Annotated in this window: 53 protein-coding genes and 1 pseudogene (1 of these 54 cut by a window edge); 26 read left to right on the forward strand and 28 right to left on the reverse strand. The window is 71.4% G+C overall.

What is annotated here, in order from left to right:
- Positions 1 to 1,051, forward strand: a 1,051-nt coding sequence (locus ACWDAK_RS27245; protein WP_449806506.1) for a thioesterase domain-containing protein, incomplete at its 5' end; no start/stop codon positions are given.
- Between the two features lie 109 nt (positions 1,052 to 1,160).
- Positions 1,161 to 2,762 carry an MFS transporter gene (locus ACWDAK_RS27250; RefSeq protein ID WP_427394186.1) on the forward strand — a complete coding sequence of 534 codons (1,602 nt, stop codon included), beginning with the start codon at positions 1,161 to 1,163 and terminating at the stop codon, positions 2,760 to 2,762.
- Between the two features lie 283 nt (positions 2,763 to 3,045).
- On the opposite strand, the gene ACWDAK_RS27255 is transcribed toward ACWDAK_RS27250, so the two are convergent.
- Both ACWDAK_RS27255 and ACWDAK_RS27260 read right to left on the reverse strand, forming a co-directional pair.
- Positions 3,046 to 4,260, reverse strand: a complete 1,215-nt coding sequence (locus ACWDAK_RS27255) for an acyl-CoA dehydrogenase family protein (protein ID WP_344640513.1) — start codon at positions 4,258 to 4,260, stop codon at positions 3,046 to 3,048.
- 19 nt (positions 4,261 to 4,279) lie between these two features.
- Positions 4,280 to 5,449 (reverse strand): acyl-CoA dehydrogenase family protein, encoded by a 1,170-nt coding sequence (locus ACWDAK_RS27260; protein ID WP_427394185.1) that lies wholly within the window; start codon positions 5,447 to 5,449, stop codon positions 4,280 to 4,282.
- A 297-nt stretch (positions 5,450 to 5,746) separates the two neighbouring features.
- Here ACWDAK_RS27260 and ACWDAK_RS27265 point away from each other — a divergent pair, with 297 nt between their 5' ends.
- The 10 genes from ACWDAK_RS27265 (at position 5,747) to ACWDAK_RS27310 (ending at position 15,548) form a co-directional block, all read left to right on the forward strand.
- Entirely contained in the window at positions 5,747 to 6,898 is a 1,152-nt protein-coding gene (locus ACWDAK_RS27265; protein ID WP_427394184.1) for an isopropylmalate synthase, read from the forward strand.
- 102 nt (positions 6,899 to 7,000) lie between these two features.
- Complete coding sequence (locus ACWDAK_RS27270) at positions 7,001 to 7,186, forward strand: lysine biosynthesis protein LysW (RefSeq protein ID WP_344640516.1); 186 nt, start codon at positions 7,001 to 7,003, stop codon at positions 7,184 to 7,186.
- Between the two features lie 4 nt (positions 7,187 to 7,190).
- On the forward strand, positions 7,191 to 8,042 hold the full coding sequence (locus ACWDAK_RS27275; protein WP_344640517.1) for an ATP-grasp domain-containing protein: 852 nt from the start codon (positions 7,191 to 7,193) through the stop codon (positions 8,040 to 8,042).
- On the forward strand, positions 8,039 to 9,094 hold the full coding sequence (gene argC / locus ACWDAK_RS27280; protein ID WP_427394183.1) for an N-acetyl-gamma-glutamyl-phosphate reductase: 1,056 nt from the start codon (positions 8,039 to 8,041) through the stop codon (positions 9,092 to 9,094). The genes ACWDAK_RS27275 and argC overlap by 4 nt, the downstream gene beginning before the upstream one ends.
- Positions 9,091 to 9,882, forward strand: a complete 792-nt coding sequence (locus ACWDAK_RS27285) for an amino acid kinase family protein (RefSeq protein WP_427394182.1) — start codon at positions 9,091 to 9,093, stop codon at positions 9,880 to 9,882. Before argC ends, ACWDAK_RS27285 begins: the two co-directional genes overlap by 4 nt.
- Before the next feature lie 11 nt (positions 9,883 to 9,893).
- Positions 9,894 to 10,457: a type 1 glutamine amidotransferase gene (locus tag ACWDAK_RS27290; RefSeq protein WP_344640520.1), complete on the forward strand. Its 564-nt coding sequence runs from the start codon at positions 9,894 to 9,896 to the stop codon at positions 10,455 to 10,457.
- A 46-nt stretch (positions 10,458 to 10,503) separates the two neighbouring features.
- Positions 10,504 to 11,622 carry a Glu/Leu/Phe/Val dehydrogenase dimerization domain-containing protein gene (locus ACWDAK_RS27295; protein ID WP_427394181.1) on the forward strand — a complete coding sequence of 373 codons (1,119 nt, stop codon included), beginning with the start codon at positions 10,504 to 10,506 and terminating at the stop codon, positions 11,620 to 11,622.
- Positions 11,619 to 13,268, forward strand: coding sequence for an AMP-binding protein (locus ACWDAK_RS27300; RefSeq protein WP_427394180.1), 1,650 nt, complete (start codon positions 11,619 to 11,621; stop codon positions 13,266 to 13,268). Before ACWDAK_RS27295 ends, ACWDAK_RS27300 begins: the two co-directional genes overlap by 4 nt.
- Positions 13,269 to 13,341: 73 nt before the next feature.
- Positions 13,342 to 14,643: a pyridoxal phosphate-dependent aminotransferase gene (locus ACWDAK_RS27305; RefSeq protein WP_344640523.1), complete on the forward strand. Its 1,302-nt coding sequence runs from the start codon at positions 13,342 to 13,344 to the stop codon at positions 14,641 to 14,643.
- Complete coding sequence (locus ACWDAK_RS27310) at positions 14,640 to 15,548, forward strand: fumarylacetoacetate (FAA) hydrolase (protein WP_427394179.1); 909 nt, start codon at positions 14,640 to 14,642, stop codon at positions 15,546 to 15,548. The genes ACWDAK_RS27305 and ACWDAK_RS27310 overlap by 4 nt, the downstream gene beginning before the upstream one ends.
- Here the strand turns inward: ACWDAK_RS27310 and ACWDAK_RS27315 are convergent.
- A complete protein-coding gene (locus ACWDAK_RS27315) occupies positions 15,524 to 15,949 on the reverse strand; it encodes a MerR family transcriptional regulator (RefSeq protein WP_427394178.1) in 426 nt (141 codons plus the stop codon). The two genes, ACWDAK_RS27310 and ACWDAK_RS27315, sit on opposite strands and share 25 nt — an antisense overlap.
- Positions 15,950 to 16,012: 63 nt before the next feature.
- Here ACWDAK_RS27315 and ACWDAK_RS27320 point away from each other — a divergent pair, with 63 nt between their 5' ends.
- Positions 16,013 to 17,221, forward strand: coding sequence for an MFS transporter (locus ACWDAK_RS27320; RefSeq protein WP_427394177.1), 1,209 nt, complete (start codon positions 16,013 to 16,015; stop codon positions 17,219 to 17,221).
- Between the two features lie 150 nt (positions 17,222 to 17,371).
- Here the strand turns inward: ACWDAK_RS27320 and ACWDAK_RS27325 are convergent, their stop codons facing one another.
- The gene (locus ACWDAK_RS27325) at positions 17,372 to 18,064 is read right to left on the reverse strand and encodes a response regulator transcription factor (RefSeq protein ID WP_427394176.1); all 693 of its coding nucleotides are present in this window, start codon (positions 18,062 to 18,064) and stop codon (positions 17,372 to 17,374) included.
- 137 nt (positions 18,065 to 18,201) lie between these two features.
- Between ACWDAK_RS27325 and ACWDAK_RS27330 the strand changes: the two genes are divergently transcribed.
- Entirely contained in the window at positions 18,202 to 18,795 is a 594-nt protein-coding gene (locus ACWDAK_RS27330) for a TetR family transcriptional regulator (RefSeq protein ID WP_427394175.1), read from the forward strand.
- A gap of 37 nt (positions 18,796 to 18,832) precedes the next feature.
- On the opposite strand, the gene ACWDAK_RS27335 is transcribed toward ACWDAK_RS27330, so the two are convergent.
- Together ACWDAK_RS27335 and ACWDAK_RS27340 are read right to left on the reverse strand one after the other, a co-directional pair.
- The gene (locus ACWDAK_RS27335) at positions 18,833 to 19,606 is read right to left on the reverse strand and encodes an SDR family NAD(P)-dependent oxidoreductase (protein WP_344640529.1); all 774 of its coding nucleotides are present in this window, start codon (positions 19,604 to 19,606) and stop codon (positions 18,833 to 18,835) included.
- Positions 19,607 to 19,700: 94 nt separating this feature from the next.
- On the reverse strand, positions 19,701 to 20,327 hold the full coding sequence (locus ACWDAK_RS27340; RefSeq protein WP_344640530.1) for a ScbR family autoregulator-binding transcription factor: 627 nt from the start codon (positions 20,325 to 20,327) through the stop codon (positions 19,701 to 19,703).
- Between the two features lie 116 nt (positions 20,328 to 20,443).
- Between ACWDAK_RS27340 and ACWDAK_RS27345 the strand changes: the two genes are divergently transcribed.
- Entirely contained in the window at positions 20,444 to 21,379 is a 936-nt protein-coding gene (locus ACWDAK_RS27345; protein ID WP_344640531.1) for a ScbA/BarX family gamma-butyrolactone biosynthesis protein, read from the forward strand.
- Positions 21,380 to 21,611: 232 nt separating this feature from the next.
- Here the strand turns inward: ACWDAK_RS27345 and ACWDAK_RS27350 are convergent, their stop codons facing one another.
- The 4 genes from ACWDAK_RS27350 to ACWDAK_RS27365 form a co-directional block, all read right to left on the reverse strand.
- On the reverse strand, positions 21,612 to 22,682 hold the full coding sequence (locus ACWDAK_RS27350) for a CU044_5270 family protein (RefSeq protein ID WP_344640532.1): 1,071 nt from the start codon (positions 22,680 to 22,682) through the stop codon (positions 21,612 to 21,614).
- Positions 22,679 to 23,314, reverse strand: coding sequence for an RNA polymerase sigma factor (locus tag ACWDAK_RS27355; protein ID WP_427394174.1), 636 nt, complete (start codon positions 23,312 to 23,314; stop codon positions 22,679 to 22,681). The genes ACWDAK_RS27350 and ACWDAK_RS27355 overlap by 4 nt, the downstream gene beginning before the upstream one ends.
- Before the next feature lie 127 nt (positions 23,315 to 23,441).
- Positions 23,442 to 24,680 (reverse strand): alpha/beta hydrolase family protein, encoded by a 1,239-nt coding sequence (locus ACWDAK_RS27360; RefSeq protein WP_427394173.1) that lies wholly within the window; start codon positions 24,678 to 24,680, stop codon positions 23,442 to 23,444.
- Positions 24,677 to 24,997: a carotenoid oxygenase family protein gene (locus ACWDAK_RS27365; RefSeq protein WP_427394172.1), complete on the reverse strand. Its 321-nt coding sequence runs from the start codon at positions 24,995 to 24,997 to the stop codon at positions 24,677 to 24,679. The genes ACWDAK_RS27360 and ACWDAK_RS27365 overlap by 4 nt, the downstream gene beginning before the upstream one ends.
- Here ACWDAK_RS27365 and ACWDAK_RS27370 point away from each other — a divergent pair.
- A complete protein-coding gene (locus tag ACWDAK_RS27370; protein WP_427394189.1) occupies positions 24,959 to 25,042 on the forward strand; it encodes a mycothiol transferase in 84 nt (27 codons plus the stop codon). The genes ACWDAK_RS27365 and ACWDAK_RS27370 overlap by 39 nt on opposite strands.
- Positions 25,043 to 25,486: 444 nt before the next feature.
- On the forward strand, positions 25,487 to 26,623 hold the full coding sequence (ccsB, locus tag ACWDAK_RS27375) for a c-type cytochrome biogenesis protein CcsB (protein WP_344640537.1): 1,137 nt from the start codon (positions 25,487 to 25,489) through the stop codon (positions 26,621 to 26,623).
- A 36-nt stretch (positions 26,624 to 26,659) separates the two neighbouring features.
- Here the strand turns inward: ccsB and ACWDAK_RS27380 are convergent.
- A pseudogene (locus ACWDAK_RS27380) lies at positions 26,660 to 26,910 on the reverse strand (hypothetical protein); the annotation flags it as partial.
- 109 nt (positions 26,911 to 27,019) lie between these two features.
- On the reverse strand, positions 27,020 to 27,196 hold the full coding sequence (locus ACWDAK_RS27385; protein ID WP_344640538.1) for a hypothetical protein: 177 nt from the start codon (positions 27,194 to 27,196) through the stop codon (positions 27,020 to 27,022).
- A 589-nt stretch (positions 27,197 to 27,785) separates the two neighbouring features.
- Here ACWDAK_RS27385 and ACWDAK_RS27390 point away from each other — a divergent pair.
- On the forward strand, positions 27,786 to 29,762 hold the full coding sequence (locus ACWDAK_RS27390) for a hypothetical protein (RefSeq protein ID WP_344640539.1): 1,977 nt from the start codon (positions 27,786 to 27,788) through the stop codon (positions 29,760 to 29,762).
- 32 nt (positions 29,763 to 29,794) lie between these two features.
- Here the strand turns inward: ACWDAK_RS27390 and ACWDAK_RS27395 are convergent, their stop codons facing one another.
- The 4 genes from ACWDAK_RS27395 to ACWDAK_RS27410 form a co-directional block, all read right to left on the reverse strand.
- Positions 29,795 to 31,090, reverse strand: a complete 1,296-nt coding sequence (locus tag ACWDAK_RS27395; RefSeq protein ID WP_427394171.1) for a glycoside hydrolase family 113 — start codon at positions 31,088 to 31,090, stop codon at positions 29,795 to 29,797.
- Positions 31,091 to 31,155: 65 nt separating this feature from the next.
- Positions 31,156 to 32,574 (reverse strand): glycosyltransferase family 2 protein, encoded by a 1,419-nt coding sequence (locus tag ACWDAK_RS27400; RefSeq protein WP_344640541.1) that lies wholly within the window; start codon positions 32,572 to 32,574, stop codon positions 31,156 to 31,158.
- Positions 32,575 to 32,671: 97 nt separating this feature from the next.
- Positions 32,672 to 33,403, reverse strand: coding sequence for a hypothetical protein (locus ACWDAK_RS27405; protein ID WP_344640542.1), 732 nt, complete (start codon positions 33,401 to 33,403; stop codon positions 32,672 to 32,674).
- A 215-nt stretch (positions 33,404 to 33,618) separates the two neighbouring features.
- Positions 33,619 to 35,052: a glycoside hydrolase family 26 protein gene (locus ACWDAK_RS27410; RefSeq protein WP_427394170.1), complete on the reverse strand. Its 1,434-nt coding sequence runs from the start codon at positions 35,050 to 35,052 to the stop codon at positions 33,619 to 33,621.
- Positions 35,053 to 35,680: 628 nt separating this feature from the next.
- Here ACWDAK_RS27410 and ACWDAK_RS27415 point away from each other — a divergent pair.
- A complete protein-coding gene (locus tag ACWDAK_RS27415; protein WP_427394169.1) occupies positions 35,681 to 37,153 on the forward strand; it encodes a phytoene desaturase family protein in 1,473 nt (490 codons plus the stop codon).
- Between the two features lie 136 nt (positions 37,154 to 37,289).
- Here the strand turns inward: ACWDAK_RS27415 and ACWDAK_RS27420 are convergent, their stop codons facing one another.
- The 3 genes from ACWDAK_RS27420 to ACWDAK_RS27430 form a co-directional block, all read right to left on the reverse strand.
- Positions 37,290 to 38,693: an NAD(P)-binding protein gene (locus tag ACWDAK_RS27420; RefSeq protein ID WP_427394168.1), complete on the reverse strand. Its 1,404-nt coding sequence runs from the start codon at positions 38,691 to 38,693 to the stop codon at positions 37,290 to 37,292.
- A gap of 318 nt (positions 38,694 to 39,011) precedes the next feature.
- Positions 39,012 to 39,683 (reverse strand): TetR/AcrR family transcriptional regulator, encoded by a 672-nt coding sequence (locus ACWDAK_RS27425; protein ID WP_344640546.1) that lies wholly within the window; start codon positions 39,681 to 39,683, stop codon positions 39,012 to 39,014.
- Between the two features lie 213 nt (positions 39,684 to 39,896).
- Positions 39,897 to 40,379: a carboxymuconolactone decarboxylase family protein gene (locus ACWDAK_RS27430; RefSeq protein ID WP_344640547.1), complete on the reverse strand. Its 483-nt coding sequence runs from the start codon at positions 40,377 to 40,379 to the stop codon at positions 39,897 to 39,899.
- Between the two features lie 103 nt (positions 40,380 to 40,482).
- Here ACWDAK_RS27430 and ACWDAK_RS27435 point away from each other — a divergent pair, with 103 nt between their 5' ends.
- A complete protein-coding gene (locus ACWDAK_RS27435) occupies positions 40,483 to 41,436 on the forward strand; it encodes a pirin family protein (protein ID WP_427394167.1) in 954 nt (317 codons plus the stop codon).
- Here the strand turns inward: ACWDAK_RS27435 and ACWDAK_RS27440 are convergent.
- The gene (locus tag ACWDAK_RS27440) at positions 41,349 to 41,960 is read right to left on the reverse strand and encodes an ATP-binding cassette domain-containing protein (protein ID WP_344640549.1); all 612 of its coding nucleotides are present in this window, start codon (positions 41,958 to 41,960) and stop codon (positions 41,349 to 41,351) included. The two genes, ACWDAK_RS27435 and ACWDAK_RS27440, sit on opposite strands and share 88 nt — an antisense overlap.
- A gap of 143 nt (positions 41,961 to 42,103) precedes the next feature.
- On the opposite strand from ACWDAK_RS27440, the gene ACWDAK_RS27445 reads away from it, so the two are divergent.
- Positions 42,104 to 42,238, forward strand: a complete 135-nt coding sequence (locus tag ACWDAK_RS27445; protein ID WP_344640550.1) for a hypothetical protein — start codon at positions 42,104 to 42,106, stop codon at positions 42,236 to 42,238.
- A 5-nt stretch (positions 42,239 to 42,243) separates the two neighbouring features.
- Here the strand turns inward: ACWDAK_RS27445 and ACWDAK_RS27450 are convergent, their stop codons facing one another.
- From ACWDAK_RS27450 to ACWDAK_RS27485, 8 genes are all read right to left on the reverse strand, one after another.
- On the reverse strand, positions 42,244 to 42,558 hold the full coding sequence (locus ACWDAK_RS27450) for a GNAT family N-acetyltransferase (RefSeq protein ID WP_344640551.1): 315 nt from the start codon (positions 42,556 to 42,558) through the stop codon (positions 42,244 to 42,246).
- A gap of 788 nt (positions 42,559 to 43,346) precedes the next feature.
- A complete protein-coding gene (locus ACWDAK_RS27455; RefSeq protein WP_427394166.1) occupies positions 43,347 to 44,015 on the reverse strand; it encodes a hypothetical protein in 669 nt (222 codons plus the stop codon).
- 492 nt (positions 44,016 to 44,507) lie between these two features.
- A complete protein-coding gene (locus tag ACWDAK_RS27460; RefSeq protein ID WP_344640553.1) occupies positions 44,508 to 45,608 on the reverse strand; it encodes a tetratricopeptide repeat protein in 1,101 nt (366 codons plus the stop codon).
- The gene (locus ACWDAK_RS27465; RefSeq protein WP_427394165.1) at positions 45,605 to 46,915 is read right to left on the reverse strand and encodes an ATP-binding protein; all 1,311 of its coding nucleotides are present in this window, start codon (positions 46,913 to 46,915) and stop codon (positions 45,605 to 45,607) included. Before ACWDAK_RS27465 ends, ACWDAK_RS27460 begins: the two co-directional genes overlap by 4 nt.
- A gap of 325 nt (positions 46,916 to 47,240) precedes the next feature.
- Positions 47,241 to 47,612, reverse strand: a complete 372-nt coding sequence (locus tag ACWDAK_RS27470) for an MmcQ/YjbR family DNA-binding protein (RefSeq protein ID WP_280703760.1) — start codon at positions 47,610 to 47,612, stop codon at positions 47,241 to 47,243.
- A 363-nt stretch (positions 47,613 to 47,975) separates the two neighbouring features.
- Positions 47,976 to 48,542 (reverse strand): TetR/AcrR family transcriptional regulator, encoded by a 567-nt coding sequence (locus ACWDAK_RS27475; protein ID WP_427394164.1) that lies wholly within the window; start codon positions 48,540 to 48,542, stop codon positions 47,976 to 47,978.
- 82 nt (positions 48,543 to 48,624) lie between these two features.
- Positions 48,625 to 50,013: an amidase gene (locus ACWDAK_RS27480; protein WP_427394163.1), complete on the reverse strand. Its 1,389-nt coding sequence runs from the start codon at positions 50,011 to 50,013 to the stop codon at positions 48,625 to 48,627.
- Entirely contained in the window at positions 50,000 to 50,209 is a 210-nt protein-coding gene (locus ACWDAK_RS27485) for a hypothetical protein (protein ID WP_344640557.1), read from the reverse strand. Before ACWDAK_RS27485 ends, ACWDAK_RS27480 begins: the two co-directional genes overlap by 14 nt.
- A gap of 153 nt (positions 50,210 to 50,362) precedes the next feature.
- On the opposite strand from ACWDAK_RS27485, the gene ACWDAK_RS27490 reads away from it, so the two are divergent.
- From ACWDAK_RS27490 to ACWDAK_RS27510, 5 genes are all read left to right on the forward strand, one after another.
- Positions 50,363 to 51,601: an MFS transporter gene (locus tag ACWDAK_RS27490; RefSeq protein ID WP_427394162.1), complete on the forward strand. Its 1,239-nt coding sequence runs from the start codon at positions 50,363 to 50,365 to the stop codon at positions 51,599 to 51,601.
- A 30-nt stretch (positions 51,602 to 51,631) separates the two neighbouring features.
- Positions 51,632 to 52,558, forward strand: coding sequence for an MBL fold metallo-hydrolase (locus ACWDAK_RS27495; RefSeq protein ID WP_344640559.1), 927 nt, complete (start codon positions 51,632 to 51,634; stop codon positions 52,556 to 52,558).
- 630 nt (positions 52,559 to 53,188) lie between these two features.
- On the forward strand, positions 53,189 to 54,790 hold the full coding sequence (locus ACWDAK_RS27500; protein ID WP_427394161.1) for a sensor histidine kinase: 1,602 nt from the start codon (positions 53,189 to 53,191) through the stop codon (positions 54,788 to 54,790).
- Positions 54,783 to 55,499, forward strand: a complete 717-nt coding sequence (locus ACWDAK_RS27505) for a response regulator transcription factor (RefSeq protein ID WP_344640561.1) — start codon at positions 54,783 to 54,785, stop codon at positions 55,497 to 55,499. Before ACWDAK_RS27500 ends, ACWDAK_RS27505 begins: the two co-directional genes overlap by 8 nt.
- 279 nt (positions 55,500 to 55,778) lie before the next feature.
- Positions 55,779 to 56,203, forward strand: the 5' portion of a protein-coding gene (locus ACWDAK_RS27510; protein WP_427394160.1) for an ABC transporter ATP-binding protein. The gene runs 388 nt beyond the window's last position; only the first 425 of its 813 coding nucleotides appear in the window; it begins with the start codon at positions 55,779 to 55,781; the stop codon falls past the right edge of the window.

The following is a 56,203-nucleotide window of genomic DNA, read 5'->3' on the forward strand; positions in this document are numbered from 1 at the left end:
CACCACCACCACCACAACCACCCCACGCACCCCCCACGAAGAAATCATCGCCGGCATCATCACCGACCTCCTCCAACTCCCCACCATCAACACCACCGACAACTTCTTCGACCTCGGCGGACACTCCCTCCTCGCCACCCGCCTCATCACCCGCATCAACACCACCCTCAACACCAACCTCACCATCCGCGACCTCTTCGACAACCCCACCACCACCCAACTCGCCCACCTCACCCAGAGCGGCGGGACCAAGGACCCGTTCGACGTGCTGTTGCCGCTACGGCCCACCGGGGACAAGTCACCACTGTTCTGCATCCATCCGGGGCTGGGCTTCGGCTGGCCCTACTCGGCGCTGCTCAGCAACATCGGCAAGGACCGTCCGCTGTACGCCATCCAGGCACGCAGCCTCGGTACCCCGGGGCTGCGGCCGGCGAGTGTCGAGGACATGGCCCGGGACTACATCGAGCAGATGCGAAGCGTCCAGCCGACCGGCCCGTACCACGTGCTCGGCTGGTCCTTCGGCGGGCTGGTGACGCACACGGTCGCCGTGGAACTCCAACAGCAGGGCGAGGAGGTCGAGTTCGTCGCGATCCTCGACACCTACCCGGGTGAGGAATACGCCTTCGGCACCGTGGAGGTGACCGAGAACGAGGCGCTGGCACTGCTGTTGGACGACTTCGGCTTGCGGGTCGAGGAGGCGGACCTGCCGTCCCTCGACCGGGACCGGTTCGCCGAGATCATGCACAGCCAGGTCGAGGCGGTCCAGTTCCTGCGGCTCGACCAGGTGCGCAACCTGGTCGACACCTGGGTCCACAACGTCGATCTGCTGCGCCAGTTCAGGCCCGGCACGTTCAAGGGGAACGCGCTGCTGTTCACGGCCACGACGGGGCGTACCGAGGCCTCGCCGAGCCGGGACAGCTGGGACCGGTACGTCGACGGCGTGGTCTACAAGGTCGATGTCGCCTGCAGCCACGGCGAGATGATGCAGCCCGGCCCGGCCGCCGAGATCGGACGCGTCATCTCCGCCGCCCTGGATTCCCGCTCCGAGTAGGCCCACCGGCCGGAGCTCGTAGCGGTGATTCCCGCCGCGGTGCCGGGTCGACCACCCGGTACCGCGGCCGTCCGTTCACACCGCACACCAGCTTGAAAGAGAGAATCCGGTGTCCAATCCGAACTCCCTGGTGGACTCCACGAGGGACCAGAGCGACCCAGCACCGACAGGGAACGACGACGCCGCGGGCTTCTCGCCCCGGCGCTGGCTGGTGCTGGCCGTACTGTGCCTGGTCGTGACCATCGTCGAGGTGGACGCGACCGTCGTCAACATCGCATTGCCATCCCTGGCGGTCGACCTGTCGGCGTCCGCGAGCGATCTCGCCTGGGTCAACGACTCGTACATCCTGACGTTCGCGGCGTTGATGCTGATCGGCGGTCGGCTGGGTGACCAGTTCGGGCACAAGAGACTGCTGATCGCGTGCCTGGCCCTGTTCGGCGTGTCGTCCGTGCTGTGCATGACGGCGACCAGCACGGCGCAGCTGGTGGCCTGGCGGGCGATGCTCGGTGTGGGCGGGGCAGGCATTCTGCCCGCGTCCCTGGCGCTGGTGACGGTCAGCTTCCCCAAGGGCGAACTGGGCAAGGCGATCGGCGTGCTGAGCGCGATGACGGTGCTGGGTCTTCCGCTCGGACCGGTACTGGGCGGGTACCTGCTGAACCATTTCTGGTGGGGTTCGGTCTTCCTGATCAACATCCCGCTGGTGGTGGTCTCGTCGGTGGCCGCGCAGTTGCTGATCAAGCACCGGGCGCCGGAGACGGCGCCTGGGGGCCTGGACCTGCCTGGCGTGCTGCTGTCCACCGTCGGAACGGGCGGGCTGCTGTTCTCCGCGATCGAGGGGCCGCACCGGGGTTGGACGTCGGTGCCGACGGTGGGCGCGGGCGTGGCGGGTGTGCTGCTGCTCGCGGTGTTCGTGCTGTCGCAGCGGAAGGCGAAGGCCCCGGTGCTGGACCTGCGGCTGCTGCGGCTGCGGGTGTTCGTGGTGGGGTCGCTGGCGACGTCGCTGAGCTTCTTCGTGTTCAGCGGCATCATGTTCGTGCTGACCCAGTACCTGCAGGGTGTGCTGGGCTACCAGCCGCTGAACGCCGGGCTCGGGCTGGTGCCTCTGGCCGTGCTGTTCACGGCGTCGAGCGTGCTGGCCGGGCCGCTGGCCGCGCGGATCGGCAGCCGGGCGGTGATCGCGATCGGGTTGGTGCTGGTCGGGGTGGGCATGCTCGCACTGGTCACGGCAGATGCCTCGTCCTCGTACACGATCATCGGGGTGAGCCTCGGGTTCACCGGGTTCGGGGCCGGGCTGAACGTGGGACAGGCGATCGCGGCGAGTCTGAGCGCGGTGCCGAAGGAGCTGGCCGGAGTGGCGAGCGGCGCGAGTCACTGGGTGCGGCAGAGCTCCGGTGCACTGGGGATCGCCATCCTCGGCAGTGTGCTCGCGTCGGTCTACTCGGACCGGTTGTCCTCGCATCTGAGTGGGCTGCCGGGCGAGTCGGCGGACAAGGTGCGCGACTCGGTGGGGGCGGTCAAGGCCGTCGCCGGCGGGCTCGGTACCGATCGGGCCAGCGATCTGGTGCGGTCGGCCGGGTCTGCGTTCACCGGCGGTATGCACCTGGCGATGGTCGTGGGCGCGGTGCTCAGCTTCGTCAGTGCGGTGGTGGTGTTCGCGCTGCTGCCGAAGGGCAACCTGGCCAACGGCGGAGAGGGCGAGGGGATCGGCTGATCCGAGCCGCGCCGGCCGTGCGCCCCGGTGCGGTGGTCACCGCGCCGGGGGCGTTCGGCATTGCTCCTGCCGATAGCCTCATCCGCGCTGGTGGGGGCCGATGTTCAACGGCTGGCTGGACGTCGACCGGGTGAAGGAAGCCTTGAACACGCTCTCCCCGGGCGCAACCGGCCACGAGCCGCGCTAGCCCCCGGTCGACGGACGCCGCGCTCCCGGCGTCACCGAACGCGCCTCGGCCGGCCGAGCGCTGCCACGAGCAGCGTGCGGCCGGCCGAGCGCGTTCTCAGGCGGCCGCAGCCGGGCGGGGGAAGCCGTCGAGGCCCGCCGGGTCGTGGCCCAGACCGGCGGGTGCCACCCAGTCGAAGGCGCGGAAGACCGCCGGCCCCAGGCCGAGCCCCTCGGCGGCCTGCTCGCGCAGCCGGTTGGACGTGAACCCGCCGATGACGTTCATCTGGGCGTCCCGGTAGAGCCGTTCGACCTCGTGACCGTGGGTCACGCCGGTCGCGCCGTGGATCTGCACGGCCCGGGCGGCGACCTCTACGGCCATCTCGGTGGCGTAGATCTTGAGCATCGCGATCAGGTCCCGCGCGGACCGGCCGGCGGCGCGCTCGCACGCCGCCCGGCGGGCCAGCAGCCTGGTGGCGTCGATCTGCGCACGGGACTGGGCGAGTTGGGCCTGTACCCCCTCCATGTGCGCCAGCGGACGGCCGAACGAGACCCGCTCCAGGGCGTGCCGCGTGGCGGCGGCCAGGGCCGACTCCGCGACGCCGATCGCGGCGAAGGAGTTCTTCAGCCACCCCCACGCCATCGTCTCGGCGAGCTCCTCGATCGGCACCGGCACCAGGTCGGTGGGCGCGATGTGGGCGTCGTCGAGGACGAGGCCGCCCCAGGGCATGCCGCGCAGCCCCATGCGCGGGATCTCGTAGCGGCTGACGCCCGGCTGGTGGAGGTCCACGAAGGCGAGGCACCAGGCGGGGCCGTCGTCCCCGGCGAGTCGCTCCCGGCGGGCGAGCACCACGGCCAGATCGGCGTTGGGCGCGTTGGTGATCCTGGACTTCTCGCCGCGGATGACGAACCCACCGCCCGGGCCGGCGGCACGCACCGTGGTGCGGATGGTGCCGGAGTCGCTGCCCGCGGTCGTCTCGGCCACGGCGAAGCAGGCCAGCCGCTCGCCGGAGAGCAGCGGCCGGATCAGCCGATCGTGCGTCCGGGGATCGGCGTAGGCGGAGATCAGCTTGACGCACAGCAGCGCGGACACGGTCGCCGACCAGTAGGTGCCGGGGCAGGCCCGGGCGAGGGCCTCCATGGCCGCGGTCTGGGTGAGCGGATCCGCTCCGAGGCCGCCGATCTCCCGCGGTGAGAACAGCCGCAGGTAGCCGCTGTCGACCAGGTCCTTCCAGTTCTGGCTCGGTATTCGGGCCGTCGCGTCGGTCTCGGCGGCTCGCACCGCGATACCGGAGAAGTCGAACGCGGTGACGGTCGTGTGACGTCCGTTCATGTCGGTCTCCCCTTCACACTCAGCCGAGTTCCAGCACGGATGCCGCGATCACCGGGTGCAGCACGTCGACGCCGCCGGTCTCGGCGAAGAACAGCGCGTCGCGGTGCGTCCGTTCGATGAGCCGGTCGCCGGTGGCGGACGGCGGCCCGGCCAGGCGCGCCGCTCCCTCGGTGACCGCGCGGGCGGCGGACGCCACGAAGAGCCGGACGGCGGCCGCGTCGGCGAGCGAGGGACGCCCGGCGTCGAACTGGGCCGCCGCCCGGTACAGCAGCCCGGCGGCCAGCTCGCACTGGGTGGCCAGGTCCGCCAGGGCGAAGCGCGCGGACTGGGAGTGGGTCAGCGGCCGGCCGAAGAGCCGGCGGTCCCGGGCGCCGTCGAGGGCGTCCCGGGTCAGGGCGCGCAGCAGACCGAGCCAGGGCGCACTGGTGAAGACCCAGTCCAGCGCCGCCAGCAGCGGCTCCACCTCGTCCGGGGCGCCGCCGACCGTGCCCAGCACGGCCTCCTGCGGGAGCGCGCAGTCGTCCAGGACGAGGCGGCCCCAGCTGCAGGTGGGCATCGCCTCCGGGCCGGCCTCGGCGATCCGCAGGCCGGGCGTGGTGGCGTCCACCAGGAACGCCGTCCGGCCACCGTGGTGCCCGGCGACGACCAGGAAGTGGTGGGCCACCGGGGCACCGACGACCAGGTCGAGGTCGCCGCCGAGCACCCAGCCGCCGCTTCCGTCACCGGCGGGCCGGGCCGCCACGGCGGGGTCGGCGGCGGCGCCCCGGGTCTGGTGCAGCGACACCGAGCCCAGCCACTCGCCCGAGGCCATCCGGGGCAAGTAGCGCTCGCGCTGCCCGGCGCTGCCGAACGCCCGGATCGGCACGGTGGCGAGCACCGAGTGCGCGCCGACCGCGAGGGCGAACCCGGGATCGCGGGCTCCCTCGCCCAGCCCTTCCAGGAGGGCGCAGGTCTGGGCGGCGGACAGGCCTGTGCCGCCGAGCGCGCGCGGTACCAGCGGCCCGGCGAGGCCGGGCCCGGGGCGGTCGGCGGCCAGCTCGGCGAAGAGTGCGTGGTCCCAACGGCCGGCGCGGTCGCGGCCGGCCGCGGTGGGCCGCACCACCCGCTCCGCGAGGCTGCGGGCACGCTCGGCCCAGGCCGGCTCGAAGCCGTCCGGGCCGTGGTCGGTCGGAGAATTCGGAAAAACCATTCAGATCCCCTTCTCTCCTTTTTCCGGGGCTCGATTCCCAGGAATTCTCGAACACCGTAGCGAGCTCTGCGCTGATTGCCGACCGACTGGCCCGAAAATTGTCCGCGCGCAACAATCCATGGCCCGTGCAGCACAGTCAACTACCTTTCAGGCACAGGTCATTGCCGAGACACAACGGTCCCTGACAGTCCCTGACAAAGCCCTGACGAAGAAATCATTGCACCTCCGCCGGTGAATCACCCAGCATGTTTCTCAGCGGGAAAAAGGAACCCGACTCCGGGAAACGGAGGGAACGCCATGTCAGTAACAGAGCACCAGAGCGCCCTGCCCCAGCCACTGCCCCGCCTGTCCGACGCGACCCTGCGGGACTCCGCGCACATGGCCGGCGTGGAGTTCGGCCCCAGGGACGCCGCCCGCATCGCGAAGCTGTTGGTGCGCACCGGGGTGGAACTGGTCGAGGTGGGGATGATCTCCGGCCTCTCGTCCAAGGACGCCGACCTGATCACCGCCACCCACGAGGCGATCGGCCCGGAGCGCAGCATGTCCCTGGTCATGGTCCGTGACCGCCACCAGGTCGCGAAGGCCCTGGACGAGGCCAAGCGGCTGGGCGTCCGGTACGTCATGTTCTCGATCCCGACGTCCGAGCAGCACGCGAAGCTCAAACTCGGCTCGCCGAGTCTCAAGTACCTCAACGCGCTGGCCCGTACCGCCATCGGCCTGGCCAAGGACCACGGCTTCCACGTCACGTTCAGCGGCGAGGACGGCGCCCGCACCCCGAAGAGGCGGCTCGTCCCCTACGTCACGGCGGGCTTCGCGGCCGGCGCCGACCGCTTCCGGCTCGCGGAGACCGTCGCCTGTCTGTCGCCCTGGCAGATGGAGGAGGTGATCGGGAACCTCACCGCGATCGACGGGTCCGAGATCGAGATCCACTCACACAACATGCTGGGCATGGCGGTAGCCAACTCGCTGGCCGCCTACCGGGCCGGCGCGGCCTGGATCTCCGCCACGGTCGGCGGCATCGGCGAGCGCGGCGGCAACGCCCCGCTGGCCGAACTGCTCACCTCGCTGCGCGTCGTCTACGGCGACACCCGCTTCGACCTGACCCACCTCACCGAGCTGAGCCGGCTCGCCCTGCACGGGGCGCAGCTCGGCGATGCCTTCCAGTCCGGCCCCACCACCCCGCACGCCTTCGCCTACGAGCTGCCCGGCCAGCTCAGCCACCCGGAGGCCTACGAGACCCTGCCCGCCGAAGTCGTCGGGAACAGCCGGGAGTTGCGCGTGCGTACCCGCCTGACGCCCGCCCTCGTCGGCTGGGCCCTCGACGATTCGGGCATCGAGGTCGACGTCGACGCCTTCACCGACTGGCTGACCGCGCGCCAGGAGAGCGGCGGACGCCTGCTCGACCGGGACGCCGTCCGCAAGGCCGCCGTCGACTTCCAGTCCCGCTGATCCGGTGCCCCCGCAGACCTGGCCGCCCGAACGACCGCCGCCCCCCGAACCGCCCGCACGTCAACCCGCCGACACCCCAACCGGAAACCCTGGAGGACACCCGTGCCCACCGACACGCTCACCGGTTCCTGCCCCGAGTGCGAGACCGATCTGACCACCCCGCCCATGGTGCAGGGCGAGACCCTCTCCTGCCCCGAGTGCATGCTGACGCTCCGGGTGGACGACGTCCGAGGCGGAGAGCTCTCGCTCCAGATGGTCGAGGTCCAGCTCCGCGACTGGGGCCAGTGATCCCATGGACCGGACCATCGCCATCATCGCGGACCGGATCGGCTGGGAGGAGCGCCGGCTGATCGACGTCGCCCCGGGCCTGGGGCTGCGCATCGACTGGGTCAACGACGAGTCGCTCTGCCTCGGCCACCCCGAGCAGGCGCCGCTCAACGGCTACGACGCCGTCCTCGTCCGCAGCCGCAGCTACACCCGGGGCGGCCTGGTCGCCACCCTCGCGGAGGCGGCGCGGATACCCACCTTGAACTCGGCCTCGGCCATCCGCGTCTGCGAGAACAAGCTGTCCCTGCGCGCGGTGCTGCGCAGCGCGGGTGTGCCGGTGCCCGACTTCCGGCTCGTCCTGTCCCGGAAGGACTTCGACAAGGCGCTCGCCGAGCTGTCGATGCCCGTGGTGCTGAAGCCCGTCTTCGGCGGCATGGGCAAGCGGGTGGCGCTGCTGCGCACCGCCGACACGGCCCCGTCCGTCTACGACTACGTCGAGGACCTCGGGCACGGCTTCGAGCAGGCCTGCCTGATCGAGCCCTACCTGAGCGGCGGCTCCTCGATCCGCTGCTTCGTCGCCGGCCGGGAGCTGGTCGCGGCCGCCGAGTTCGAGAGCGCCGGGACCGACTGGCGCAGCAACGCGGCCCTGGGCAACCGCCACCGCGCCATGGAGCACGACCCCGAGGTGCTGAAGATCGTCGACAGTGTGGTGGACGAACTCGGCGAGGGCATCTACGGCATCGACCTGTTCAACACGCCCGACGGCTACCTCGTCAACGAGGTCAACCACGCGCCGGCCTTCAAGGCGGTGGCCTCGGCGACCGGGGCGGACGTCGCCACGGCCGTCGCCCGCTACCTGAGGGAGGTCGTCGGATGATCCGCGTCGGAGTGGTCGGCGCCTCCGGGCTCGCCGGCGGCGAACTGATCAGACTGGTGACCCAGCACCCCGAGCTGGAGCTGACCTTCCTGGGCGGCGCGTCCAGCGCCGGGCGGCGCCCGGCCGAGCTCCACCCGGGCCTGCGGCTGGACCTCGGCCTGGTGGTCGAGCCGGTCCCCGAGGACCTGTCGGACCGCTGCGACGTCGTCCTGCTGGCGACGCCGGCGCCCGTCTCGGCCGAGCTCGCGGTACGGCTGGCCGACCGCGTCCCGTGCGTCATCGACCTGAGCGGCGCCTTCCGGATCCGCACCCCCGAGCTCCACGACCGCTGGTACCCGGGTGTGCCGCGCCCGGACGGGCTGGCCGACCGGTTCGTCTACGGCGTGCCGGAGCTCGTCGGCGGCCAGCTCGTCGACGCCGCGCTGATCTCCCTGCCCGGCTGCTACGCCACCGCGATCACCCTGGGGCTCGCCCCGCTGGTGCTCTCCCTCGGCCTCGACCTGAGGACCGTGGTGGTGGACGGCAAGAGCGGCTCCAGCGGCGGCGGCCTGCAGCTGCGCACGGCGGACCTGCATCCGCTGCGCAACGGAGCGATCGCGCCGTACGCGCCGGTGGGGCACCGCCACGCGGCGGAGGTGCGCGACTTCCTGGACCGGGGCAAGCCCGGGCGGATCGGCTCGCTGAGCATGTCGGCGTACGGGGTGTCGCACGTGCGGGGGCTGATGGCCAGCTCCTACGTGTTCACCGACGACGAGGTGGACACCCGCACCCTGCAGCGCGCCTACCTGCGCTTCTACAAGGGGCACCACTTCGTGCGGGTCCGCCGGCACGACGAGACGCTCATCCCGGTGCCCGACCCGCAGGCGGTGCTGGGCTCCAACTACTGCGACGTGACCGTCCTGCACGACCCGGAGGGCGGGCGGATCGTCGTGCTGGCCGCCCTGGACAACCTGGTCAAGGGCGCCGCCGGCCAGGCCGTGCAGGCGATCAACAAGCGGTTCTCGCTGCCGGAGGAGACGGGGCTGACGATGCAGCCGGTGATGCCGGCATGAGCGCCGCGGCACCCACGGTGGTCAAGCTGGGCGGCTCCACCCTGCACGCCATGTCCGAGGCGTGGTGGGACGACCTGGCCGAGCACGGGCGCGACCATCCGCTCGTCCTCGTGCACGGCTGGTCCAAGCCGCTCAGGGAGCTGCGGCCGGAGTACTCCGAACCGTCGGCGATCCTGCGGGACCGCTACGGCAACCAGAGCCGGTGGACCACCCCGCAGGTGATCGCAGACATCAAGCGGGTCAGCGCCGAACTGGCCGAGCAGGTCATCGGCCTGCTCGAAGCGCGGGGCATCGGCACCGAGCGCCTGGTCGGCAGCGACGGCCTGGTCAGCGCGGGTGAGGGCGAGCGCTGGTGGTGGCAGGACAAGCAGCTGGTCGAGCGGGAGAACCTGGTCGGGCCGATCACCGGGGTGGACCCGGGCCCGCTGGCGGACCTGCGGCCCGGCAGGTGCCACCTGGTCACGCCGCTGGCCCGCAACGCCGCCGGGCAGGAGGTGAACACCGACGCCGACCGGGCCGCCGCCGCCGTCGCCGGGGCCACCGGAGCCGCCGATCTGGTGCTGGTCACCGATGTCACGCATCTGCTGATCGACGGCGAGCCGGTGCACCGGATCACCGCCGAGGCCGCGGCCGAGTTCCGCGACCGGGGCGCCAAGGGCGGCATGCGCAAGAAGCTGCGGGCCGCGGGCGAGGCCCTGGACCGGGGTGTCGGGCAGGTCGTGATCGGCAGCGCGCCGGTCACCGAGCTGCTCGCCGCCCGTACCGGCACCGTCGTCACGCGAACGTGAGGAGTACGCACATGGCGCGATCCCGTGTGCTCGTCGTCAACAACGGAACCCTATCCCTGAAACAACTCCGGTCCCGATTCGAGGAGTTGGGCTCGGACACGGACGTGGCCGACGCGGCGTCGGTACCCGCCCGGCTCGACGGCCGCCACCAGGCGATCGTCCTGAGCGGCACCAAGGTCCGGGCCTGGGACCACGACTTCTACCGGCCACTGGTCGACCTGGTCATGGGCGCCGACGTCCCGGTGTTCGGCATCTGCGGCGGCATGCAGATCCTCGCTGTCTCGGCCGGCGGCCGGCTGGCCGAGGGGCCGCAGCGGGTCGGCGGATTCGATGTGCGGGTCGACACCGAGGAGCCGCTCTTCGCGTACGTGAAGCCCACCGTGACGGTCTTCCACCGCCACACCCTCTACCTGCAGGAGGCTCCGGAGGGCTTCCGCTCGATCGGGCGCTCCGAGCACGCGCCGGTGGAGTTCCTGCGCTCCGAGGACGGCCGGATCCTCGGCTCGCAGGCCCACCTGGAGTTCCGCCGCGACGGCCTGGAGATCCTGCGCGGCTTCGCCGAGCTCTACCGGTGACCGCGCCCCGCAGCACCAACCACCTCACGCACTGGAGGACTTGAACATGACCGATCTGGAAGGACCGCAGCAGCCCGCGTTCACCGTCCACCTGGGCGGCAGCGGCGGCAGCGTCAAGGGATGGGTGGTCGTCGACAGCCTCGTCGACGGGCTGGCGATGGGCGGCACCCGGATGACCCCGGGCGTCACCGAGGAGGAGGTGGCCGGCCTCGCCCGCGACATGACCGAGAAGTTCACCCTGGCCGGCCTGCGCATCGGCGGTGCCAAGGCCGGCATCGTCTCCGACGGCAGCGACCGCGAGCAGACCTTCCGCACCTTCGGCCGCACCGTCAAGCCGCTGCTGCACGGCGGCATCCACCTGGGCATCGACATGGGCGTCACCCCCGCCGACCGCGCGGTGTTCTTCGAGGAGGCCGGCTACGACCCGCGCTACCGGCTGGGCGCGCCGGACATGCCCGTCGACTGGCGGACGTACTACGAGCCGCTGATCGACTGCACCGGCCACGGCGTCGGCGTCGCCGCGCTCACCGCGCTGGAGGCGGGCGGCCGCACCGAGCCCGCCCGGGTCGTCATCCAGGGCTTCGGCGCGGTGGGCCGCGCGGTCGCGCGGTTCCTGGAGGAGCGCGGGCACATCGTCGTCGGCGTCGCCGACGTGCAGGGCACCGTCCGCGCGGACCGGCTGCCGGTCTCCGACCTGGCCGCCATCACCGACGAGTTCGGCCACATCGACCACTCCCGGCTACCGCAGCACGTCACCGTGGACACCGCGCCGGACGCCTGGCTCGACGTCGACGCCGACCTGCTGGTCCTCGCCGCCCAGAAGTACGCGCTCAACGCCGAGAACACCCACCGGCTGCGCGCCGGCCTGGTGGTCGAGGGCGCCAACCTCGCCTCCAGCGCCGAGGCGAAGGAGAAGGCGGCCGCCGCGGGCGTCACCCTGGTCCCGGGCGTCATCGCGAACATCGGCGGCGCCGGCTCGGCGGCCCTGGCCGTCACCCGGGTCGTCCCGTTCGAACTGCCGGCGCACGCGCGAAAGGCGTGGGTCTTCGACTGGGTCGCCGACAAGGTCCGCCGCAACACCCGGGACCTGCTGGAGATCGCCGCCTCCCGCGCGGGCGACCCGCTGCCCGAGCTGCTCGCGGCCCGACGGCAGGAGCTCCGGTGAGCCCGGCCGCCAAGGCGGCCACCACCTCGGCCGCGGACCGCCTGGCCGAGTACCGGCGGCGCGGCTGGTGGCGCGACGAGACCTTCCTCGACGACCTGCGCCGGCAGGCCCGGCTGCGGCCGCGCAAGCTGGCCATCGCCGGACGGCGCCTGGACGGGGCCCGCACCGACACCCTCGACTACGCCGAACTGTCCCGGCTGGCCGACCGGTTCGCCGGGGCCCTGCTGGAACTGGGCGTCGAACGGGGCGACGTGGTCGCCGTACAGCTGCCCAACCGGTGGGAGATGGTGCCGCTGATGTTCGCCTGCATGGCGGTCGGCGCGGTCATCTGCCCCATCGCGCCGGTCTGCCAGGAGGAGGAGCTGCGCCACCGGCTCTCGCTCACCGGGGCCCGGGTGTGCATCACCGTGCCGGAGTGGGAGGGCTACCCGCTCGCCGGGACGGTGAACGCGCTGCGGGGCGAACTTCCGCTGGAGCACGTGGTGGTGGTCGACGGTCACGCTCCCGAAGACGCGATCGACTTCCACGACCACTTCGTCTCCGCGCACTGGGAGAAGGAGCGCATGGGCGACCTGGAGGGCCGCCAGCTCCGGCCCGACGAGCCGTTCGTGGTGCTGTTCACGTCCGGCACGACCGGATTCTCCAAGGGCGTGGTGCACAGCCAGAACACCGTGCACTCGGGCGTGCGCGGCTACGTGGACACCTTTCTGCTCTGCGACGACCTGGTGGTCGCGGTCACCACTCCCCTGGTGCACTACTCCGGCTTCGGCCAGGGCATCCTCGCCGGGGTGATGCTCGGCGGGACGATCGCCTTCCAGGACGGTCCGGACCACGTCGGCCTGCTGGACCTGGTCGAGCGGTACGGCGCCACCGTGCTGTACGGGCCGCCGCCGACCCTGTCCGGCGTCGCCTCCGCCCAGCAGCGCGATCCGCACGACGTGTCCAGCCTGCGCCACACCATCACCGGTGCGGCGCCGGTGCTCCAGGAGCTGGTGGACGAGCTGCGCGACACCTTCGACGCCCGCACGTACTCGGTGTGGGGCATGTCCGAGTTCGGTCCCGTCACCATCAGCCGGCTGGACTACAACCAGGACTGGGCGGCACACAGCCACGGCCGGCCGATCGACTCCATGGAGATCCGCATCGACCTGTGCCACGACCCCAGCAAGCGGGCCCCGGTGGGCCGGCTGCGGGTGCGCGGCGCGTCCCAGGCGCTCGGCTACTACAAGCAGCAGGACGCCTTCGACGCCGAGCTCACCGAGGACGGCTGGTTCGACACCGGGGACGTGGCCCGGGAGGACGGCCGCAACGGCATCCGCATCCTGGGTCGCGCCAGGGACACCATCCTGCGCGACGGGGCGGTCGTCCCGATGGCCGAACTGGAGGCGATCATCTCCCGGCACCCGGCGGTCACCGAGGCCGCCCTGGTCGGCCCCACCGGGCAGGTGGACGACCCGATCCTGGCGGTCGTCGTCCCCCGCGGCGGGGCCCGGCCCACGCTGGCGGACATCCGCGCCCACCTGCTCGACCACGGCCAGGCCCCCCGGTTCCTCCCGGAGCGGCTGGAAGTGGTCGACGCCCTGCCCAAGACCCTGACCGGCAAGGTCCGCAAGGTCGAGCTCCGGGAGCGCTACGCCGGAGCCTGACCCGACCCGCCGCCGCCGTCCGCCGCCCCGACCGCGCCGCTTCCGCTCAGCCCGTACCCCCTGGAGGAGCACCATGTCCGACCCCGCACCGGTGACCATGTCGGCGACCCTCGCCGCCGACGACGCACTGGCCCGCCGGCGCCTCGCCGGGGAGCAGGTCCTGTCCCTGGCCAGCGGTGAGGTCGGCCTCCCGGTCCTGCCGGTCCTGCGGGAGAGGCTGGCCGCGGCGGCGGACCGCAACGCCTACGGCCCCGTCGCCGGCAGCCCGGAGCTGCGCTCCGCGGCCGCCGGCTACTGGCGGCGGCGGGGCCTGGACACCGACCCCGAGCTGGTGGTCTGCGGCCCGGGCAGCAAGCCGCTGCTGTTCGCCCTGGTGCTCGCCATCGGCGGCGACGTGGTGGTGCCGGTGCCGAGCTGGGTCAGCTACCCGGCGCAGGCCCGGCTGGCCGGGGCCCGGGTCATCCCGGTACCCGGCCGGCCCGGGGAGGGCGGGGTACCCGATCCGGCGCTGCTGCGGGCGGCGGTGGGGCGCGCCCGGTCCGCGGGCCTGAACCCGCGGTGCGTGGTGGTCACCCTGCCCGACAACCCCACCGGCACCGTCGCCACCCCCGCCACCGTCCGGGAACTGGCGCGCGCGGCACGGGAGCTGGACCTGGTCGTCGTCTCCGACGAGATCTACTGCGACCTGGTCTTCGACCCGGCCGACCGGGCCTTCTCCCCCGCCGTCTTCGCGCCCGAGCGGACGGTCGTCACCACCGGCCTGACCAAGAACCTGGCACTCGGCGGCTGGCGCACGGGTGTCGCCCGGCTCCCGGACAGCCCGCTCGGGCTCGGGCTCTGGGCCCGGCTGGTCGGCGCGGCCAGCCAGATCTGGTCCAGCGTGGCGGCCCCGGTGCAGGCCGCAGCGGCCTACGCCTTCGAGGAGCCGCCCGAGGTGGTCGCCTACGTCGCTGCCGCCAAGCGGCTGCACGAGGTGGTGGCCCGCGCGGTGGCCCGGCGGTTCACCGCCGCCGGCGCCACACTCGCGCCGGTCCGGGCCACCTGCTACCTCTACCCCGACTTCGAACCGCTCCGGGACCGGCTCGCCCGGGTCCACCAGGTGGGCAACGGCCGCGAGTTGGCCGAACTGCTGGCGGAGCGCCACGGAGTCGGCCTGCTGCCGGGCAGTGCCTTCGGCGAGGACGAACGCTCGCTACGGATCAGAGCCGCGACCAGCCGGCTCTACGGCGAGACCGACGCCGAGCGCTCCGAAGCCCTGTCCGCCCCGGACCCCCTCCGACTCCCCTGGATCGGAGCCTGTCTGGACCACATCACGAGAACCCTGGCCCACCTGGTGTCCGACCAGTCCCCCTCCTCCCTAGGAGCCCTCTCATGACCATCGTCTTCGAGTGCGAGTACAAGGGCCTGCGGTACGCGGGCCTCGGCCTCCCCGCCCCCGGTGAACCGCACACCCTCTACCGGGTGGCCGAGGGGCAGCTGAGGGCCGCCGTCATCGCCGGCGGGACGCAGGCCGTCGCCGCGGCCGTGACCGGGGAGGCGGGCGGCGGGGCCGAGACCGTCTCGGTGCACGCGGACGACCCCGAACTGCGCTACCTCCCCCCGCTGCTGCCCACCGCGACCAACAACTCCCTGGTCAACGGCTTCATGGGCACGCACCGCTCCAAGTTCGACCGCGATCCGGCGCCGGACGAGGAGTTCACCCCGCCCAACTACTACCTCAAGGGCTTCGGCTCCTGGCTGCGGATGCCGGACGAACCGCTGGTCACCCCCGCCGCTCCGGTCTGGCTGCTGGAGGAGCCCGAGGTCGCGCTGGTCTACGTCAACGACGAGGACGGAAACCCGCACTACGCCGGCTACACCTTCGGCAACGACCTGAACGACATCGGCCTGCACCTGCGGAACAAGTGGGCCTGGACGCCGTACGCCAAGCTCTGCGAGACCTCCCTCACCCCGTGGCTGTTCCTCGACGAGCCGCCCCGGACGGTGACCGGCCGGGTCACCGTCCAGCGTGACGGGGCCGCCGCCTGGTCGGGGGACTTCTCCTGCGGCGCCGACTCCCTGTACCACCGGGTGCCGGACATGGCGGAGCACCTGTTCTCGTACCCGCTGCTGCGCCGGCCCGGGCTGGTGAACTACCTGCTGCTGGGCGCCGACAAGGCCAGCTACCACGACGGGTTCCGGATCGAGGACGGCGACCGGCTGGTCATCGACGTGACCAGCCACGGCGTCGTCCTGGCGAACCCCGTCCGGTACGGTCAGGCCGTCGCGGCCAGGTCGTAGGACGGCTCCGCGATGGTACCGGCCGCCCGCCCGGTGGCAGGCCGCCGGTGCCGGAGCACGGCGTCGAGGTAACCGGAGATGGCCTCCTGACTGCGGGTCAGGCACTCGATGCGCTGCCGCATCCGGTCCCGCTCGCGCTCCAGGGTGGCGATCGTCTCGTCGCTGGCGCCGGTCACGTGGATCAGACGGCCGCCGAGGCACGGCAGGATCTGCTTGATGATCCGGGTCGACAGGCCCGATTCGAGCAGCCCCCTGATCTGCAGCACCCGGTCGACGCAGCGCTCGTCGTAGTCGCGATAGCCGTTCGGGGAGCGGTCGGCCACGAGCAGCCCCTGCTCCTCGTAGTAGCGCAGCAGCCTGCGCGGGGTTCCGGTGCACTCGGACAGCTCCCCGATCCGCATGTGACCCACCTCATGTCCAACCGCTTGACATTCACACCTATGTGAGGGTTCGAGGATAACAGCATGTCAACTTCTCAGACAGAAACGCTCGTTGAGGCTCCCGCCGCACCGGAGGGCGGCAGGCTGCCCTGGTCGCCGCTGCTGGCACTCGCCACCGCCGCCTTCATGGGCATCCTGACCGAGGCGCTGCCCGCGGGCGTGCTCCCGGAGATGGCCCGCGACCTCTCGGTCAGCGAGTCCGCGGCCGGGCAGTCGCTGACCATCTACGCGATCGCCACCGGACTCTCGGCGATCCCGGTGGCCATGGCCACGGCGGCATGGCGCCGCCGCAAGCTCCTGGTGGTCGCGGTGGTGGCGTTCGCCATCGCCAACACGGTCACCGCAGTCTCGTCCGCGTACACGCTGACCATGGCCTTCCGGCTGGTCGCCGGCGTGGCCGCGGCCGTGGTGTGGGCCGAACTGGTCGGGTACGCGCGCCGCCTGGCACCACCACAGCTCCAGGGCCGGGCGATCGCGATCACCATGGCCGGCATCCCGCTCGCACTCTCCCTGGGCATCCCGATCGGCACGTTCCTCGGCAAGGTCTTCGGCTGGCGGCTGACCTTCGGCCTGGTGACCGTCGTCTCCGTCGCCCTGGTGGTCTGGATCATGGCATCCGTCCCGGACTACCCCGGCCAGCGGGCGGACAAGCGGGAGCCGATCCTGGGCGGGCTGCGCCTGCCCGGTGTGGTGGCGGTGCTGTTCGTGGTCGCCGCGTACGTCCTGGCGCACAACATCCTGTACACCTACATCGCGACCTTCCTCGACAAGTACCACATGGGCGGCTCGCGTGACCTGGTGCTGCTGATCTTCGGCATCGCCTCGATGGTGAGCATCTGGATCACCGGTGCCCTGGTCGACCGCCGACTGCGGACGCTGACCATCGCCAGCACCGCCCTGTTCATCGTGGCCGCCGTCCTACTCGGACTGCTCGCCGACAACGCCGCCGTGGTCTACCTCGCGATGGTGCTGTGGGGGCTCGGCTGGGGCGGCGTCGCGACCCTGCTGCAGACCGCGGTGACCGACGCGGGCGGCGACCGCGGCCAGGCCCTGCTGGTGACCACCTGGAACTCCTTCATGGCCGGCGGCGGCGCGGCCGGCGGCATCATCCTCGACGCCCTCGGCCCGACGTCCTTCCCCTGGTTCGTCCTGGCACTGCTGGCGCCGGTGCTCCTGGTCGTGGTCGGCGCCCGCGCGCACGCCTTCCCGGCCAAGCGTCCGGGAGCGCTCTGACCCACGGCCGGCCGGCGCCCGGAGAACGGGCGCGGCCCGGCGCCCGTACGAGGAACGGCCCCTGGTGCACAGCGGTGACCGAAACCGCTGGCCATCAGGGGCCGCGTCGCGTTCCGGCCGCGTCCCCGCCTCGCGACGGGGCGGGGCCGGTCACCCGTGGCCGATGCGGTAGCCCACCCCGCGCACCGTGATGATCCAGGTGCTGCCGAGCTTCGCCCGGAGCCCGCTCACGTGCGTGTCGATGGTCCGACTCGAGTCCGACCAGTCGGTGTCCCACACCCGGGCCATCAGCTCCTTCCGGGACAGCACGCTCTCCGGGCTCGCCGCCAGGACGTGCAGCAGCTCGAACTCCTTCGCGGTGAGGCTCACCGGCTCGCCGCGCAGGCGGACCTCCCGGGTGCGGTTGTCGATCCGCAGCGGATCGAGGACGATGGTGCGGGCCGGGTCCGACCGCGGGTAGGCCCGGCGCAGCAGGGCCCTGATCCGGGCGGTCATCTCCCGCGGGCTGCAGGAGGTGACGACGCAGTCGTCCGCGCCGGCCTGTAGCGCGAGGATCCGGTCCAGTTCGGTGTCGCGCGCGGTCACCGAGATGATCGGCTTGTCCCCGGCCTCGCGGATCTGCCGGCAGACCTCCAGGCCGTCGATGTCCGGCAGGTCCAGGTCGAGCAGGACCAGGTCCGACTGCTGGTGGGCCATCAGCGCCTCCGCGCCGGTGTCGACGCTCCGGGCGGAGTAGCCCTGCCGACGTAGGTCGCGCACCCGGGTCTCGGCCTCGGTCGCGTCATCCTCCACGACAAGGACCCGGACCGCCAACGCCCCGGCGGCTTGGTCGAGTTGAGTCATCGCTCCCCCTCGTATGCCACGTATCGTCCCACCTAAATAATAGTAACTTTTATTTTTGTCGTCAGCGGTCATGCGAGCTAACGTCGGATGGACAACAGATCACGGCGCCATCGCCGCCGACAGGGGAGGATCATGTGATGCAGGAGAGGGCCGCCCGGACGCGCCAGGACTTGATCTGCGCCGCCGCGCGGGAGTTCGACCGCAACGGGTACGCGGGATCGTCCCTGGCCGACATCACCAGGTCCGCCGGGATCTCCATGGGGGCGCTGACCTTCCACTTCCGGAGCAAGCAGGACCTCGCGGCCGAGGTTCGGGCGGAGGGCCAGGCCGCCACCCTCGCCGTGGTGGGCCGGGTGGCGGAGCGCCGGGAGGACCCGGTGCGGTCGGTGGTCTCGCTGACCGTGGCCCTCGCCGAACTGCTGGAGCAGGACGTCGCCGTGCGCGCCGCGGCCCGGCTGGCCAGGGAGCAGCCCGGGGTGGGGCCCGACTGGTCCGCCACCTGGGCGCCGGTGATCCAGGAACACCTGGGGCGCACGGGTGCGGGCCGGTCGGGCCCGGCGGCGGACCGGACCGTCCTCGCCACCCTGGCCGACTACCTGCTCCTCGGAGCAGAAGACCGGGCCCGGCGGCAGGCCGGCCGGCCGGACGCACTGGATGACCGGACCGCCGGGACGCTCGCCCGGATCTGGGAGATCGCCCTGCGTGGGCTCGCGACGGAAAGCCATTCCTGACGCTACGTCACGTCACGTTCACAACCCCCTGTTCGCGTCAGATCGCAGTGCAGCCGCCGTCGACCGGGACGGCGCCACCGGTGACGAACGAGGCCTGATCGCTGAGCAGCCAGGCCGCGGCGCGCGCCACCTCACTGGGCTCCGCGAGGCGCCGCTGGATCGCCCGGGCCGCCGCGGCCTGCTCCAGCTGCGGCAGCTGGAGCATGGCCTCCTCCAGCAGTTCGGTACGGGTCGCCCCGACCATCAGCGCGTTGATCCTGATGCCCCGCTGCCCGTACTCGGACGCGGCGGCCCGGGTCAGACCGAGGACGGCGTGCTTCGCCGCGACGTACGGGGAGACCGCCCCGGTGGCGAACAGCCCCGCGGTGCTTGAGGTGTTCACGATGGCACCGCCGGAGCCCTGCCGCAGCATCACCGGCAGCTGGTGCTTCAGGCAGTTCCACACGCCGCGGACGTTGACGTCCATGATCCGGTCGAAGACGGCGTGGTCCGTCGCGTGCAGCTCGGCCCCGATCGCGCCCCAGCCGGCGTTGTTGAACGCCGCGTCCAGCCGGCCGTAGGCCGCCACGACGGTGTCGACGGCCCGCTCGACGTCCGCCGGTGCGGTGACGTCCCCCGCCGCCACCACGGCCCGGCCGCCCTCGGCCCGTATCTCGTCGGCGAGTTTGCGCAGGTACTCCTCGCGGCGGGCCATCAGCACCACCGCCGCCCCCTCGTCGGCGAACAGCCGGGCGGCCGCCGCGCCGATCCCGCTCGAAGCTCCAGTGATCATGACCGTCTTGTCGTGCAGTAGCCCCAGGCGGCGTCTCATCGGATTCCCCTCTCGACCAGCCCAGTCACTGACGCTCCGCCATATGGGCGAAGCACGGGGATCTTTCCATCGCGCCAACGAGTTCACAATACCTTCACACCTTCACGCGAGCCTCGCCCAGCTCGATCCGCTTGGTCGCGCTCGGCGTGGCGATGCCCGGCAGCAGGCAGCGCCAGATCTCCTCGATCCGCTGCGGCAGGTCCCGGTGACCGGTTTCGATGGCGGAGTGCATCTGGGCACCGGTACAGGAGTTGACCAACACCCGGGCGAGCGCGTCGGCATCCGTCCCAGCCCGCAGCTCCCGCCGGCTCTTGGCCGTACGGAGCTCGTCGACGATGATCCGGGTCCACTGCTGGTGGGAGTTCTCCTCCGGCGGGAGGAACTGGTCCTGCTCCCACACCAGCCGCGCCCCCGCCCGCAGCATCGGATCGTCGCGGAGCTGGTACGCCCAGGTGAGGGTCACGTCCACCACGCGCTGCAGGCCCTGCGAGGGCTGCGGCGGAACCACGAGCTCCGGCTGTGCGGAGACGATCTCGCGCGCCAGGTCGTCCTTGTTCCGGAAGTGGAAGTACATGGCCCCCAGCGTCACACCCGCCCGGTCGGCGATCTTCACCACGCTGGCGCCCTGGAAGCCCAGTTCGCCGAACACCTCCGCCGCAGCCCGGATCAGCGCGGCACGCGTCCGCTCGGCCCGCTCCTGCTTGACGACCCGTTGCGCCATCGTTCACCTTCGCTCATCTATACGAAAAGAAAAAAGCTCTTTATTTTATTCACGACAGCAGGCCGGGCGCCAGCCGGGTGCCTCCGCCTGCTCACCTTCCTGGGGGGAGATTCGCCATGGCAACGAGTCCGACCATCACCCACCAAAGAACCACCGTCGATCCGCCGCCTTCCGACGTACCGTCCCTGGTCCGCAAGTCCGTCCCGGCCGAGGCCCTGGTCACCGGCTGGCGGCAGCTGCCGGACGGCGCGCAGCGGGTCACCGCGCGATGGCCGCACGCACACGCCTTCTACGCCGAGGACGGACGCTACAGCCCGCTGCTGTTCACCGAGACCGCGCGACAGGCGCTGGCCCTGCTGACCAGCGGCGTGCACCACGTCCCGCTGGGCCACCGCCTCGGGATGGAACGCATCCGGATCGCCGTGAACCCCGCGGCACTCCGGGTGGCCGACGGTCCGTCCGAGGTCGACCTGCTGGTCCGGCACTCGCTCGTGCGGCACCGGCGGCTCGGCTCCGCCCAGTTCGTCTCGCACGTCGAGGCCACCCGTGCCGGGCTGCAGCTCGGCGAGGCCGAGGTGCACTACAGCACCCACCCGCCCGCCGTGTACGACCGGCTGCGCGGCCGCTACGCGGACGCCCGGGAGGCGTTCGCCCGGGCCCTGCCGCCCGGTCCGCCCGTCCCCGCCCCCCGGGTGGGTCGCGGCAGCGAAGGGGACGTCGTCCTCACGCCGACCGACTCCGCGCACCGGTGGCGGCTGCGCCTGGACGTCGGCCACCGGGTCCTGTTCGACCACCCGCACGACCACGTTCCGGGCATGGTGCTGCTGGAGGCCGCGGCCCAGGCGGCCCAGGCCGTGGTCGACCACCCCGTGGTGGCGGTCGCGTTCGACACCACGTTCCTGCGGTACGTCGAGTTCGACCGGCCCTGCCTGGTGACGGCCGAGCCCGGCCCGTCCGCCGGTCCGGGCCGGTGCCAGGTGGAGGTCGGCGCCACCCAGGACGGCGCGCCGGTCTTCACCTTGACCGTCACCACGGCGCCCCGGGAGGTCTGACCACCCCGGCACCCGGGCCCGCACCGGGTGGCGACGCCTCGGCCGGCTACAGCAGCACGCGACCGGCCGAGGCGTCGCCACGGGTGAGGGACCCCCGAGAACGGCGGAAGGCCGCATCCGTCAGAACGGATACGGCCTTCGAGCTGCTCCTTTAAGGACCTCGGTCCGAAGTCGGAACGACAGTGGTAAACCTGCGGCTCCCGGGTCAAGTGCTCCTTGCCGCCTGGATCGTTCAGGTGGTGTGGGAGGGGGTCTGCTTCATGGCGCTGACGATCGCGCGCTGCGTGACGGCTTCGGTGCTGACGACCGTGCCGGGCTTGATCAGGCCGTGCTCGCCGGAGGCGCCCTGGACCTGGACGGTGCGCTCGCCGAGGAAGGTGAACGACTTGTTGTCGAAGATCCACTCGGTGCGCTGGCCGCTGGTCTCGTTCAGCAGGGCCACCGCGACGCCGTGACGGCCCACGGCGTCGACCGCGTCGTCGACCTTGACCACACCGGGGATCTTGGCGGCGGCCTTGTAGAGCGCGGCCGAGAGGTTCCCGGGCGGGTAGCTCTGGATGAGCAGGTCGCCGATCGTGGTGAACGCCTCCGCGTCCGGGCCGGGCCCGTGGCCCTTGGTCTCCGTGTAGATCTTCTTCAGCAGGGTGTCGGGGTCGGTGGGCAGGGTGGCCAGGTAGTTGTACGACGGCGCGTTGAGGTACGGCTCGACCTTCGAGTCCAGGGACGTGCCGTCGATGTTGCCCGGATCGATCAGCCAGCCCTTGTGGCCGTCGAGCGACTGCCACATCTGGCGGGTGTGCAGCGGAGCGCTGACCACCGAGCTCTTGCCCCCGTCCGTCCGCACGTAGGTGTTGGCGGTCTTCGCCTCGATGTAGATGAACTGGCCGGCACTCGGCTGCGGGACGGGGGCCTCCTGGGCGGCCAGGGAGATCTGGTCCAGGAGCTGGGTGACTCCGTGCGCATCGGCGGTGCCGATCCGGGTGGTCAGCGCGGGGCCGGCGGCCAAAGTGGCGCCGCCGCCCGAGCTGCCGGACAGCAGGACCCCGGTGGCGACCGCGCCCGCCAGGGCGCACGCCGCCACCGGCAGGACGATCCCGCGGCGCAGGAACCGGTTGCGCGGCTTGGCGGTGCGGGTCGGGGCGGGGCTGGAGGCGGAGTTGTCGAGGTCGTGGTGGATCCGGGCCATCAGGTGCTCCTTGTGGAACTGGTGGCGGCCCGCCGGCAGATCCCACTCCACGGCCGGCAGGAGCCCTTGGGTCTCCTGCCAGTCAGCCGGGTGCGGCTGGGAGGGGCTGGCGTTCATCGGATTCCTTCCTGTGCGGACCGGACCGCGGTCGCGCGGTCGCCATGTATCTGTCGGGAGCGGCGGGCGGGTTCCCGTCTGTCCGCCACGAGTTCCGCATCGGCGAGCTTGCGCAGCTTCGTACGGGCGCGGGAGAGCCGGGAGCGGACGGTACCGAGCGGGATGCCGAGGGCCTCGGCGGCGTCGGCGTACTCGAGGCCCTCCCACAGGCACAGGGCCAGGACCTCGCGCTCGGTGCGGCGCAGCGAGCTCATGGCGGTGAGCGCGGCGGCGATCCGGCGTCGGTCGTCCACCTGGCCGGCCACTTCCTCGGCGTGGTCCGGCACTTGGGCAATCGACGGTCCCGCCGCGGCGAGCGCCGCGGCGGCGGCGGCACGGTAACGCCGGTTGCTGCGGCAGTGGTTGCGGGCGAGATTGGTGGCGATACCCAGCAGCCAAGGCCGCAGCGAACCTCCTTCGGGGGCCACCTTGCCTCGCAGCCGCCATGCCTCCATGAACGTCGCCGACATGACGTCCTCCGCGACCGACCAGTCGGCGGTCAGGCGGAAGGCGTGGTTGTAGACGGTTCGGGCGTAGAGGTCGAACAGCTCCGCGAAGACATTCGGATCCCCGGCCCGTACCCGGGTTCGCATATCTGTGGTCACTCCTGTGGACTGTCCGGCACCCGGGAGGGAGTTCCGGTGTCGTGCGTCACATTCCCTGCCGCCGCGGCGCCGCAAGCCGGCGGCACGGCGGTGGCGGTGGCACCGCGTGATGCGTCTACGCCGGCGCGGACGCGCCCTCGCGGTGTCGGAGGGTGTCGTCGAGCCAGTTGTAGATGCGGGCGAGTGCGAGTTTCTGGGCGCCGGCTTGGCAGTGCGCGTCGGCGCCTTCGTCCGCGGTGAACTCGAGCAGGGTCTTGGGGCAGGTCAGCTCGTCGTAGAGCTGCCGGGCCTGTCCGGCGAAGAACAGGTCCCCGGCGGCCTCGCAGACCAGGGCGGGACATTCGATCCGTGCGGCGATGCCGTCGCGGAGGTGGTAGGCGAGGTAGGCGGCGCCGAACGCGCGGGGGGTCGGGGCGCCCATGACGTACATGCCGTGGTTGACCGCCCAGCGCATGACCGGGTCGGTGGCCATCATGTGGTCCAGAAGGGCGTCGAGTTGCGGATCGGCCTCTGCGCGCAGCCGTCGTTCCACCTCCGTCCGCTCACCGGGGATGCTCCTGGTGACCGCGGGGCCGAGGTCATAGACGCCGTCGAGGGCGACCACCGCGGCCAGACGGTGCTCGAACGCCGCCGCCCGAGGGGCGAGTAGGCCGCCCATGCTGTTGCCGAGCAGTGCGATGCGCTGCCCGTCGACTTCGGGCAGCTTCAGCGCGAAGTCCAGTACGGGGCCTACGACGTTCTCCCAGTCCGGGCGGAAGACGAGGCCTTCGCGGTGACGTGGTCCGGGCTGGCCCGGGCCGTCGAAGACCAACACGGTGTAACCGCGCTCGACGCCGGCCAGGGCCCCGAAGAAGTGCATCTCCTCGGCTGTACCGTCGAATCCGTTGTGCATGACCACGGTCGGTCGCGGGGTGCCGGAGGTGTCGGCGCGGTACAGGTAACCGGGCAGTGTGGTGCCCTCGTAGGGGATCCGGACCGGTTCCACGCGGGGGGTGAACAGCGCCGCCGCGGCTTGGAAGCACTCCACGCTACGGTCGTAGGCGTGGTCGTGCCGGGGGTCGCGGGGATCGCCGTGCAGGAAGAACTCCGCCGATCGGTAGTAGTTCGAGGCCCGCAGGAACCCGTCCCGGGCACTCACCGGGTGGCCTGCCGCCAAGTCCCGCGCGGCCTCGCCTGACACCCGGTCGGCCGTGGCCAACCACTCATCGTGCCAGCTGTCGTAGTCGCCTTCGACGATCCGCTGGCTGGTCGAGACCACTTCACCGAAGTCCGCGCCACCGTAGGCGATGTGGCCGAACGACCGGAGCGCCTCGTACCAGAACTCGGCGTCACCGGGGAACAGCAACCGCCTCAAAACACACTCTCCTTGAGGACGAAGGTAGCCGGGCCGTTCAGTTCCGGTCGAGGGCGGTGTCGGGGATCCAGGAGCCGTGGATGCCGGCGGTGACACGGCGGGGCAGTTGGACGGCGGCGATCCGGTAGGTCGGAGGCGTCGAGGACGAGGAGCTGGGAGGAGTCCTGCTTGAGGTCGGAGGTCACGGTGAGGAGGTAGCCGTCGTCCTCGCGGCTCGCTCCGGCGGCGGGGACGAAGACGGCTTCGCTGGGCAGCCGTGCGTCGCCGACCTGGTGGATGTGGCGGGTGCCGAGGAGTACGCGCGGCACAGCGGCCACGCCGACCTCCTCCGCGAGCAAGTCGACGGAACCACCGAACCGTGACAGGACCGGTCACGCGTCGTGGCGACGCAGGGCAAGCCACCGGCTTCGGCCCGTGGAGCGGCTTCCGGTGTGGCTTCCCCAGTTGCCTGGTGGACCTCCGTACTCGATCGCCAATGCGCGGGTACCGCCTTCGACGCCGCCCCGGGCCGTTGGAGGTCCTCAAGGAGGCTGAGACGCTTCAGAAGATGCTGCGCCAAAGCCCCTTCCGGCCCCCGGGGCATTGCCGCCGGGTGGCATTGGAGCCGGACGTGGCGCACGCGCCGACCCAGCCTCACCGGATTACCGGACTGGCCGTCAGGACGCTTACCGGGCAGCGATTATCGCTCATCCGGCGAGCCCGAGAGGCCGGTAGCCGTCGACTCGGCCCCGCAGCCGTTGCGGTGATCCGCCCGCCGTACAGTGGGTGGGTCCGCCTCATCGAAACTGACTCCGAAGGAGTTCTTGGTGAAGCTCGCCTCGGCCATTGATCCTCAACTGGCTGGTACGTCCATCAAACTCATCATCGCGGCCACAGCGGTCTACCTCCTCGCGATGTTCGCCCACCTCTTCGAGTGGACGTTCGGCAGCAGGGGGACCGTCGCGCGGCGCTCGGCCGAGCAGACGAGTCTGGCCGAGACGGTGGCGGCGGCCGCTCCGCGTCGGGTGGCCAAGAAGGCCGTGGTCACCGTGGCATCGGGGGACGGCGGTTCCACGACGGTCACGCGTACCGTGCTGGCGGGCGAGGGCGCGGGCGTCGTGACCTCGTCTCGGGGCGGGGTCGAGCAGGTCGACGGGCCGGGGGCGGCCGGTGACAGCCCGCGGGCGGACCTGGCGGGCCGGATCGCGGTCTCGCTGACCACCCTCGGCGTGCTGCTGCACATCGGGGGCGTGGCGACCCGTGGGCTGTCGGTGATGCGCTGGCCCTGGGGCAACATGTACGAGTTCTCCTGCGCCTTCGCGCTCGCCACCGTACTCGTCTACCTGGGCCTGCTGGCGGCCAAGGTGCGGGTGCGCTGGCTGGGACTGCCCGTCACCCTCGGCGTCGTGCTCACCCTCGGCGTCGCGGTGACCGTGCTCTACACCGCGGCGGAGCAGCTCGTCCCGGCCCTCCACTCCTACTGGCTGGGAATCCACGTCACCGCCGCCACGCTCTGCGTGGGCGCCTTCTACACCGCCACCACCGCGACCCTGCTCTACCTCGGCAAGGACACCTACGAGAAGCGCTGCTCCCTGGGCGAGACGACCGGCCCCTTCGGCACCCCGGCCTCCGTCTGGGACCGGCTTCCCGCGGCGGCCACGCTGGACCGGTTCTCCTACCGCATGACCGCGATGGTCTTCCCGCTCTACACGTTCACCGTCATCGCCGGCGCCATCTGGGCCGAAGCCGCATGGGGCAAGTACTGGGAGTGGGACCCCAAGGAGACCTGGTCGTTCGTGACCTGGGTCGCCTACGCCGCCTACCTGCACGCCCGGTCGACCGCGGGCTGGCGCGGGCGAAAGGCCGCCTATGTGGGCGTGGTCGCCTTCGCCTGCATGCTCTTCAACTACTACGGAATCAACATCTTCGTCACCGGAAAGCACTCGTACGCGGGCATCGGCTGACAGTGGTGCTGTTCGCGGTGACGCAAACGCCCCGCTCTCCTGGAAGTAGTGCCGGTCGCTGACGACCCCGCGCCGTCCTCGAAGATGCCTTCGATCATCACCACGTTACGGCCCTGGAACAGGTCGAGGGTGGCTGCCGCCAGCATGTCGAGGACCTCCGGCGGGTGCGAGTCGACGGTCTCCACCGACAGCAGCATGCCGGTGGACATGTCGATGACCCCCGCCGCGACGCAGTCCGGAACCTCGACGCGCAAGGCCTTCACCAGACTCGCGGCCCTCTCGCTCATGCTCTGGGCCGCTCGAACTTCTGACCCGCTGAATTGTGCTCCTTCTCCGTGTTGTCCTGGAAGTGGACCGATGTCGACCCCGTAGTCAGTAACTCAGTTACTGATGAGGTCAGTTGACCTCGCCTTTACTGCTTTCCGCGGTGAGCAGGATGCTGGTCCGCGCCGCGGACTCCTGCGCCTCGGCATGCAGCCGCTGCACATCCATGCCGGCGTCGCCCAGCACTCCGATCAGTGCCCTCTCACCGACCGCCCGGGCGACCAGGTAGCCGTCGGTGAACTGCGACACCGTGTGGTGGAGCCTCGGAGTGTCGCCATGCCCACCTCACGGACACCTCCCATCCTGTGGCGCAGCCGTCGCCCCCCCCCGGGGGACGCTCTCTCGATCCTGCGGCGATCGCGCGGGAAAGGTCATCCGACTGCCTGTCAGCGGCCGCAATGGCCGCGGTGCTGGCCGCACCCCAGCGCCCGACGCTCGACGCCCGACGCCAGCTCGTCACCGCGCCCACGACACAGGCATGGTGACGCCGCATCGGCGACCCGGCGCGCCGTCCGCGGCAGTCGGGAGGGTCCTGGCGTGACGGCTTGTCAGCTGCTGTCAGGACGGAAGCGCGTCGCGGAGGGCCGGGTATCCGTTTGGTATAAAGGTTGGCTTGTTGGTGGGCGAACGCGACGAGCCCGCCAACGGTCCGCGCTGTCTGAGGAAGCTGGGTTTGCGCGGGGGGACCGGCGGAGCAACCAGGGGCGAACGGCGGGCATCGATGGCTGAGTTCAGAACGGTCAGGCCAGGTTCAACGGAAGCGGAGTTGGAGGGGGCGGCGGCAGCGGTGCCGCGGGCGCGGTCCGGTGGCGGAGGCCGGACCGCTGTCCTCCAGGGTGTGCCCGCCAGCGCTGCGGGTGCCGGGGGCGAGTCGGCCGATGCCCTCGACGGCGCTTCGGCCGCCGCGGCCGAACCGGCGGCGAACACCCCGGTGGCCGCGCCCCGAACTCCGTCCGTACTCGGTCTGCAAGGCCTTGCCGTGCTGGGGGTGCTGGCCGAGGCGGGCGGGATGCCGGGCGCGAGGTCCGTCCCCGCCGTCGATGCGGTCATCGTCGCGGCCGGGTTCCTGGTCACGTTCTCGGTGCTGCGGGAGCAGTTGGCGTCCGGGCGTCCGGGCCTGCTGTCGCGCTGGCAGCGCCTGCTGAAGCAGCAGACCCCCGTACTGCTGCTGTGCCTCGGGGCGGCACTGGCCGCGGTCGGACTCGTCGGCGGGCTGCCGATCGCCAAGGTGTTCCGCACGTTGGTGCCGGCGGTCTTTCTGCAGTGCGCGGACTGGGCCCAGTTCCATGCCGACGGGATCCTGCCGAAGTCGGCCTACGACGGCTCGTGGGTTCCGGAGCCCTTCGGGGCGGTCTGGCCGCTCAGTGTCGTCGGTCAGATCGCGCTGGTCTGGCCACTGCTGCTGACCGTCCTGCTGTTCCTGCTGCGCGGATCGCTGCGGGTGCTCGGCGCGCTTCTCCTCTCGGCGGCCGCAGCCCTGGTCGCCCTGCCGTTCGCGCTGCCCGCGGCGGCCTGGCGGGGGCTCGCCTCGCACGAGGTGTTCTTCGCCGGCGCCGAGCGGATGCTCGACCTCGCGCTGGGCTCAGTCGCCGCGTGCTGCGCGGTGATCGTGATCCAACGTCGTGGTGCGGGCGGTGCCGTGGCCGGCGCGGGCGGTGCCCGCTCGGCCATCGGCTGGACGCTTGCCGGGGCCGTGCTCTCGGTCGGGCTGGCAGCGGTCGGCGTCAGATCGGGTACCGGCGCCGAGTCAAGGCTGGCGCACCTGGTCCCGGCGCCGACCGCCGCGCTGCTGGTCGAGGGTGCCACCGCGCTGCTGCTCGCCCTGCTCGCCCTGGTGATGGCACTCGGCCGCGGCCCGCTGTGCGGGCTGCTCGGCCGCCCCCTGCTGGTCGAGTTCGGCCGGATCGGGTACGCGGTGCTGCTCGTCGGGCCGCTGCTGTTCTGGCTGCTGCGCCGCGGCTGGCCGCAGATCACCTGGTACGGAGTGCTGCTCGCGGGCCTCGGCCTCAGCTGGCTCGTGGCGATCTGCGTGCACTATCCGACCCGGCGGGCCGCCGTCAGGCCCTGGAGCGCGGCGCGGGCCCTGCCGCTGGTTCTCGCCGGATGCCTCGCGGTGGCCGGCGGCTCGTACTGGCTGCCCACCCGGGCCGCTCAGCTGCTCCGTCCGAACGGCCGCGCACTGGTCCTCGGCCTGGGGGACGGGTTGGCCGGTGACTTCGCCACCGCGCTCAACCGGCCCGGCGGGTCGTTGAACGGCGCGAGCGGGGTCGTCGGGCCCCTGGCCGGCTGCGGGGTACTGGCAGGCTCGGACGGCCACCCCGGCTGCGACGGCTGGCGGCAGCAGTGGCGGGCGGGCCTCGCCGCCAGCGAGCCCGACGCCGTGCTGCTGCACCTCGGAAGGGACGCGGAGGACCGCACGGTGGCAGGCCGGAAGCAGACCGCGTGCGACCCGGCCTACCGTCAGCTGTACCTCGCGCGGCTCGCCGACGCCCTTCAGGTGATCGAGTCGGTGGTGCCGAAGGCCACCGTGTTCGTGATGAACGAGCGGCTCGACAACAGCGCGACCGACCCGATCGGCGCCGCCTGCTACAACCAGCGGGTCAAGGAGTTCGCCGACACCCATCGGGGCAAGGTCAGACTGGTCGACCTCAACGCCGAGCTCTGCCCGGTTGATGCCTGCCGCCAGGGCACCCCCCGGGGCCGCCGGTTCTACGCGACCGTGGACGGCACCCGGCTGACGACTGACGGCCAGGCCCTGATCGCGCCGTGGCTTGAGCAACAGCTCCGCCTGACGGCCCCGGCCGCCACCCGGTAGGCAGAACCGCCAGCCGGGTGGCCGAGGGCCGGTCAGCGCTTCGGCGGCCTGACGGGGCGGTTGCTGCCGGATCCGGTCTCATGGCCGGCGCCGGAGCTCGCGTCCTGACTGTCGACGGGCAGCTGGTACGACTGCGAGAAGCATGACTTGACGGCCTGTTCGGTCAGGGAGCGTCCTGCGAAGTCCAGTCGGGAGTGGTCGTCGGCCGGTGGTATCGACGGGTTGGTGTGGAAGTTGACGGACCACCAGTAGACGCCACCGAGCCTGCGCTGCCGGACGACCTGGCACACGGCGGTGTACCAGGTCGCCTGCACCTGCGGGTTGACCCGCCCGTACCGGTAGAAGTCGCCGGGGCTCCGATAGGCGCCGTTCTCCGCGCCGATGCCGGCCTCCGAGAGCAGGGTGGCGGAGAAGTCGCCGGAGTGCTTGCGGTCGAGCCACTGGTTCCAGGCGGCCGTGATCTGCTCCACACCCGCGCTGTCCGGTGCGTCGACCGGGAAGTAGGCGTCCACCTGGACCTGGTCCACCGGCACGTCGACGTCGTGCGCCACGTAGTTGTCCCAGTTGGTGTCGTACACCAGCTCGCCGGGGAAGCGCTTGCGCAGGTCGGAGACCAGCGCGGACCAGTGCGGATCGCCCTCCAGCGAGACGAGTTCGGTGCCGGCCACCATGGTGGTGACTGACGAGCTCCTGGCGACGTCCGTGTACTGGGCCAGCAGACTGCCGTACGAGGCGAACCACTGATCCCGGTCCGCGGGGGCGAGCGCGCCCCGCCACTGGGGAAGCAGGCTGCGCTCGTCGATGATCGGTCGCAGGGTGATCCGCAGGCCGGCCTTGTGGAAGGTGTCCAGCGCCGGCTTGAGCCTGGCCGGGGAGGGAGTCTTCTTGCCCGTGTGCAGGCTGTTCGAGTCGATGCCGTCGATGTAGACGGGGAAGGAGAGCGCGACGGAATTGGCGCCCAGACCCACCAGGTAGTCGGCGATGCGCTGGGCCTTCCCGCGAATCTCGGATTCACCGTCGGACGGCATGTCCTCCCAGTACACCTGGGCACCCCACTGCGGCATCCCGGGCTCCCACGGGTGGGCCACGGTCGGCACTTCGGCCGACGGCGCGGCGGTCACCGGGTCCGCGGCATTGATCACCGGGTCGGCGAACTCCTTGACGGGGCTCGACACCGGGGAGGGTGTGGCAGCCGTCGAGAGCCTCGGCACGGCCGAGCCGGACGCCCAGTGCAGCGGTTGGCTTCCCATGGCGAGCGGTACGGCGGCGACGGCGGTCACCACGGTGACCGGGAGGACAGCGAGCCAGGGGCGACGGGATCGGGTCATGGCGTCGGGTTCCTGTGAGGTCTGAGTAGGTCGGGTCGCTGGCGCCGCACGGGGCCCGCAGCGGATCAGGCGGGCTTCGCGATCACCACGAACTTGTTCTCCTCGCCCCGGACGAACTTCAGGAAGCCGCGGAACCCGCCTATGCCTTCTAGCACCGAGAAGACCGGTATGAGCACGACCACGGCGATCGGCTCCCACCAGCGGCGCCGGCCGCCCGCCGAGACCAGCCCGTTCAGCCGGAGGCCCTCCCAGTACATCCAGATGACGTACCCGAAGTTCAGCGCCCAGAGCAGCACCACGGACTGCGCGACCGGCGAGGTGTTCAGCGAGCCGCTCAGCCAGGCGAAGGCGAGCACCATGGCGATGTGCTGAAGCGGGCCGATGATCCAGGTGGAGACGCACAGGGCCAGGAACCAGCGGTGCCGCAGCGGGATGCTCCGGTTGAAGCACAGCGCCACGAGCCCCCACGACCAGCGCTCCCGCTGCTTGACGAAGTCCCGGACGCCCGCCGGCGAAGCCCCGTAGCAGCGGCCGTTGAACCAGTCGCTGCGGCCCGGATAGCGGCGGCAGAACGTGAGCGCGAGTTGGGCGTCCTCGACGATGGCCTTCGGGCCGAAGTCCCAGCCGATGGTCGCCTCGACGGAGGCCCGGAGCAGGAGCAGCTCGCCGTGCACGCCGGCGATGGGCGTGCCGGTGCCGGTGAGCGCCCGGAACCGAGCGATGTCGTCGGCCGGCCGGACCGCGTCGGCCAGCCAGGTGAAGCGGTTGACGGCGAGTTCGCGCGGGTAGGTGAGAATGCCCTGCGCCATGTGCTTGGCCTCGTCGGGGCTGGATCGGCGCTGGCGGTTGATGAACTGCGCGAGCGTCTCGGCGGTGTCCGGCCCGACGCCCGTGTCGTCGTCCATGTGCAGGACCCACACCTCGTCCCGGGCCTCACCCTCGGCGATCCGCAACTCGTGCGCGTAGTGGTTGGCCCGGGCCTTGAACCGGGTGCCGTTCGGCGGCCGGTAGGCCTTCGGCACCGTGACGATCCTGATCCGCGGATCCGCGGCGCCGAGGGTGTCGATCCGGTCGGCGGCCTCGCAACCCTCCTCGGTGAGGACGTCGACTCGGAGCTGGGAGAAGTACACCGGGAGATGGGCGACGTACGACTGGACGGATCGCTCCAGGGCCGGGTAGGTGTCATGCCGGCCGATGGTCGGCACCAGCACGATCAGGAGATCGTCGGACACCTCCGCGGCGGGGGTCATCTCGTGGCTGCGCCGGATCCGGCGCCGGATCAGCAGCGCGCCCTGGAGGCCCACCAGGACGCCCACGGCCGGGACCGACCACATGACGGTGAGGATCCAGCCCAGTGGAGTGTGGTTCGGCCGATAGGTCCACAGGCCGAACCCGAGGAGGGCCAGGAACGGCAGGGCGAACGGCGTCAGGCCGGGGCGCCACTGGGAGATCCGGTGAGCCAGCTTGTCGGTTGCCCTGGTCATGCGGGTAGCACTGCCTTCCTCCGAACGGTCCGAGGCGGTCCGACCAGTGGCCGGACCGCCTCGGGTCCCTGCTCCTGCGGCTGTGGCCGTCGGCCTGTCAGCCCTGCTGCTGCGGTTCCCCCGGCGTGGGCTGGGCTGGTGCCGCCATGCCCGGATGCGCCGGGGCCTGTTGTCCGAACCCCTCGGACGCGGCCGGCCCGGCGACCGGCTGCGACTGCCCGAGGGGCTGCTGCACCGGCGGCTGCTGGTACGGGTTCATCGGCCCTGGCGCGACGAAGGGCTGCCCCATCTGCTGCTGCGGGAACGGACCGGGCCCGTAGGCGGCCTGTTGGGCGGCCAGAGCCTGCTGGGCCTGAACGGCAGCGGCCGTCCAGGCGTTGACCGGCGGTTGCCAGGGCACGTGGGCGCCGACCCGGCGGGTCAGCATCAGGACCAGCCCGACACTGACGATGACACCGAGGACGAAGGTGGCCAGCAGCAGTTCGCCCTGGGTGCTGCTGGTGAACCAACCGCGCTGAGCGTGGTCGAACAGCGCCCCGGTGAGGCTGCGCAGCCGGTTGTACCCCTCGACCAGGGCGACACCGCAGACGAGACCGCGCGCCCAGTGGCTCCCGCGCAGGATGAAGAACGCGCCGACTCCGTAGAAGACGGCGTAACTGAGGCTGGACGTCTCGGCCTGACCGGTCTTGTCGGTCGAGCCGTAGTACACGATTCCGAGAAGGAAGTTGACGATGCCCACATCGGCAAAGCAGTTCCAGAGCGCCCGCACCAGCAGTAGGGCGGCCCATCCGAGCGCAACATGGGCCGCGACCCGGTAAAGCTTGGGCACCTCGGCAGAGTCGTGCGACCCGATGCCGGAATTGTCCCGATTTCCCCCGATGATCGCACTCACCTCTAGGAGTTCGCGTCAATATGCTTATGGTCAGATGAGGCCAAGTAGCATCATTACAAAGTGACGTGACGGTTCGCCACCTCCCGAATCCCCCGGTGTGCGATTGTGACGAAGTCGTTCGCCCGGTGCCCGGTGGCCGGAACGCCGGACCGTCACTGCCGGTGCAGTTTCCGCCAGTCGAAGGTCGAGCCCTGCGCCCTGCCGCCACCCGTGATGGCGAGTGGCGCGCGGAAGCTCGCCGTCAGGTCGTCCTGACTGTTGCGCCGACTCGGTTCGGTGGCGTTGTCCGCCGTGATCGCCTGCCCCCAGACCGACCAGACCACCCACGGCGTCCGGCTGAGGGTGTCGTTCTGGGCCTGGTTGACCGGGACGTAGAACGACTCGGCCAGCATGCGCGGTTTCCGGTAGGAGGCCAGGCCGTCGTACCACTGGGACGTCCAGGCGGACCGCCCGGACGTCCGGGGTGTGGTGCTGTAGTCGTCCACGCCGACCATGTCCACGTACTGGCTTCCCGGGTAGTAGGCCGCCGGATCGCCGCCCTTGGTGCCGTCCCAGGCCGAAGGCGACCACACGAAGATCAGATTGTGCAGTCCGCGGGTGCCGACCAGGTAGTTGTACATGATCTGCCAGAGCGCCTTGAACTTCGCCGGCGGCTGGTCGGCCCACCAGAAGCCGTTGGCGCAACTCGTGGCGTTCATCTCGTGGTACGGCCGCAGCAGGACCGGAACGCCGTGGTCGGCCAGGTAGGCCAGGTGGTCCGCCAGGTAGGAGAGATCACCGAGCAGCGCCTGGTACTCCGGCGTGTCGTCGCGCCAGTCGATGACCCGGTCGAACCAGCCCGGGTCGTGCGCGGCCGGCGAGCCGGAGCACTGGACCTCGGAGAAGGACTTCAGCTTGCTGCCCGGGTAGGGCTCGTGGAAGGACATCCCGACGATTCCCGCCGGGCCGCCCCCGTTCTCCGGCAGCGTCGTGGTCGAGCCGTCGCAGTTGTGCTCGGTGCCACCGGTGTAGTAGCTGCCGTCGGCGGGCCGGGGGAGCCCGGACCAGACGCCCTGCAGCAGGTCCACCACATCGTCGGTGTACTGCCAACCCGGTCGACACGTCGGCCACTTGCCGGTCGAGTAGCTGCGCGGGTCGCCCGCCGCCCACCCCGGCTCCTCGTACCCAGGGCCCAGATCGGCTTCCACGAAGCCTGCCAGGCGGCCGGTGAGTTCCTCGGTCTTCCGGTAGTAGTAGCCAGGTTGCTTGAGTCCCGGCTGGTCGCCGTACTCGGGGTTGAGCCGCTCGTTGTGCACTTCCACGTGCTGGCCGAGGACGGTGCCCCCGGCGGCACCGCCGCGGGCCGCGTTCTCCAGCCCGGCGAGGGCCTGATAGACCGCTTGCGCGTTCGGTGCGGCCTTGGGGTCGCGATCCGTGAGGGTGGTACTGACCAACTCGGGCGCGGTCGAATGCACCGGTGCCGGTGCCGGCGCCTGGTCGTCGAACGGGGCGCCGGCGATGAGCAGGCCGGCCACCACGCCGATGGTGGCAGTGAAGGCGGCGATCCGGATGCGCGCGTCGTGGCGCTTCCAGAACGGGGGTTCCAAGTCCGGATGGAAGACGGCCCCGTCTTGCCGGTCGCCGAACCCTCTGCCCCCCAGCATCCCACCGCACCCCTTCTGGTCGTTCGAGACGAACAATGTCGGGAAGATTACTGAAATCTCTTCAGGTCCCGGCCCCCGCGAACTGATATGGGGTCAGACTACTGCCGTCCAGGGGGACGGGCCGGGAGCCGGTCGGATCGGACATGCGGGAGACCTGAACCCGCAGTGCTCCAAAACTGCTTCACCTCCGTGACCTCCGGCAGTGTGCTCGACGTCGGCGTCGGGCATGGAGAAGCGATGTTTTCGCACGCGATTGCTCCGGCGACCTCGAGTGGCGCCGGGCGCGCGTTGCGCGCCGATCAGCCGAGCTCCCAGAGCGTCGGCGAAGCGGCACGGCTCGGTGCCGTCCGGGAAGCGTGAAAGACGGCGTCAGCCGCGCGCAGGGTCAGGCCAGAGCGGAGGTAAGGGCGGGGCGGAGGCGGCGGCGGAGGCGGTCAGCGGACTCGGGGCGGAGACAGCGGGAGCCGTCCGCCCCGGGCCTGATCACGGCGCGCCCGCCGGCTGACCGCGTCCCGCCCCAGGCCTCGGGCACCATGGGCCTCGCCCAGCACCAAGCAAGGAGCTTCGACCAATGAGCACAGCAGTCGTCGTGGGCAGCGGCCCCAACGGGCTGGGCGCCGCCATCCGGCTGGCCCAGGCCGGGCTCTCGGTCACCGTGCTGGAGGCCGCGGACCGCCCAGGGGGCGGTACGCACACCTCCGAGTTGACGCTGCCCGGCCTGCTCCACGACGACTGCGCCGCCATCCACCCCACCGGCGTCGCCTCCCCGCTTCTGTCCTCGCTCGGCCTGGAGCGTCACGGCCTGCGCTGGCTGTGGCCCGAGGTGGACCTCGCCCATCCGCTGGACGACGGCCGCGCCGGGGTCCTCTCCCGCGACATGGCGAGGACCGAGGCGTCGCTCGGCAGCGGGGACGGGGCGGCCTGGCGCCGGCTGTTCGCACCACTCGTCGCCGACTTCGCCAAGATCGCCGATGAGGTGCTCCGCCCAGTGCTTCATCTGCCCCGGCACCCCGCGGCATTGGCGAGGTTCGGGGTCGCCGCCCTGCCGCCCGCGACCTGGATGACCCGCTACTGGCGGGAAGAGCCAGCGCGAGCGCTGTACCTGGGTAGCGCGGCGCACGTGTTCGGGCGGCTGGACACCCCGCTGAGCGGCTCGGTCGGCCTACTGCTCACCACAGCCGGACACGCCGTCGGCTGGCCGGTTGCCGAGGGCGGCAGCTACGCGATCACCGACGCGATGATCCGATGCCTGGAAAGCCTCGGCGGCAGCGTCCGCACCGGCGTCGAGGTCGCCGGACTCGACCAGCTGCCCGGGTTGTTGGGCCACACCCCGGACTTCGTCATGCTCGACACGAGCCCGCGGGCGGCCGCGCGCATCGTCGGCGACCGCCTGCCTGCGCGGGTCCGCAGGTCGCTGAACCGCTACCGCCACGGACCGGCCGCCTACAAGGTCGACTTCGCGATCGACGGAGACGTGCCCTGGACCAATGAGGAGTGCCGCCGGGCCGGCACCCTGCACCTGGGCGGCAGCGCGGCCGAAATCGCCGCGGCCGAGGCCGCCACCGCGCGCGGCGTGATGCCGAAACGGCCATTCGTTCTGGTCGGCCAGCAGTACCTGGCCGACCCCTCCCGCTCCGTCCGACGCGCCAACCCCCTGTACGCGTACGCCCACGTCCCGCACGGGCACGCCGGGAGCGCGCTCGAGGCGGTCACCGCCCAGATCGAGCGCTTCGCCCCGGGGTTCCGCCGACGCATCCTGGCGGTGCACGCCCGTTCCGTGCCGCGGCTGGCCGCCGGCAATCAGAACTACGTGGGCGGCGACATCGCTGGCGGCTCCAACCACGCCCGCCAGCTCGTCTTCCGGCCCCGCGCCAGCCTTGACCCGTACAGCCTGGGCGTCCCCGGCGTGTACCTGTGCTCGGCGTCGACCCCTCCGGGCGCGGGCGTCCACGGCATGTGCGGCTTGCGGGCAGCCGAGTCGGCCCTGTCCCGCCTGGGCGCGGGCAGGGCGATCGTCCAGGCCTGGAGGGGTCACCGGGGCTGAGTTTCACCGCGGCGCCGACGTGCCTTCGCCCGTCAGCCGCCCCCATCCGCACATCGCACGCCGGACGATCTACCGCGACAGACAACCGTCCGTCAGCAGAGCCGCCCCCGAAGGGGCGGTGTCGGCACATGCCCGGTCAGTTCACCGCCGCGACGACATCCGCCTGCTGCAGAAACTGCTCCAACTTCAGCTTCAGGGCCTGGAACATGGGCAGGAGCGCGGTCCGCTGCTCCGGGGAGAGCTCGGGGAGCCGCCGACCCAGGAGCCTGCAGGTGCCGAGCCATTCGAGGAGTGCCGGGTCGGCGGTCCATCGCACGACCCGCTCCTGGATGTCACCGAAGAACTGTATCCAGTCCAGAGCGGAGTCGGGGTGCTGCGAGGGCTCGCACAGCGCGTTCCTGGTGTCGTCGTCGGCGTAACCCGCCTCGACGTGGGCGATGAGTGCGGCGCTGAACACCTGCTGGCAGGGAACCACCGCCTGCAGCGTGATGTGCGTCTGGTCGAACACCGGCACCGTCGGCCGTCGCTCCAGGCCGTCGGCGGTGCAGTCGATGTAGAGGGTTCCGGCCCGCGCGGGAATGGTGGCCTGGTCGAGTTCGATCGCGTTCTCGTCGATGCGCTTGACCCTGCCGTGGCGGACGACGTCGCCGATGCGGCGCAGCTGCTCGAGCTCGGCGCGGGCGACCGTCGCGCAACGGTACGCGGTCGGTGTGACGTCGGGCGACAGCCGCAGCAGCAGGCCGCGCTCCTCCAGCCGTGCGAACAGCTCCTGGACCGTGTCAGCGCCGGCCACGGCCTCGCGACGGGCCGCTTCCGTTTCGAGGTAGGAGTCCCCGGGCTGGGTGTGGGCGCGGTCGATCATCCAGGAATCGCGGGGCGTGATCCAGGTGATGTCGGCGGGATCGGTGCCGCGGCTGAGCAGCCACAGGCAGGCGTCGATGCCCGTCTTCCCCGCCCCGACGACGGTGTAGTGGGACGGCTGGTCCTGCAGGGCGGGCAGCTGGTTGGGGGTGATCAGGCGGACGCCGGGGGCGACCTCGTACTTGGGCGGCACCATGGCCGGCACCGTGACGTTCATGTAGGTGGCGTCCACGGTCCGCCGTTTGACGGTCACCTCGAAGGCGGCTCCGCTGACGGTGGAGTGGAAGCGCTGGACGTCGGGCCGCTGCGGATCCGGGCCGTCGTAGAACGACTTGGGGAAGTAGGAGACCCGGCCGGTCGGCAGGAGTGTCCTGCGCATCACCTGGTCGAAGTAGGCCAGGATCTCGCTGGCCGAGGCCAGCTCGTTCAGTCCGGCGTTCCAGCCGTGCTGGTCCACCGTGCCGCTGCCCAGCTCGCGGGAGTTGACGCCGTAGAAGGCCGACGGCTGGTGCAGGCGTACGAAGGGGTAGGCGACCGTCCAGTGACCGCCGGGCTGGTCATAGCGGTCGACGATGGCCACCGTCGCGTCGGTTTCGGCGATGAGGGTGTCGGCGAAGGCCATGCCCATGGCCCCGGCTCCGACGATCAGGTAGTCGACCTCAAGAGCTGTCGGCTCCAACGAATGTCGTCCTTCCGTGATTGCATTTCGAAGGTCGGGAGCCGGCTCGAAGGTCGGGAGCCGGCCGTACTCGGCGCGGCCCGCGGTTACCGGTGGAACGCCGCAGCAGAGCCACGGCGTGTGAGGACCTTTCGCTCGCGCGATGTCCAGCCGTCAGGCTCAGCGCACAAGACCGCGACGAAGAGGCGTGACTGCAGGGGCCCTTGACCGCACGCGGTGGCTCACACCGCCGCGATCAGGGCCACGCGCAGATTCCGGGCGCCGCAAGGAGCGAGGCATCGGGCCTCGCGAGGAGCGCCTCGGGGTTGACGAGGGCGTTCAGGGACTGGAGGGGTTCAAGCCGGCGGCACGCTCTTCCTCGGTGGTCGTGAGGGCGACCACCGGCATCCCCGTCGGCCCGGGGCGAACCTGCATGCCGTCCAACACGATCGTCAGGCAGCGCCTCCACACCTCGCTCGAGACCGGCTGGGTGTGCTGGATCACGCAGCTGACCATGTAGAAGATGAGCTGCAGGTCGGTCATCGCCAAGTCCGGACGTAGCAGACCGGCGTCCTGGACACGACGCATGACCGTCTCGGCTACGGGCATGAACCTGCGGCGAGCCTGCGCCACCAGGGGACGGCCCCCGACCTCGGAGAACACCACTTCTCTCAGTCCGCGATCGGCAGCCATCTGTTCCAACACCCAGGTCAGCAGGCCGACGAACCCCTCCCACGGGTCGTCATTCGCCAGAGCCTGCTCGGCGGCCACCACCAAGGCATCGACACGCTCTTCGAACAGCTCGTTGATCAGCGCTTGCTTGTTGCCGAAGAGCCGGTAGGAGGTCGCCACCCCGACACCGGCATGGCGAGCGATGTCGTCAAGGTTCACCCCCAACCCCCGTTCGGCGAACACCTCCCGAGCAGCCAGGAGCGTGCGCTGCCGGTTGGCCTCGGCATCGCGTCTCAGGCGCCGTGCGCCCCGGGACGCGGATGAATCCGTTCCGTCCATGATCCGACAGTAGCACTATCTGGAGTTGCCAACTCCACCTCCGTCGCCGACTCGCCCACTGCCCTGCCGGGTCCGGCACCGGACTGGGCGGAACTCCGGGAGCTGCGGAACGCCCCGACGGGGTGACCCAGCGCGGCTTCCGCTGAACGCGTCCGGGCGCACCAGGCGCGGGGGCCGGCCGTGCGTGAATGTCATGACCGAACGTCACGCGACTCACTGCGCCGGCACGGGCCGCACCGGGTGCTTGCTGAGGATGGACACGCGGTTGAAGGCGTTGATGGTGACCGCCACCCAGACGACTGCCGAGATCTGGTCGTCCGTCAGGGCCGCGCGGGCGGCGGCGTAGGCGATCTCCTGCGCCGTGGCGTCCGCCGGGGTGGTGGTGGCCTCCGCCAGGGCGAGGGCGGCGCGCTCCTGCGGGGTGAACAGCTCGGCGTCCCGCCAGGCCGCGAGCACGCCCAGGCGCTGCGCACTGTCGCCGCCCTGCAGTGCGGCCTTGGTGTGCACATTGAGGCAGTAGGCGCAGCCGTTGATCTGGGAGACGCGCAGGTTGACCAGCTCCACCAGCCGGCGGTCCAGCCCGGCGTCCGCCGCGACCGCGCGGACGGTCTCGGCGGTCGCGAGCAGCGCGCGGTAGGCCTGGGGGCTCTGCTTGTCGACGAACACCCGCCGGTGCTCGCTGGTCACTGCACTCACCTGAACTCCTCCGGCCCATCACTTTCGCCCGTCACTTCGCCGTGCCATAATAGTTGAAACTAAAACCATCTTGGCAAGTGGCAGAGCGGGAGTGTGCACCACCATGAGCACCATCGAGACCGACCCCGTCGACCCGCAGGTGGAGGTCCTGTCCGCCCGGGACGTCCCGCTCGGCGGCCCGCGCGCGATGACGGTCCGGCGCACCCTGCCGCAGCGGGCCCGGACCCTGATCGGCGCCTGGTGCTTCGTCGACCACTACGGCCCGGACGACGTCGCCGCGACCGGCGGGATGGACGTCGCCCCGCACCCGCACATCGGACTGCAGACGGTGAGCTGGCTGTTCAGCGGCGAGATCGAGCACCGCGACAGCCACGGCGTCCACGCCTTCGTCCGACCGGGCGAGGTGAACCTGATGACCAGCGGGTACGGCATCTGCCACTCGGAGGTGTCGACCCCCGGAACCACCGTGCTGCACGGCGTCCAGCTGTGGGTGGCGCTGCCGGAGGAGCACCGGCACACCGGGCGCGACTTCCAGCACCACGTGCCGGCTCCCGTCGCGCTGGACGGCGGCGAGGCGCGGGTCTTCCTCGGCACCCTCGCGGGCGACACCTCCCCCGTCCCGACCTTCACCCCCCTGCTCGGCGCCGAACTCACCCTCCGCCCGGCCGCGACCATCACCCTCACGGTCGACCCCGCCTTCGAGCACGGCCTGCTGGTCGACCAGGGGGAGGTCACCATGGCGGGCACCGCGCTGAAGCCGGCCGAGCTCGGCTACCTCGCTCCCGGGCCCACGACGCTGACCCTGGCCAACACCGGCTCCACCCCGGCCCGGCTGATCCTGCTCGGCGGCCCGCCCTTCGAGGAGCGGATCGTGATGTGGTGGAACTTCATCGGCCGCGACCACCAGGAGATCGTCGCGGCCCGCGAGGCGTGGCAGAACGCCTCCGACCGCTTCGGCAGCGTCACGGGCTACCCCGGCGACCGCCTCCCGGCCCCCGTCCTGCCCGGCGCGATCCTCACCCCACGGGGGAACCCCCCGGTAGCGCAGGCAGGCTGAGGCGGCGCCACACCGGTCAGGTCGACGGTGACGTCCGGGCGCCACGGGAGCAGCGCGAGGTCCTGGCCTTGCAGGGCCAAGACCAGCGCCGTCCGGGGCAGCGCCCGGCGCAGCTCGCGCAGCAGCGCCTCGGCGGTCGGCCGGTCGAGCCCGGCCGTGGGTTCGTCGAGCAGCAGGATGCGCGGGCGGCGCAGGATCGCACGGGCGACGGCGAGACGGCGGCGCTGCCCCTGGGACAGGGCGCGGCCGGCCGGGCCGACCGGTGTGTCCAGGGGCAGGGCACCGACCTCGGCGAGAGGGGCGATGACCTGGGCGAGCAGGCCTGCCACCGACGCGACATCGGCGGTCAGGCGGGCGAGCAGGGCGCCGTCGCGCCGGGCGCGCAGTTCGCGCGCGCCCCGGATCAGGCGGGCCCGCAGGTTCACCGTGGTGGCGAGGACGACCCGGTGGCTGACCAGCCGTTCGAGGTAGCGCAGCGAGGTGCGCAGCAGGGCCAGGGCGCGGACCGCCCCCGACGGGTACATCCACGACCACGTCGTGTTGGCCAGCAGCGTGACCAGCGCACAGGTCGTCAGGAACCAGCCGGACAGACCGAGCAGCGTCGCCGCGCTCAGCTCCGCCGCGGCGGCCGTCGGCGGACCCGGGCCGGTTCATCGAGGTCTTCACCGTGACCTCGTGGGCGGAGCACTGCGCCCAGCACCACGAGCGCCACACCGGGATCGACCGCGAATTCGAGTGCACGGCCCGAAAGTTCGCGCCGGACGAGCCGGTCGTGACGCACGCCGTACCGACCCGACGGTGACCCGCTCAGGCAGCGGGGAGGCCGAACCTGGCGCGGTGGGAGGCGGGGACCAGGTCGGCGTACTCGGGGTGCTTGGTGATCCACCCACGGATGAAGGGGCAGTAGGGCAGCACAGCGAGCCCCTGCTCACGCGACGCGTCGAGGGCGGCACGCGCCAGCTTGCCAGCCAGCCCCCGGCCCTCGAAGCGCGGGTCGATCTCGGTGTGGATGAAGGCGATCTCGTTGCCCGAGCGGTGGTACTCGGCGAAGCCGGCGAGTTCGCCGTCCTCGTGGACCTCGAACCGCGACTTCTCGGTGCTGTCGACGACGGACTGCTCCATGGTTCCTCCTCCTCGGATGCGGCCCGGGTGAGCCGACGAGAGAGACTGTAGTTGAAGGATCAACATCTGTCGCCCCCATCCCCCACCCTGTTCCCTCTGGGAACAGCACCGGACACCCACGGAACAGGGCGCTCCGACCGGACTGCCCGAGGCGGGCCGCCGCCCGGCGCCGCTCAGCCGCCCCTGGCACGCCGCCCCGGCCCACCCGACCGTCAGCGAGATCTGGCTGCGCCCGCTGGAGACCCACCACGGCTGAGCGAGGCACGCACGGAACAGCTTCGGTACGTCATGGGACAAACCCGCCTCTCCCCCCACCTCCTAGTGAGGGCACCATGACGCCTCGTCAGAAGGAGTACGCGCGACGCCTTTCCTCACCGTGGGTCGGGAGAACTCGGCCGATTTGCAGCTGCACTACGAGGACCACGGCGCCGGCCGACCGGTGGTGCTGATCAGGGATCCCCTCCGGCCATCCTCGCGTCGGTCAGCGCCCCGGACGCGGGTCGTGGAGTTCGGCCACGTAGCCGCCGGGGAACTGCACCAGGGCACTGTCGCGGCCGCCCGACGGCCGCGGCCCCCACGGCACCTGGGCTCCGGCCGCCCGGGTCCAGGCCAGCGTCGCGGTCAGGTCGTCGACCTGTTGTAGAGCCCGCGCAGCAGGAAGGTCACCCTCCCGGCGCCAACTCGGCACGGCCTAGGTCGCGGTCACCGCCGCGCGCTTCGTCCGCGCTGGAGGCTCCCCGGAGAGCGGCCGGGTTCGGCCACGGCCGCCGTCGACAAGTGGTGCTTCGTCACAGGTGGGCGCTGATCTCGCCGCCGGCGGTGAGCACGATGTAGACGCCGTTGGCGACGCCTCCGGCGTCGTGCTGGTTCGACTCCAGCGTGCCGTCCACGGAGTTGTCGTTGCCGATGATTTGCGCGCGGTACCGGAGGTCGCCGATCTTCGTGACCTTGGCCGTCCAACCGCCCGCGAGCTTGAACGTGCCCGGTCCCTGGTTCCCGCCGCCCATCCAGGAGTGGACCTGGCCGTCCAGCGAGAGCACGACGAACATGTCGTTGGCGTCCAGCCCGGCGTCGGAGTCGTTCGTCTCCAGCGTGGCGAGGACATCACCGTTGTGGACGATCTTGGCGACGTAGTGCTGGGCCCCGACCTCCTGGACCTCGGCCGTGCTGCCGTCCACCAGGGACTGGGTGCGGACCGGGGACTTCGGCTTGGCCGTGGTGGCCGGTGCGGTGGCCCGGGGCGATGCGGGCGGGGCGGTGGTCCTGTGCGCGCCGGTCGTGGTGGCCGGAGCGGCGGTGCCCTGCGCGTCAGGAGTGGTGGGCGTGGCGGCCGCGGTGGTGTGCGCGGCGGACGTGGAGCTGCAAGCTGTCGCGGCGGGGACGATCAGGGCGGCTGCCAGGATGGTGCCGGCCAGGGTGCGGACGGTGGTCGCGCGGCGAGTCGTAAAGGGGGACATGCAGGTTCTCCTGAGCACAGTACGGGTGAGGGCGCGCACATTGCCCGTCCCCTCTCGTGCGGGAACCGCGAGGCTATGCGGCTGGGTACACGATCGAATCTAGTGCGAACAATCGACGGAATAGAGCATTCCGTGTCACCGGACCGCAACACCTTGGGCAGCACCGTGCCGATCACAGCCGGAGCGCCACCGATTAGTTGATGGGCTGTCAGCCGAATGGGCCGGGCGGCGAACGTGCCGCGCTGGTGCACGAGTTGAGGGAACGGCAGCGCCAGGGACGCCGGGCAGCGCGCACGGTCGACCACGGCAGTCCCGAACGACGGCGCTGACGGCGCGGACCGCACCCACATCGTCGCGCAGTACGGTGCAGCCCGCGGCTCCACGTCCTTCTCCAACCCCGCGGTCATCCTGGCCACTTGACGGACCGGGACCGGGCCGCCGGTTGCGCGGCAGACGTCGGCCAGACGAACGGGACGGCTTGGCGGGTGCGTGTCAGCTGCGCATCGCCGCGCGCTCGAACCACATGGTGAGCAGGGTCGGCACCAGCGCCACCCAGAACAGCACCTGCGGGGCGGTCCGTTCGGACCACGGCACCAGCACCACGACCACCGCGATGAGCGTGCACCAGACCGACTGCCCGACCACCAGCCGCGCCCAGCCCACCCGCCGGACCAGCGACCACAGGCTCATCCGCACCCCGGCTCGCAGCCCCCGGTAGCGGCGCCAGGCACCGAAGCCCCAGACTGCGCCCATCAGCGCGAGCCCGTAGAGCCGGGTGGCCAGCGGCCCCGGCAGGGCCGTGGGGTCGCTGCCGGTCGGGAAGACCCGCGCCGCCAGGGCCGCGATCACCACGCAGAGCAGCGCGAGCCAGCGGGTGCCGCGCAGCATCCGGAACACCGCGACGTCCAGGTGCTTGCGCTGCCGGTCGGCCTGCGGGGCCTGGGGGGCGGCGGCCAGCGCGTCGGCGAATGCCTCGGCGGCGGCCGGCAGTTTGGCGCCCGCGCCCGTCAGCGGCGGACGGGCGGCATCCACCTCGGCGTACTTGGCTCGCTGGTCAAGCGCCCAGGCGTCGTGCGGGTCGATGCGCAGGGACTCGGCCACGGCCTGCCGCTGCAGGTCCACCCGGCCGTTCATCAACGCGGCCTTCCAGAGCGCGTAGTGAGCGGCGATCTGGTCCGGACCGAGTCGCACGCCGGTCGCCGCCGCCTCCAGGGCCTCGGGCCAGCGCGGCTGCCACGCGCCCAGGGCCTCTGAGAGGCCCACATGACTCTGCCAGGACTCCGGCTCCAGCCTGAGCATCTCATGGGCCGCGGCCAGCGACTCGTCTGGACGGCCCAACCGCCGGAACGCGTACGTGCGGCGCAGGTAAGCGCCGTACTCCTCCGGATTGAGGGCCAGCACCTCATTGGTGGCGTTGAGCACCTCCTGGTAGTCCCGGACCTCCTCATGGCAGCGGGCGAGGCGCAGCCAGGCAACGATGTCCGTCGGGTCCTCGGCGAGCCGTCGGGCGAGCAGTGCGCGGGCCTCGTCGATGCGCTTGAGGTCCATCAGGGCCATCGCCTGCTCGACGAGCGGGTGCAGTGCGGTCGTCACAGCTTCCGGGCCTTCTTCAGGTAGGCGAGCAACTCGTCGTACATGCCGCCCTCGTTGGCGAACATCGCCACATTGCGGGCGGCCGCGAACCACGGCTCGGTGGACGGCCGGATCGCCTTCGCGGCGCCCAGCAGGTCCTTGGTGTTGATCATGCGAACGGTGCCGGTGCGGGCGGAGTCCAGCAGCGCCGACTCGGCCGCGCTCTCGCAGACATGGGCGAGGTCGGCGCCGGAGAAGCCGTCGGTGGCCTTGACCAGCTTGGCCAAGTCGACCGACTCGATGGGGCGTTCACGCAGGTGGTAGCGGAGGATCGCCTCGCGGGCCGGGCCGTCGGGCGGCAGCACGAGGAGGGTGCGGTCAAGCCGGCCGGGTCGGCGCAGCGCGATGTCCACGTCCCAGGGGACGTTGGTGGCCGCGAGCACGAACACTCCGTCATTGACGTCGTTGACGCCGTCCAGCTCCGTGAGCAGCTGGTTGACCGTGTTGCGCATCCCGTTGTGCTGGGTGCGGCTGCGCTTGGCGCCGAGCGCGTCCAGCTCGTCGAGGAAGATGACACAGGGCGCTTGCCGGCGGGCGGTTTCGAACACCTCGTGCATGTTGCGCTCAGAGTTGCCGATCCACATGTCGAGCACGTCGTTGATCGACACGTTGATGAAGTTCGCGCCGAGCTCGCCGGCGACGGCTCGGGCGATGAAGGTCTTCCCGCACCCGGGAGGCCCGTAGAGCAGCAGGCCGCCGCGCAGGCTCTTGCCGTACAGCTTGCGCAGTTCCGGGTTGCGCATCGGCGCGAGGAAGGCGGCCTCCAGGCGGTCCTTGACCTCCTGCATTCCGCCGACGTCGGCGAGCCGCACCGCGCCGGGCGCGTCGGGGGCGTCCACGTCGTAGGCGGGTGCCTCCCCGGGGGCGCCGCTGCCGTCGACGGTGAGCGGGGCTTCCTTGACGTCAGGTTCCGCGGCGAACCGGGGCGGGACGGCGTCCCCGACCTCGCGGGCGGCGGCTTCCCAGTCGAAGCCGCCGGCCTGCTGCTCTGCGGGGGCGGCTGGCGGCGCCTGCTCCGTGGGCACCGGAGCGCCCATGGCCCGCGCCATCAGGGCCCGCGCCTGCGCGTCCCCGGGCGCCTGACTGAGCACCAGGGCCGCCTCCGCCACGGCCGCGTCAGCGGACCCAGCGCCGAGCAGCAGCTCGGCGAGGTGCAGGCGCAGGGGTATGTCCTGCGGCGCCGCGGCAACGGCCGCCCGCAGGCTTGCGATCAGCGGGGACTCGGCGGCCCCGGGGCCGATTGGGGTGTTGGTTGGTTGGTCGAGCATGCCGCAACCCTATGAACCGGCCACTTACCCGCGCCAACCGGATTCCGCCTGGCCGGCCCGCTTGACCAGCCGCCCATGCCGACGCCCGTGACCGCTGCCCCCAACGCGTGCCGATCCGTCAGAAGCCTCCACTATCAGGGGAGCTCAAAGCCCTCCTCGTACACAGAGGTTCCGTATGGGGATTTTGAGAGCCCTGCAGCGACTCCAACCCACTCCGATGCCGTAGCCGTACGACCCGCGAACTTTGGCCTGCCTGAACGCCGTTGGGCGCCCCGGGGCGCCGGACACGGATCCCCCCGCCCAATGCGCGGGCTCGCCGGCCGGGTCACCAGTTGCCCTCACCCGGGTCTACCGGTCCCAACACTCCGAATGCCTCCACGAGGCGGTCCGGTGCGGCCTGCTTCCATGAATCCACAAGAATGTCGTACAGCTCGGCCATGTCTTCCAGAGCGCCGAGTCGCACGCGTACCCAGGCGGAAGACACCTCATGCGGTGGCACCCAGAACTTCTCCGGCTCCGCAGCGATCAACTCCGCCCGATCATGCTTCGGACACCGCACGGCGAATGACGTCTGATCGTCAGGAACCGTGATGAACATCTTCCCGGCGACCCGGAACGTCGGCATGCTCCACGCCTCCTTCTCCACGGTCTCCGGGAGGGACAACGCGATACGACGGACATCATCGGCATCTACCACGGTCACCACCCTAGACAGCTTCTCCTGCAACGGGACCCCTGACCTTGATCGACTTTCCTCGCCGATCGTTGATCTACAGGGGTCCCGTTGCCATGTCCAAGCCCGTTGACCAGCATTTGCGCCATGACGCAGCGGCATCGAACAGCCAAGCCACGGCCCGGCTGAGCTGAGCCCGCAGGGGCCGCCACCACCGGTACGAATGACGAGGCGGCACCGACGCGGCTGTGAACCGGGACCGCGAAACGGCCCTGGTGAGCGAAGACGGCATTCCAGCCGCCCCCTGGCAGCGGTGTTGTGGCCACGACTGCCAGGGGTGCAACAGTCCGGCTCGGGAGCGGAGGAGCCGGCCGCAAGAGTGTTCGGTCAGCGATCGTTCGACCCGACGAGCCCGACCACCAACTGACGCACGTACGCGGCGTCGAGCCCCTCCGGACGAAAGAGGATGCGGTACATCATGGGGGCGACGACGCGGTCGAAGACCGTCTCGACGTCGGGTGTGTTCTCCTCGCGGCCGGCCGCGCGATCGAGGATGACGTCGATCTGCTCGGCCGCGTAGGCCGAGCACTGGCCGGCGTTGGTGCCGTTCGGGTCGCCGAGCAGGGCGTCGCGGATGTAGGCGCGGCCCGTGGGGGCGGACATCTCCTCCAGGAACTGCTCGGCCCAGGCCTCAAGGTCGGACCTCAGGCTTCCCTTGTCCTCCGGCGCCGTCTCGGGCCGCAGACGCTCGACCGCCACGTCCGACAGCAGCTCCTGCAGGTCGCCCCAGCGGCGGTAGATCGTGGACGGGGTGACTCCGGCGCGGGCGGCCACCAGGGGGACCGTGAGGGCTTCGCGGCCCACCTCCGCCTCGAGTTCGCGCACGGCGGCGTGCACCGATGCCTGCACCCTGGCGCTGCGCCCACCGGGGCGCACCATGGTCTTTCGGCTCATGGAACCACCTTAAAGCAAATATGCTGCTTCAAGTGCTCGTCCTGGCCCCGGCCGGTGCGGCCGGGGCCACTCGGTCGGTTCGTCACACCGCTGCCAGCCGGCGCGCGGGCCGGGTCTGCTCGTAGGCGTGGCCGACCCGCAGCAGCACCGGCTCCCCGAGGGGTCGGCCGAGCAGTTGCATGCCGATGGGCAGGCCCGACGTGTCGTGGCCGACCGGGACGGACAGCGAGGGCACCCCGGTGATGTTGGCGGGGGCGGAGAGGCGTACGTAGGCGTCGGAGACCCCCTCGACGGTGCCGTCCGACCAGGTGATCGCCTCGTCGTCCGCCTTCACCGCAGTGGCCGGGACCGTCGGGGCGGCGATCACGTCGACCTCCTCCAGCAGGCGGGCCCAGGCCTGCTGCATGAGGGTGCGCGAGCGCTGGGCGCGCAGGTAGTCCCCGGCCGGCATCAGCTCGCCGGCTTCGAGAAGGATCCGCACGTCAGCCTGGTACAGCTCGGGGACGGCGCGCACGGTGCGCTCGTGGTAAGCGGTGGCCTCCGGCACCATCAGGCCCCACTGGGTGGCCTGGATGTAGCGCGTCATCGGGATCTCGACCTCGACGAGCTGCGCTCCGAGGCTCTCGAGCTCGGCTGTGGCGCGCCGGACGGCGGCCTCTACCTCAGGGTCGACGTGGTCGAAGTAGTAGTTGCGCGGCACGCCGATGCGCACGCCCGTTAGTTCCGTGGCGCCGCCCGGCCGGTAGTCCGGGCCGGAGGTGGCCAGGGAGGCGGGGTCGCGGGGATCGTGGCCGGCCAGGGCGGACAGGACCAGGGCGGTGTCCTCCACGGTGCGGGTGATCGGGCCCACGTGGTCCAGCGACCAGGACAGGGACGTCACACCGTGGCGGGGGACGAGGCCGTAGGTCGGTTTGAGGCCGACGACTCCGTTGAGCGCGGAGGGCACCCGGATCGATCCGCCGGTATCGGTGCCCAGAGCGAAGGTCGCGGCGCCCGCGGCGACGGCGACGGCGGAACCGCCGCTGGAGCCGCCGGCGACCCGGTCCCGATCCCAGGCGTTGTGGGTCTGCGGGGTGGTCAGACCGTAGGCGAACTCATGGGTGTGCGTCTTGCCGAGCAGGACCGCACCGGCCGCGACCAGGCGGGCGGCGACCGTGCCGTCGGCCTCAGCGCGGTGGTCCGCCCGGACCCGGGAGCTGGCCGTGGTGGCCGCGCCGGCGACGTCGATCAGGTCCTTCAGCCCCATGGGGATGCCGTGCAACGGGCCGCGCAGACGGCCGGCTGCGACATCCTGCTCAGCCTTGCGCGCCGCCCGGCGGGCCTCCTCCGCCGCGACGGTGACGTAGGCCTGAAGGTGCCGCTCCACTTGCTCGAGGCGGTCGAGGACGGAGTCCACCAGCTCGACGGGGGACAACTTTCGCGCCCGGATCGCGTCAGCAGCTGCGGCGATGGACAGTTCATACGGCTGCATCGTTCTTCTCCTCTCCGGCGCGGTAGGCGGCGGCAGGCGGGGTGTCTCCGAAGTCCAGTTCCCGCAGGATCGCGACGACGGACTGGATGTGGTTGGCGGTGGCGGCCACCGCGTCGAGCCGGTCAGTCGGCAGTGGGAGCCCGGCGCGGTCGGCCCAGCGGGCCGCCTCCGATGGCGTGAGTTCGGCAGCGGACATGAACGTTCTCTCCTGATCGGACTGGAGCGACGGAGCGATCATGGGCGACCCTCCGCACCAAAAGCTAACCGTTTGCTTTAGCTGACGCTAGGGGCTATGGTGAATTAAAGCAAACCAATTGCGTTTAGCGGGAGGGGTCCCATGTCCAACGCCATGTCAGACGCAGCCGCGCAGTTCCCATGCCCCGCCGCCCGCACCCGCGCGGCTTCCTTCGCCCTCGACGTGTCGATCGTCGCCCTCCTCCTGGCCGCCTCCAGTGCGCCGACGCCGCTGTACCCGCTGTACCAGGACCAATGGGGCCTGACCGCCCTGACGATCACGGTGGTCTTCAGCGCCTACGCCCTGGCGCTGCTGGTGGCCCTGCTCACCGTCGGAGGGCTCTCCGACCACCTAGGGCGGCGGCCCGTCCTGATGGGGGCCCTGGTCCTGGAGGCAGCGTCCATGCTGCTGCTGGCCTCCGCGGACGGCGCCGGGCCGCTCATCGCCGCCCGCATCCTGCAAGGGGCGGCCACGGGCGCCGCCACCAGCGCCGCGGGCGCCGCCCTCCTCGACCTCGAGGACCCCCGGCGTCCCGGCCGGTCCGCCCTGGCCAACAGCATCGCCCCGGTCGTCGGCATGGCGGCCGGCGTACTGGTCTCCACCCTGCTCGTGCGCTTCGTTCCGGCTCCCACGGCCACCGTGTACGTAGTCCTGGCAGCACTCTTCGCCGCCCAGACGATCGCGGTCATCCTGACGCCGGAGACGGCCCACCCGCACCCTGGCGCACTGCGCTCCCTGCGTCCGCAGCTCGCCGTGCCGCCCTCGGCGCGCCGCGCCCTGCTGGCAGCCGGCACCGGAGTCGCCGCCGTCTGGGCGCTGGGCGGCTTCTACTCCTCCCTCGGACCGGCGCTCGTACGCCTGGTGGCCCCCGGCGCCCCGCACGTGTTTGCCGGGATGGTCTTCTTCATCGTCAGTGCCGGGGCCGCGCTCACCGTGTGGGGGCTGCGCAGGACCGCGCCGCTCGCCGCCGCCACCGGCGGAACCCTGGTGGTCATCCCCTCCGCGGCCCTGAGCCTGCTCGGTCTGCACAGCGCCAGCCTGACCGCCGTCTACGGCGGCGCGGCCCTGGCCGGCATCGCCTTCGGTGCTGTCTCCCAAGGCGCGCTCCGCGCGATGCTCGCCTCGCTCGACGAAGGGGACCGCGCCGCGACCCTGGCCGCCTATTACGTCCTCAGCTACCTGTCCATGAGCCTGCCCGCCATCGCCGCAGGCGCCGCCACCCAACACTTCGGGCTGCGGACCACTTCCCTCACCTACGCCGTGGCCGCCGCACTCCTCGCTGTCGCGGCGGCGGCAGCACTCACCGCGTCTGGACGCAAGGCACTCCGCACCGCAGACGACCACCTCCGCTGAAACCACTGAAGAACAAAGGAACGACGGACCATGAACGCTTCACCGGCCGACCAGACCACCGCCATCCCCTCCTGGATCGTGGGCGCTGTCACCGTCCACCGCATCGACGAGGTCCTCCTGCCGCCCGCGACCGGCCACTGGCTGCTGCCGGACGCCACCACGGACGTGGTCAAGCACCAGGACTGGCTGCACCCTGACTTCGCCGACCACGAGGGCATCCTGCACATCGACAGCCACAGCTTCGCCTTCACCGTCGGCGGGCTGCGCATCCTCGTCGACACCGGCATCGGCAACGGCAAGGAGCGGGCAAACCCGGCGTGGCACAACCTGCGGACCGACTTTCTCGAGCGCCTCACCGCTGCCGGCTTCCACCCGGACTCCGTCGATCTGGTGATCCTCACCCACCTGCACGCCGACCACGTCGGCTGGAACACGCAGGAGGTGACTGGCGAGTGGGTCCCCACCTTCCCCAACGCCCGCTACGTCACCTCCCGCGCCGAGCGGGAGTTCTGGGCCACGTACGACATGGAGGAGGCACGCAGGCAGATGTTCCGCGACTCCGTGATCCCGGTCGAGGAGGCGGGGCTGCTCGACCTCGTCGACGTCCCAGCCGAGGGGGTCGAGATCGCCCCGGGCCTGCGCCTGCTGCCCACGCCCGGTCACACCCCCGGCCACATCGCTGTCGAGCTGACCAGCCAGGGGGAGACGGCGCTGATCACCGGCGACTGCATCCATCACCCGGTCCAGTTCGCCCACCCCGCCATCGGCGCCTGCGTCGACATCGACCCGGCGCAGTCCGAGGCCTCGCGCCGCAAGCTGCTCGGCTCCCTCGCCGACACGGACACCCTGGTCCTCGGCACGCACTTCGCGCCGCCCACCGCCGGCCGCGTGGTCACCCACGAGGACGCCTACCGGCTCGCGCCCGTCCCCGCCACCCCGCGGACCGTCCTGCACTGACCACGTGGGCCAGAGAGCCCGTGGCCGAGCCCTCGAGCGTGTCGGAAAGCTTCGCTGACACACCCCCAGATGATGACGGCCGCGAAGGTCACGGTGCCCAGGAACGCGTGCCCTCGCTCGTCATGGCGGGTAGCCACGGCTCGGAAGCCCTTGAGCTTGTTGATCGCCCGCCCGACGACGTTGCGCTTCTTGTACCGCTCCCTGTCGAAGCCGGGAGGTCCGTTCCGCCTGGCCGGAGGCGATCGGTGGGGTCCGGGGAGACGACCCGGGCGTTCCCGTCGTCGGTGGAATGACCGTCCCGGCCGAGGTCGACGAGGGCGCGCATCTCGGGGCGGTGCTGGGCGGGCCGGTCGTCGGCCGCAGGTGGAAGCACCGCGACGGCGCTCGGGGCCTGGATCCTCTGCCTCGCACAGCCAGCAATCACCGGCATTGTTGCTGGCATTGGGTGAGATTCCATTCCTCTGCCTTTCGGTAGAGGGACGGTCCTGCGCAAGGCGTACGGGCCCGGCGCGGGTGGGGCCCATAATCGGCGTTATGTTTTTCAGCGCTTCGTTGGCCTTCGCTGGCCGTCTGGCCGCCCGGGGCCCGGTCTCCGGACCCGGAGAACGGGCGCGGTGCCTCTGGCGGGGGGTGGGTGAGGCGATTCTCGCCGGGCTGCTGGTGTTGCTCACATTTGCCGCTGAGAGGCCGTCGCTGCGGATGTCGTTCGACAACGCGTCGATCTTGGCGCTCATCGGCGTCGGGCTGGTAGTGGTACGGCGTCGGTTCCCGGTGGCGAGTGTGCTCGGGCTGTCCGCGCTGATGGGCCTGCTGCCCTCCACGGGGCTGCTGACCGCAGTGGCCTCACACACCGCCACCCGGCTGACGAAGGCGCCGCAGCGCCGCGCCGCGCTGCTGCTCGCCGGGGTAGCGCTGCCCATGCTGGCCTGTTTCGTGTCGGCTCCCGCCACCGGGATCGGCAGCAGGCCGTACGGGCTCGCGCTCGGTGCGGTACTCGCCGCGACTACGGTCCTCATACCAGGGCTGGTCGGCACGGCGGGCGGGCAGCAGGACCGGCTGCTGCAGGCACTGCGGGAGCGTACGGCTGCCGCCGAGGAGGCGCGCCGGCTCTCGGACAGCGAGTCGCGCCTGCACGAACGGTCGCGCATAGCCGCGGAGATGCACGATCTGGTCGGACACCGGCTGAGCCTGATCTCGCTGCACGTGGGCGGTTTGGAGATGGCGCTGCGCGAGGAGTCGCCGGAGCTGCGGGAGGAAGCCACGCTGGTGCGGCGGGCCACTCGTGACGCGATGCGGGAGCTGCGCGAGGTGCTGGGGGTTCTCGGCCCGCTGGGGCGGGACACCGGCACTGACGTGCTGACCGACGCGACAGGAACCCGCTCGGACATCGAGGTGTTGGTCGAGGAGTCACGCGGCGGCGGCATTTCCGTCGAGTTCTCCTGGGAGGGGGATGACCTCGACACGCGGCCAGCCCGCGTGCGGCGTGCGGTGCACCGGGTGGTGCGCGAATCGCTGACCAACGTCCATCGGTATGCGGCCGGGGCCCATGTGACCGTCACGGTCACGCACACCGACGGGCGGGTGGGGATCCGGGTCCGTAACGGCGTTGTGCCCACAGCCCCCGCCACTACAGGACTCGGTTCTGGGCGCGGGCTGATCGGTCTGCGGGAGCGGGTGGCGCTGCTCGGCGGCACTTTCGAGGCGGGCGCGACGCCGGGCGGCGGGTTCACCGTCACGGCGGAGATCCCCGCGGATCCGGGAATCGGCGGAGGGTGGACTGACGCGGCGCCGCGCGAGGCGGCGGCGGTCGGCGCCGCTGAGCCCGGCCGGGGGCTCTCGCGCGTCGAGCTGCGGCTCACCGGCGCCGTCACCGGGCTGCTCGGCCTAGTGGGCGTGGGCGTGATGATGCTGTTCGGGGTGGTGATGGTGCACAAGGCCCTGCCCGGCCCCGGCTACCACCCAGAGACGCCTCGGGTAGGGATGGCGAGGCAGCAGGTGGAGGGTGCCGTGCCCCCGGACGACAAAGTGGTGCGCGCAGCCGCCTTCGGCCGTGAGCCAGAACGCCCCGAGTCCGCCACGGACTGCCTCTACCCGTACGTGCAGAGCAAACCCCAGGGCGGGCGGCTCGACATCGTCCGCTACTGTTTCCGCTCTGACACGCTGATCACAATCGACCGTTTTGCGGTGCCTATGGTGACCGACGGGCTCCACGGGGGCAGGACACATGGCTGACCACGCCGATGTCACCGATTTCGGGGAAGGTCCTGGGACGGGCTCCGTGATCCGGGTGCTGCTCGCCGACGACGAGGAGATGATCCGGCACAGTGTCCGGCTGATCCTCCGGCACGCCGACGGCATCGAGGTAGTGGGCGAGGCAGCCAACGGCGCCGACGCCACCCGGCTCGCCGTCGAGCACCGGCCCGACGTGGCGCTCCTCGACATCCGTATGCCCGTGCTTGACGGGCTCGCGGCCATCGCGCGGCTGGTCGCCCTCGTCCCCAAGCCGAAGGTGGTCATGCTGACCACCTTCGGCGAGGAGGAGTACGTCATCCGGGCACTGCAAGCCGGTGCCACCGGTTTCCTGCTCAAGGACGACGGGCCGCAGGAGCTGATCAGCGCGGTACGGGCCGCGGCGGCAGGCGACGCGGTCCTCTCGCCCGGCGTCACCGCAGCCGTCATCCAGCGGATGCTGCGCGGCGGCGGGGCCGTCACGGAAGCCAGGACCAGCGCACCGGACCGGCTGGTGGCGGGGCTGACCGACCGGGAGCGCGAGGTGCTGGCCATGCTGGGGAAGGGGCTGCCCAACCTCGCGATCGGGCAGCACCTCGGTATCGGGGTGGGGACGGTCAAGACGCACGTCCGGTCGATCCTGGAGAAGACGGGGACGGCCAGCCGGGTCCAGGCGGCCCTCCTGGCCCACCAGGCGGGCCTCATGGGCTGAAGGCCCGCTGCCCTGGGCCGTGTCCGATGTGCTGCACCGCCCAGGGCAGGGGCTGCCGACGGCTCCTGGGACGCTTCCACCAGAGCTCCGAGGTAGCGGCCGGGGAGGTCTTGGGTGTCTATTCCCTAAGGCAGAGGCACTGTGGTCCGCGAGGCGTACGTCCCTGCGGCCGCTCTGTCTTTCGGCATGCCACTCATTTCCGCCCTCGGAGCGACGGATCCGGGGCACCTGCGCGACCACGATGGAAGGCAGTTGACCCCGCTCTCCAGGAGTACCCCCGTGTCGCAGGCAGCAGCTAGCTCCACAACCCTCCAAGCTCCCTGCGGCGTTGCCGCGCGTGCGACAGAGCTGAGCAAGGTCTACGGCCACGGCGAGACCCGCGTTGCCGCCCTCGACTCGGTGACCGTGGAGTTCGGACGCGGCCGGTTCACCGCGATCATGGGCCCGTCCGGCTCCGGCAAGTCGACGCTGATGCACTGCATGGCCGGGCTCGACACCATCTCCGTCGGATCCGCCAGGATCGGTGACACCGAGCTGTCCAGCCTCAACGACCAGCAGCTCACCAAGCTCCGCCGGGACAAGATCGGCTTCATTTTCCAAGCGTTCAACCTGCTCCCCACCTTGAACGCGATCGAGAACATCACGCTGCCGATGGACATCGCCGGGCGCGGACTCGACCAGGCATGGCTCTCCAAAGTCGTCGA

The organism is Kitasatospora sp. NPDC001175 (genome assembly GCF_053598215.1).

Coding starts and splice junctions, on each gene's coding strand:
- ACWDAK_RS27255 (WP_344640513.1), bottom strand. CDS start 4,260: ATGAACGGACGTCACACGACCGTCACCGCGTTCGACTTCTCCGGTATC.
- ACWDAK_RS27260 (WP_427394185.1), bottom strand. CDS start 5,449: ATGGTTTTTCCGAATTCTCCGACCGACCACGGCCCGGACGGCTTCGAG.
- ACWDAK_RS27265 (WP_427394184.1), top strand. CDS start 5,747: ATGTCAGTAACAGAGCACCAGAGCGCCCTGCCCCAGCCACTGCCCCGC.
- ACWDAK_RS27275 (WP_344640517.1), top strand. CDS start 7,191: ATGGACCGGACCATCGCCATCATCGCGGACCGGATCGGCTGGGAGGAG.
- argC (WP_427394183.1), top strand. CDS start 8,039: ATGATCCGCGTCGGAGTGGTCGGCGCCTCCGGGCTCGCCGGCGGCGAA.
- ACWDAK_RS27285 (WP_427394182.1), top strand. CDS start 9,091: ATGAGCGCCGCGGCACCCACGGTGGTCAAGCTGGGCGGCTCCACCCTG.
- ACWDAK_RS27290 (WP_344640520.1), top strand. CDS start 9,894: ATGGCGCGATCCCGTGTGCTCGTCGTCAACAACGGAACCCTATCCCTG.
- ACWDAK_RS27295 (WP_427394181.1), top strand. CDS start 10,504: ATGACCGATCTGGAAGGACCGCAGCAGCCCGCGTTCACCGTCCACCTG.
- ACWDAK_RS27305 (WP_344640523.1), top strand. CDS start 13,342: ATGTCCGACCCCGCACCGGTGACCATGTCGGCGACCCTCGCCGCCGAC.
- ACWDAK_RS27310 (WP_427394179.1), top strand. CDS start 14,640: ATGACCATCGTCTTCGAGTGCGAGTACAAGGGCCTGCGGTACGCGGGC.
- ACWDAK_RS27315 (WP_427394178.1), bottom strand. CDS start 15,949: ATGCGGATCGGGGAGCTGTCCGAGTGCACCGGAACCCCGCGCAGGCTG.
- ACWDAK_RS27320 (WP_427394177.1), top strand. CDS start 16,013: ATGTCAACTTCTCAGACAGAAACGCTCGTTGAGGCTCCCGCCGCACCG.
- ACWDAK_RS27325 (WP_427394176.1), bottom strand. CDS start 18,064: ATGACTCAACTCGACCAAGCCGCCGGGGCGTTGGCGGTCCGGGTCCTT.
- ACWDAK_RS27330 (WP_427394175.1), top strand. CDS start 18,202: ATGCAGGAGAGGGCCGCCCGGACGCGCCAGGACTTGATCTGCGCCGCC.
- ACWDAK_RS27335 (WP_344640529.1), bottom strand. CDS start 19,606: ATGAGACGCCGCCTGGGGCTACTGCACGACAAGACGGTCATGATCACT.
- ACWDAK_RS27340 (WP_344640530.1), bottom strand. CDS start 20,327: ATGGCGCAACGGGTCGTCAAGCAGGAGCGGGCCGAGCGGACGCGTGCC.
- ACWDAK_RS27345 (WP_344640531.1), top strand. CDS start 20,444: ATGGCAACGAGTCCGACCATCACCCACCAAAGAACCACCGTCGATCCG.
- ACWDAK_RS27350 (WP_344640532.1), bottom strand. CDS start 22,682: ATGAACGCCAGCCCCTCCCAGCCGCACCCGGCTGACTGGCAGGAGACC.
- ACWDAK_RS27355 (WP_427394174.1), bottom strand. CDS start 23,314: ATGCGAACCCGGGTACGGGCCGGGGATCCGAATGTCTTCGCGGAGCTG.
- ACWDAK_RS27395 (WP_427394171.1), bottom strand. CDS start 31,090: ATGACCCGATCCCGTCGCCCCTGGCTCGCTGTCCTCCCGGTCACCGTG.
- ACWDAK_RS27400 (WP_344640541.1), bottom strand. CDS start 32,574: ATGACCAGGGCAACCGACAAGCTGGCTCACCGGATCTCCCAGTGGCGC.
- ACWDAK_RS27415 (WP_427394169.1), top strand. CDS start 35,681: ATGAGCACAGCAGTCGTCGTGGGCAGCGGCCCCAACGGGCTGGGCGCC.
- ACWDAK_RS27425 (WP_344640546.1), bottom strand. CDS start 39,683: ATGGACGGAACGGATTCATCCGCGTCCCGGGGCGCACGGCGCCTGAGA.
- ACWDAK_RS27435 (WP_427394167.1), top strand. CDS start 40,483: ATGAGCACCATCGAGACCGACCCCGTCGACCCGCAGGTGGAGGTCCTG.
- ACWDAK_RS27440 (WP_344640549.1), bottom strand. CDS start 41,960: ATGTACCCGTCGGGGGCGGTCCGCGCCCTGGCCCTGCTGCGCACCTCG.
- ACWDAK_RS27450 (WP_344640551.1), bottom strand. CDS start 42,558: ATGGAGCAGTCCGTCGTCGACAGCACCGAGAAGTCGCGGTTCGAGGTC.
- ACWDAK_RS27455 (WP_427394166.1), bottom strand. CDS start 44,015: ATGTCCCCCTTTACGACTCGCCGCGCGACCACCGTCCGCACCCTGGCC.
- ACWDAK_RS27465 (WP_427394165.1), bottom strand. CDS start 46,915: ATGCTCGACCAACCAACCAACACCCCAATCGGCCCCGGGGCCGCCGAG.
- ACWDAK_RS27475 (WP_427394164.1), bottom strand. CDS start 48,542: ATGAGCCGAAAGACCATGGTGCGCCCCGGTGGGCGCAGCGCCAGGGTG.
- ACWDAK_RS27480 (WP_427394163.1), bottom strand. CDS start 50,013: ATGCAGCCGTATGAACTGTCCATCGCCGCAGCTGCTGACGCGATCCGG.
- ACWDAK_RS27485 (WP_344640557.1), bottom strand. CDS start 50,209: ATGTCCGCTGCCGAACTCACGCCATCGGAGGCGGCCCGCTGGGCCGAC.
- ACWDAK_RS27490 (WP_427394162.1), top strand. CDS start 50,363: ATGTCAGACGCAGCCGCGCAGTTCCCATGCCCCGCCGCCCGCACCCGC.
- ACWDAK_RS27495 (WP_344640559.1), top strand. CDS start 51,632: ATGAACGCTTCACCGGCCGACCAGACCACCGCCATCCCCTCCTGGATC.
- ACWDAK_RS27505 (WP_344640561.1), top strand. CDS start 54,783: ATGGCTGACCACGCCGATGTCACCGATTTCGGGGAAGGTCCTGGGACG.